The sequence below is a fragment of the Streptomyces sp. NPDC052064 genome, assembly GCF_055585925.1.
In genome coordinates, this window is record NZ_JBVJJE010000005.1 from 512,075 (window position 1) to 566,897 (window position 54,823).

General features: G+C 72.1%; 54 protein-coding genes and 4 pseudogenes (2 of these 58 cut by a window edge). 38 read left to right on the forward strand and 20 right to left on the reverse strand.

Translation table 11 applies throughout. The annotated features are described in order from the left end of the window. The 8 genes and pseudogenes from ACZ6TU_RS16725 to ACZ6TU_RS16760 form a co-directional block, all read left to right on the forward strand. Window positions 1–1,606, forward strand: partial view of an MFS transporter gene (locus tag ACZ6TU_RS16725; protein WP_469549040.1) — the 3' portion only. Its footprint begins 785 nt before the window's first position; the window shows 1,606 of its 2,391 coding nt (coding positions 786–2,391); its start codon lies beyond the left edge, outside the window; it ends in the stop codon at window positions 1,604–1,606. Between the two features lie 375 nt (window positions 1,607–1,981). After that, entirely contained in the window at window positions 1,982–3,058 is a 1,077-nt protein-coding gene (locus ACZ6TU_RS16730) for an SGNH/GDSL hydrolase family protein (protein ID WP_469549214.1), read from the forward strand. A gap of 76 nt (window positions 3,059–3,134) precedes the next feature. After that, window positions 3,135–3,968 (forward strand): M55 family metallopeptidase, encoded by an 834-nt coding sequence (locus ACZ6TU_RS16735; RefSeq protein WP_467670213.1) that lies wholly within the window; start codon window positions 3,135–3,137, stop codon window positions 3,966–3,968. Continuing rightward, complete coding sequence (locus tag ACZ6TU_RS16740) at window positions 3,961–5,274, forward strand: M20/M25/M40 family metallo-hydrolase (protein ID WP_469549043.1); 1,314 nt, start codon at window positions 3,961–3,963, stop codon at window positions 5,272–5,274. The genes ACZ6TU_RS16735 and ACZ6TU_RS16740 overlap by 8 nt, the downstream gene beginning before the upstream one ends. Window positions 5,275–5,278: 4 nt before the next feature. After that, window positions 5,279–7,279: a prolyl oligopeptidase family serine peptidase gene (locus ACZ6TU_RS16745; RefSeq protein ID WP_469549047.1), complete on the forward strand. Its 2,001-nt coding sequence runs from the start codon at window positions 5,279–5,281 to the stop codon at window positions 7,277–7,279. Further along, the gene (locus tag ACZ6TU_RS16750; RefSeq protein ID WP_469549050.1) at window positions 7,276–8,208 is read left to right on the forward strand and encodes a S66 peptidase family protein; all 933 of its coding nucleotides are present in this window, start codon (window positions 7,276–7,278) and stop codon (window positions 8,206–8,208) included. Before ACZ6TU_RS16745 ends, ACZ6TU_RS16750 begins: the two co-directional genes overlap by 4 nt. 18 nt (window positions 8,209–8,226) lie before the next feature. After that, a pseudogene (locus ACZ6TU_RS16755) lies at window positions 8,227–8,448 on the forward strand (peptidase S15); the annotation flags it as partial. Window positions 8,449–8,480: 32 nt separating this feature from the next. Then, complete coding sequence (locus tag ACZ6TU_RS16760) at window positions 8,481–9,044, forward strand: GNAT family N-acetyltransferase (protein WP_467670221.1); 564 nt, start codon at window positions 8,481–8,483, stop codon at window positions 9,042–9,044. Window positions 9,045–9,065: 21 nt separating this feature from the next. Here the strand turns inward: ACZ6TU_RS16760 and ACZ6TU_RS16765 are convergent, their stop codons facing one another. Continuing rightward, a complete protein-coding gene (locus ACZ6TU_RS16765) occupies window positions 9,066–9,413 on the reverse strand; it encodes a VOC family protein (protein ID WP_466096755.1) in 348 nt (115 codons plus the stop codon). A gap of 48 nt (window positions 9,414–9,461) precedes the next feature. Between ACZ6TU_RS16765 and ACZ6TU_RS16770 the strand changes: the two genes are divergently transcribed. Both ACZ6TU_RS16770 and ACZ6TU_RS16775 read left to right on the forward strand, forming a co-directional pair. After that, entirely contained in the window at window positions 9,462–9,965 is a 504-nt protein-coding gene (locus ACZ6TU_RS16770; protein WP_469549053.1) for a phage holin family protein, read from the forward strand. A 6-nt stretch (window positions 9,966–9,971) separates the two neighbouring features. Then, on the forward strand, window positions 9,972–11,000 hold the full coding sequence (locus ACZ6TU_RS16775; protein WP_467670225.1) for an SDR family oxidoreductase: 1,029 nt from the start codon (window positions 9,972–9,974) through the stop codon (window positions 10,998–11,000). 126 nt (window positions 11,001–11,126) lie between these two features. Here the strand turns inward: ACZ6TU_RS16775 and ACZ6TU_RS16780 are convergent. Beyond that, a pseudogene (locus ACZ6TU_RS16780) lies at window positions 11,127–12,228 on the reverse strand (enolase C-terminal domain-like protein). Between the two features lie 46 nt (window positions 12,229–12,274). Beyond that, entirely contained in the window at window positions 12,275–13,237 is a 963-nt protein-coding gene (locus tag ACZ6TU_RS16785) for an LLM class F420-dependent oxidoreductase (RefSeq protein WP_469549057.1), read from the reverse strand. Between the two features lie 172 nt (window positions 13,238–13,409). On the opposite strand from ACZ6TU_RS16785, the gene ACZ6TU_RS16790 reads away from it, so the two are divergent. The 13 genes from ACZ6TU_RS16790 to ACZ6TU_RS16850 all read left to right on the forward strand — a co-directional run bounded on the left by ACZ6TU_RS16790 (window position 13,410) and on the right by ACZ6TU_RS16850 (window position 23,505). Further along, on the forward strand, window positions 13,410–15,311 hold the full coding sequence (locus ACZ6TU_RS16790; protein WP_469549060.1) for an NAD(P)/FAD-dependent oxidoreductase: 1,902 nt from the start codon (window positions 13,410–13,412) through the stop codon (window positions 15,309–15,311). Next, window positions 15,308–17,155 carry a transketolase gene (locus ACZ6TU_RS16795; protein WP_467670230.1) on the forward strand — a complete coding sequence of 616 codons (1,848 nt, stop codon included), beginning with the start codon at window positions 15,308–15,310 and terminating at the stop codon, window positions 17,153–17,155. Before ACZ6TU_RS16790 ends, ACZ6TU_RS16795 begins: the two co-directional genes overlap by 4 nt. Beyond that, the gene (ligD, locus tag ACZ6TU_RS16800; protein ID WP_469549063.1) at window positions 17,152–18,081 is read left to right on the forward strand and encodes a non-homologous end-joining DNA ligase; all 930 of its coding nucleotides are present in this window, start codon (window positions 17,152–17,154) and stop codon (window positions 18,079–18,081) included. The genes ACZ6TU_RS16795 and ligD overlap by 4 nt, the downstream gene beginning before the upstream one ends. A 92-nt stretch (window positions 18,082–18,173) precedes the next feature. Further along, window positions 18,174–18,542: a gas vesicle protein GvpO gene (locus ACZ6TU_RS16805; RefSeq protein ID WP_467670328.1), complete on the forward strand. Its 369-nt coding sequence runs from the start codon at window positions 18,174–18,176 to the stop codon at window positions 18,540–18,542. Window positions 18,543–18,607: 65 nt separating this feature from the next. Then, entirely contained in the window at window positions 18,608–19,042 is a 435-nt protein-coding gene (locus ACZ6TU_RS16810; protein WP_010038714.1) for a gas vesicle structural protein GvpA, read from the forward strand. Further along, window positions 19,039–19,812 carry a GvpL/GvpF family gas vesicle protein gene (locus ACZ6TU_RS16815; RefSeq protein WP_467670234.1) on the forward strand — a complete coding sequence of 258 codons (774 nt, stop codon included), beginning with the start codon at window positions 19,039–19,041 and terminating at the stop codon, window positions 19,810–19,812. Before ACZ6TU_RS16810 ends, ACZ6TU_RS16815 begins: the two co-directional genes overlap by 4 nt. A 4-nt stretch (window positions 19,813–19,816) precedes the next feature. Continuing rightward, complete coding sequence (locus tag ACZ6TU_RS16820; RefSeq protein ID WP_467670236.1) at window positions 19,817–20,080, forward strand: gas vesicle protein GvpG; 264 nt, start codon at window positions 19,817–19,819, stop codon at window positions 20,078–20,080. Next, window positions 20,077–20,772 (forward strand): DNA primase, encoded by a 696-nt coding sequence (locus ACZ6TU_RS16825; RefSeq protein ID WP_469549066.1) that lies wholly within the window; start codon window positions 20,077–20,079, stop codon window positions 20,770–20,772. Before ACZ6TU_RS16820 ends, ACZ6TU_RS16825 begins: the two co-directional genes overlap by 4 nt. Continuing rightward, window positions 20,769–21,887 (forward strand): SRPBCC family protein, encoded by a 1,119-nt coding sequence (locus ACZ6TU_RS16830; RefSeq protein WP_469549069.1) that lies wholly within the window; start codon window positions 20,769–20,771, stop codon window positions 21,885–21,887. The genes ACZ6TU_RS16825 and ACZ6TU_RS16830 overlap by 4 nt, the downstream gene beginning before the upstream one ends. Continuing rightward, window positions 21,884–22,231, forward strand: a complete 348-nt coding sequence (locus tag ACZ6TU_RS16835; RefSeq protein WP_307178507.1) for a gas vesicle protein — start codon at window positions 21,884–21,886, stop codon at window positions 22,229–22,231. Before ACZ6TU_RS16830 ends, ACZ6TU_RS16835 begins: the two co-directional genes overlap by 4 nt. Continuing rightward, window positions 22,228–22,983 carry a GvpL/GvpF family gas vesicle protein gene (locus ACZ6TU_RS16840; RefSeq protein WP_467670242.1) on the forward strand — a complete coding sequence of 252 codons (756 nt, stop codon included), beginning with the start codon at window positions 22,228–22,230 and terminating at the stop codon, window positions 22,981–22,983. The genes ACZ6TU_RS16835 and ACZ6TU_RS16840 overlap by 4 nt, the downstream gene beginning before the upstream one ends. Before the next feature lie 16 nt (window positions 22,984–22,999). After that, window positions 23,000–23,188 carry a gas vesicle protein gene (locus ACZ6TU_RS16845; protein ID WP_029181094.1) on the forward strand — a complete coding sequence of 63 codons (189 nt, stop codon included), beginning with the start codon at window positions 23,000–23,002 and terminating at the stop codon, window positions 23,186–23,188. After that, window positions 23,185–23,505 carry a gas vesicle protein K gene (locus tag ACZ6TU_RS16850; RefSeq protein ID WP_086560742.1) on the forward strand — a complete coding sequence of 107 codons (321 nt, stop codon included), beginning with the start codon at window positions 23,185–23,187 and terminating at the stop codon, window positions 23,503–23,505. The genes ACZ6TU_RS16845 and ACZ6TU_RS16850 overlap by 4 nt, the downstream gene beginning before the upstream one ends. A gap of 1 nt (window position 23,506) precedes the next feature. On the opposite strand, the gene ACZ6TU_RS16855 is transcribed toward ACZ6TU_RS16850, so the two are convergent. From ACZ6TU_RS16855 to ACZ6TU_RS16865, 3 genes are all read right to left on the reverse strand, one after another. Further along, window positions 23,507–23,677, reverse strand: coding sequence for a hypothetical protein (locus ACZ6TU_RS16855; protein ID WP_059420075.1), 171 nt, complete (start codon window positions 23,675–23,677; stop codon window positions 23,507–23,509). A gap of 42 nt (window positions 23,678–23,719) precedes the next feature. Continuing rightward, on the reverse strand, window positions 23,720–24,541 hold the full coding sequence (locus tag ACZ6TU_RS16860) for a class I SAM-dependent methyltransferase (protein WP_467670244.1): 822 nt from the start codon (window positions 24,539–24,541) through the stop codon (window positions 23,720–23,722). Between the two features lie 98 nt (window positions 24,542–24,639). After that, a complete protein-coding gene (locus ACZ6TU_RS16865) occupies window positions 24,640–26,031 on the reverse strand; it encodes a diacylglycerol/lipid kinase family protein (RefSeq protein ID WP_467670246.1) in 1,392 nt (463 codons plus the stop codon). Window positions 26,032–26,123: 92 nt separating this feature from the next. On the opposite strand from ACZ6TU_RS16865, the gene ACZ6TU_RS16870 reads away from it, so the two are divergent. Further along, window positions 26,124–26,666: an MOSC domain-containing protein gene (locus tag ACZ6TU_RS16870; protein ID WP_467670248.1), complete on the forward strand. Its 543-nt coding sequence runs from the start codon at window positions 26,124–26,126 to the stop codon at window positions 26,664–26,666. Between the two features lie 308 nt (window positions 26,667–26,974). Further along, window positions 26,975–28,594 (forward strand): ABC-F family ATP-binding cassette domain-containing protein, encoded by a 1,620-nt coding sequence (locus tag ACZ6TU_RS16875; protein WP_467670250.1) that lies wholly within the window; start codon window positions 26,975–26,977, stop codon window positions 28,592–28,594. A 16-nt stretch (window positions 28,595–28,610) separates the two neighbouring features. On the opposite strand, the gene ACZ6TU_RS16880 is transcribed toward ACZ6TU_RS16875, so the two are convergent. Beyond that, complete coding sequence (locus tag ACZ6TU_RS16880) at window positions 28,611–29,729, reverse strand: baeRF2 domain-containing protein (RefSeq protein ID WP_467670252.1); 1,119 nt, start codon at window positions 29,727–29,729, stop codon at window positions 28,611–28,613. 64 nt (window positions 29,730–29,793) lie between these two features. On the opposite strand from ACZ6TU_RS16880, the gene ACZ6TU_RS16885 reads away from it, so the two are divergent. Continuing rightward, window positions 29,794–30,081 carry a DUF6158 family protein gene (locus ACZ6TU_RS16885; RefSeq protein WP_010038687.1) on the forward strand — a complete coding sequence of 96 codons (288 nt, stop codon included), beginning with the start codon at window positions 29,794–29,796 and terminating at the stop codon, window positions 30,079–30,081. A 209-nt stretch (window positions 30,082–30,290) separates the two neighbouring features. Here ACZ6TU_RS16885 and ACZ6TU_RS16890 read toward each other — a convergent pair whose 3' ends face one another. From ACZ6TU_RS16890 to ACZ6TU_RS16910, 5 genes are all read right to left on the reverse strand, one after another. Continuing rightward, on the reverse strand, window positions 30,291–32,393 hold the full coding sequence (locus ACZ6TU_RS16890; protein WP_469549077.1) for a catalase: 2,103 nt from the start codon (window positions 32,391–32,393) through the stop codon (window positions 30,291–30,293). After that, on the reverse strand, window positions 32,393–32,935 hold the full coding sequence (locus ACZ6TU_RS16895) for a type 1 glutamine amidotransferase domain-containing protein (protein ID WP_469549081.1): 543 nt from the start codon (window positions 32,933–32,935) through the stop codon (window positions 32,393–32,395). Before ACZ6TU_RS16895 ends, ACZ6TU_RS16890 begins: the two co-directional genes overlap by 1 nt. Window positions 32,936–32,940: 5 nt before the next feature. Beyond that, window positions 32,941–33,684: a diguanylate cyclase gene (locus ACZ6TU_RS16900; protein WP_469549084.1), complete on the reverse strand. Its 744-nt coding sequence runs from the start codon at window positions 33,682–33,684 to the stop codon at window positions 32,941–32,943. Further along, complete coding sequence (locus tag ACZ6TU_RS16905; RefSeq protein ID WP_469549086.1) at window positions 33,681–34,112, reverse strand: CBS domain-containing protein; 432 nt, start codon at window positions 34,110–34,112, stop codon at window positions 33,681–33,683. The genes ACZ6TU_RS16900 and ACZ6TU_RS16905 overlap by 4 nt, the downstream gene beginning before the upstream one ends. 81 nt (window positions 34,113–34,193) lie before the next feature. Next, on the reverse strand, window positions 34,194–34,595 hold the full coding sequence (locus ACZ6TU_RS16910; RefSeq protein WP_467670260.1) for a DUF2795 domain-containing protein: 402 nt from the start codon (window positions 34,593–34,595) through the stop codon (window positions 34,194–34,196). A gap of 159 nt (window positions 34,596–34,754) precedes the next feature. On the opposite strand from ACZ6TU_RS16910, the gene ACZ6TU_RS16915 reads away from it, so the two are divergent. Further along, window positions 34,755–34,928: a hypothetical protein gene (locus tag ACZ6TU_RS16915; protein WP_467670262.1), complete on the forward strand. Its 174-nt coding sequence runs from the start codon at window positions 34,755–34,757 to the stop codon at window positions 34,926–34,928. A gap of 298 nt (window positions 34,929–35,226) precedes the next feature. On the opposite strand, the pseudogene ACZ6TU_RS16920 reads toward ACZ6TU_RS16915, so the two are convergent. From ACZ6TU_RS16920 to ACZ6TU_RS16930, 3 genes and pseudogenes are all read right to left on the reverse strand, one after another. Continuing rightward, window positions 35,227–36,268, reverse strand: a pseudogene (locus tag ACZ6TU_RS16920) (IS630 family transposase). 23 nt (window positions 36,269–36,291) lie between these two features. After that, a pseudogene (locus tag ACZ6TU_RS16925) lies at window positions 36,292–36,393 on the reverse strand (DDE-type integrase/transposase/recombinase); the annotation flags it as partial. A gap of 198 nt (window positions 36,394–36,591) precedes the next feature. Then, entirely contained in the window at window positions 36,592–38,385 is a 1,794-nt protein-coding gene (locus ACZ6TU_RS16930; protein WP_469549091.1) for a thiamine pyrophosphate-requiring protein, read from the reverse strand. 242 nt (window positions 38,386–38,627) lie between these two features. Here ACZ6TU_RS16930 and ACZ6TU_RS16935 point away from each other — a divergent pair, with 242 nt between their 5' ends. The 4 genes from ACZ6TU_RS16935 to ACZ6TU_RS16950 all read left to right on the forward strand — a co-directional run bounded on the left by ACZ6TU_RS16935 (window position 38,628) and on the right by ACZ6TU_RS16950 (window position 42,856). Further along, on the forward strand, window positions 38,628–39,422 hold the full coding sequence (locus tag ACZ6TU_RS16935; protein WP_467681682.1) for an RNA polymerase sigma factor SigF: 795 nt from the start codon (window positions 38,628–38,630) through the stop codon (window positions 39,420–39,422). 224 nt (window positions 39,423–39,646) lie between these two features. Continuing rightward, the gene (locus ACZ6TU_RS16940) at window positions 39,647–40,363 is read left to right on the forward strand and encodes a hypothetical protein (RefSeq protein ID WP_469549093.1); all 717 of its coding nucleotides are present in this window, start codon (window positions 39,647–39,649) and stop codon (window positions 40,361–40,363) included. A gap of 175 nt (window positions 40,364–40,538) precedes the next feature. Beyond that, window positions 40,539–41,786 (forward strand): aminotransferase class I/II-fold pyridoxal phosphate-dependent enzyme, encoded by a 1,248-nt coding sequence (locus ACZ6TU_RS16945; RefSeq protein ID WP_469549096.1) that lies wholly within the window; start codon window positions 40,539–40,541, stop codon window positions 41,784–41,786. Beyond that, window positions 41,783–42,856 (forward strand): MBL fold metallo-hydrolase, encoded by a 1,074-nt coding sequence (locus ACZ6TU_RS16950; RefSeq protein ID WP_467681688.1) that lies wholly within the window; start codon window positions 41,783–41,785, stop codon window positions 42,854–42,856. Before ACZ6TU_RS16945 ends, ACZ6TU_RS16950 begins: the two co-directional genes overlap by 4 nt. Here the strand turns inward: ACZ6TU_RS16950 and ACZ6TU_RS16955 are convergent. Beyond that, a complete protein-coding gene (locus tag ACZ6TU_RS16955) occupies window positions 42,833–43,474 on the reverse strand; it encodes a DedA family protein (protein WP_467681792.1) in 642 nt (213 codons plus the stop codon). The two genes, ACZ6TU_RS16950 and ACZ6TU_RS16955, sit on opposite strands and share 24 nt — an antisense overlap. Before the next feature lie 35 nt (window positions 43,475–43,509). Beyond that, window positions 43,510–44,283: an MBL fold metallo-hydrolase gene (locus tag ACZ6TU_RS16960; RefSeq protein ID WP_467681690.1), complete on the reverse strand. Its 774-nt coding sequence runs from the start codon at window positions 44,281–44,283 to the stop codon at window positions 43,510–43,512. 83 nt (window positions 44,284–44,366) lie between these two features. Here ACZ6TU_RS16960 and ACZ6TU_RS16965 point away from each other — a divergent pair, with 83 nt between their 5' ends. The 6 genes from ACZ6TU_RS16965 to dnaK all read left to right on the forward strand — a co-directional run bounded on the left by ACZ6TU_RS16965 (window position 44,367) and on the right by dnaK (window position 52,476). Then, window positions 44,367–44,768 (forward strand): hypothetical protein, encoded by a 402-nt coding sequence (locus ACZ6TU_RS16965; RefSeq protein ID WP_469549099.1) that lies wholly within the window; start codon window positions 44,367–44,369, stop codon window positions 44,766–44,768. A gap of 97 nt (window positions 44,769–44,865) precedes the next feature. After that, window positions 44,866–46,935, forward strand: coding sequence for a phage holin family protein (locus ACZ6TU_RS16970; protein ID WP_469549102.1), 2,070 nt, complete (start codon window positions 44,866–44,868; stop codon window positions 46,933–46,935). A gap of 79 nt (window positions 46,936–47,014) precedes the next feature. Continuing rightward, window positions 47,015–48,076, forward strand: coding sequence for an ATP-binding protein (locus tag ACZ6TU_RS16975; RefSeq protein WP_467681694.1), 1,062 nt, complete (start codon window positions 47,015–47,017; stop codon window positions 48,074–48,076). A 68-nt stretch (window positions 48,077–48,144) separates the two neighbouring features. Continuing rightward, the gene (locus tag ACZ6TU_RS16980; RefSeq protein ID WP_469549217.1) at window positions 48,145–49,875 is read left to right on the forward strand and encodes a vWA domain-containing protein; all 1,731 of its coding nucleotides are present in this window, start codon (window positions 48,145–48,147) and stop codon (window positions 49,873–49,875) included. 70 nt (window positions 49,876–49,945) lie between these two features. Next, on the forward strand, window positions 49,946–50,374 hold the full coding sequence (locus ACZ6TU_RS16985; RefSeq protein WP_467681696.1) for an OsmC family peroxiredoxin: 429 nt from the start codon (window positions 49,946–49,948) through the stop codon (window positions 50,372–50,374). Between the two features lie 236 nt (window positions 50,375–50,610). Beyond that, on the forward strand, window positions 50,611–52,476 hold the full coding sequence (gene dnaK / locus ACZ6TU_RS16990; RefSeq protein ID WP_467681698.1) for a molecular chaperone DnaK: 1,866 nt from the start codon (window positions 50,611–50,613) through the stop codon (window positions 52,474–52,476). On the opposite strand, the gene ACZ6TU_RS16995 is transcribed toward dnaK, so the two are convergent. Both ACZ6TU_RS16995 and ACZ6TU_RS17000 read right to left on the reverse strand, forming a co-directional pair. Then, complete coding sequence (locus ACZ6TU_RS16995; protein WP_467681700.1) at window positions 52,473–52,934, reverse strand: nitrate reductase molybdenum cofactor assembly chaperone; 462 nt, start codon at window positions 52,932–52,934, stop codon at window positions 52,473–52,475. The genes dnaK and ACZ6TU_RS16995 overlap by 4 nt on opposite strands. Before the next feature lie 117 nt (window positions 52,935–53,051). After that, window positions 53,052–53,915 (reverse strand): helix-turn-helix domain-containing protein, encoded by an 864-nt coding sequence (locus ACZ6TU_RS17000; RefSeq protein WP_467681702.1) that lies wholly within the window; start codon window positions 53,913–53,915, stop codon window positions 53,052–53,054. A 239-nt stretch (window positions 53,916–54,154) separates the two neighbouring features. On the opposite strand from ACZ6TU_RS17000, the gene ACZ6TU_RS17005 reads away from it, so the two are divergent. Beyond that, window positions 54,155–54,580, forward strand: coding sequence for a hypothetical protein (locus tag ACZ6TU_RS17005; RefSeq protein ID WP_467681704.1), 426 nt, complete (start codon window positions 54,155–54,157; stop codon window positions 54,578–54,580). On the opposite strand, the gene ACZ6TU_RS17010 is transcribed toward ACZ6TU_RS17005, so the two are convergent. Continuing rightward, window positions 54,562–54,823 carry the final stretch of a helix-turn-helix domain-containing protein gene (locus ACZ6TU_RS17010; protein WP_467681706.1) on the reverse strand. The gene runs 545 nt beyond the window's last position, so 262 of the gene's 807 nt are visible here — the last part of the coding sequence; its start codon lies beyond the right edge, outside the window; it ends in the stop codon at window positions 54,562–54,564. The genes ACZ6TU_RS17005 and ACZ6TU_RS17010 overlap by 19 nt on opposite strands.

Consider the following 54,823-nt stretch of genomic DNA (forward strand, 5'->3'; position numbering starts at 1 on the left):
CGTGGCGAGCGTCCTCTTCCTCGTCGCCGAGCACTTCGCCGCCGAACCCCTCATCCCGCTGCGGCTGTTCAGGGACTCCGTCTTCAACGTCACCGGCCTGGTGGGTCTGGTGATCGGAGCCGGACTGTTCGGCGCCGCCAGCTATCTGCCGACCTACCTCCAGATGGTCGACGGCGCCTCCGCCATCGAGTCGGGCCTGCTCATGCTGCCCATGACGGCCGGCATCGTCGGCGCCTCGATCATCGCCGGACAGCTCATCAGTCACACCGGCCGCTACAAGGCCTACCCGATCCTCGGCAGCGCCCTCTCGGTCGTCGGCATGTGGTTGCTGTCCCGCCTCGACGCCGACACGCCCCGGCTGCACTCCAGCATCTGGATGGCCGTCCTCGGCGCCGGCATCGGCATGGTGATGCCGGTGCTGATCCTCGCCGTGCAGAACTCGGTGCGCCCGGCCGACCTCTCCACCGCCACCGGCGCCAACAACTACTTCCGGCAGATCGGCGGCAGCGTCGGCGCCGCCTTCTTCGGCACCCTCTTCGCCGACCGGCTCGCCGACGCCCTGGCCCACCACCTGCCCACGCGCGCGGGCGACCGGCTCCCCGACCCCGAGTCCATCACCCCGCAGCTGGTGCACAGCCTGCCCCCGGCGCTGCGCGACGGCTACATCGGGGCGTACGCCGACGCCATGCCGCGGATCTTCCTCTACCTGGTGCCGATGCTCGTCCTCGGACTGGTCATCGCCCTCTTCCTCAAGGAGAAACCCCTGGTGTCCCACTACGTATCCGTCACCGACCCGGACACGGCGCCGGGGAACACCCCGATCCCGCAGGCACGCGCTCCGCACACCGCCGGGATCCCCGTCTGCGGTTCGGTGCAGCACCACGACGGGACCGTCGTGCCCCGCGCGGCACTCACGCTCATCGACGTCACCGGACAGCAGACCGGGCGCGGTGCCAGCGGCGAGGACGGGCGCTACGCGCTGGCCACCCCGGGCCCCGGCGCGTACGTGCTGATCGCCGCCGCGGGCGGCCACCAGCCGCAGGCGGTCTCCGTGACCGTCGGCGAACGCCCCGTCGAACTGGACATCGTCCTGGGGGGCGCGGGGAACCTCGTCGGCAGCGTGGTCACCGCCGACGGCACCCCCGTACGGGACGCCCGCGTCACCCTCACCAACGTGCACGGCGAGGTCGTGGCCACCACCCGCAGTGGCCGCGAGGGCGGTTACGTCATCACCGATCTGGTGGCCGGCGAGTACACCCTCGCCGCCGGCGCCCCCGCCTTCCGCCCGGCCGCGCTCCCCGTCACCGTCCAGGCCGCCTGCGAGACCCGCCGGGACATCGAACTGGCCGGCGGCGCCGTCCTGCGCGGCACCGTCCGGGCCGGCGGCGGCCGGCCCGTGGAGGACGCGCGCGTGACCCTGCTGGACGTCGCCGGCAACGTCGTCGACACCCTCACCACCGGCCCCGACGGCACGTTCCGGTTCGTCGACCTGTCCTCCGGCGAGTACACCGTCATCGCCGCCGGTTACCCGCCCGTCGCCACCGTGCTCCAGGTGGCCGGGGGCGGCCGCACCGAGCGGGACCTCCAACTGGGGCACGAGGACTGAACCCACACCGGCGCGCGGGGTCGCACGCCGGTGCGAACCCCGCGCGAGGAATTCCCGCATTGCCGCACACGGCAACCGGCGGTCGCCGTACGGTGATGACGCCGGCACACATCTCGCGGATCCGTGGGGAGAGAGGGCCTGGGCCATGGACCGTGGCACTCCTACGGAGTTACACCCCGACGGCGCGCGTATCGAGCTGCCCTCCAGGTGGCTGGTGGCGGGGCGTACGGCCTGAGGCGGACGGTCAGCGGTCCTGCGGAGCGGAGCGCGACGCGGTCTGGTGGGCGGGGTTTTTGTCGGTGTACGGTCATGGCTTCCAGTCCGTGCACCCGCCTCGTCCTCCGGAGGACAGTCATGCCGTTGCCCTGGTTACGGATGCTGGTCGCGTCGACGGCGGCGATGGTGCTGGCCGGCCCGCCCGCGGTCGCCGCCGCCGCCGCGCCGGACAAGGACGGAGTGCGCGCGAGCGTGCACACCGCCGGGCGGGTCAAGGACGCCGGAGACGTGCTCCAGTACAGCTGGCCCGGCGTGTACTTCGAGGGCCGGTTCCGCGGCACCGGCGTGGGGATCGTGCTCGACGACCCGGCCGCCGACTACGACGTCCAGATCGACGGAGCCACCGTCGCGACCCTCGTCACGCCGGGCAGGACCACCCACTGGGTCAACGGCCTGCGCGACGGGGTGCACACCGTCCGGCTCGTCAAGCGCAACGACACCCCCTGGAGCACCAGCTCGTTCGGCGGCTTCGTCGCCGCGCCCGGCGGCGCCGTCCTCACCAGACCGGCCGCGCGCAGCCGCCAGATCGAGTTCGTCGGGGACTCCCTCACGGCGGGCTACGGCAACCTCTCGACCTCCCGCGACTGCACCGGAGAGCAGGTCAAGCGCACCACGAACGCCGACGTGAGCTACGGCGCCCTCACCGCCCGGCGGCTGCGCGCCGACTACCAGATCAACGCGTACTCGGGCCTGGGGATGGTCCGCAACTACAACGGCGGGACGCCGGAGGTGAACTACCGCACCTTCTACGACCGTGCGCTGCTGAACGCGCCCGGCGACGTCTGGCAGAACCCGGGCACCTGGCGGCCGCAGCTGGTGGTGGTCCACCTCGGCACCAACGACTTCTCGACCCCCGTCAACCCGGGCGAGCCATGGACCGACGAGAGCCTCGCCGCCGCCTACCGGAGCGCCTACAGCGGCTTCCTCCAGAAGCTGCGGACGCGCTACGGGCCCGGAACCACCATCCTGGCCGTCGGCACCGGCCCGTTCGCCGGACACGTCGAGCAGGTGGTCGGGGAACGCACGGGCGCGGGCGACCGCCGGGTCCGCTACTGGCGCCTCGACGACACGGGCCTGGACTACACGGGCTGCCACTGGCACTACTCGGCCCGCGACAACCGGCTGCTCGCCGACCGGCTCACCTCGTTCATCACCGGACTGCCGATACGGTGGTGACATGTCGTAGCCGGTTCCGCCCGTAGCGCGTAACGTGACGAACCATGAAGATCTCCATCCGGGGGGACGGTTCGTCATGAGAATCCTCATCAGCGCCGACATGGAGGGCGCCACCGGCGTCACCTGGCCCGACGACGTGCTGCCGGGCGCCTCGCAATGGGAGCGCTGCCGCTCGCTCTTCACCTCGGACGTCAACGCCGCCGTGCTCGGCTTCTACGACGGCGGCGCAGGCGAGGTGATCGTCAACGAGGCGCACTGGACCATGCGCAACCTGCTGCTGGAGCAACTGGACGAACGGGCCCAGCTGCTCACCGGGCGGCACAAGGCGCTGTCCATGGTGGAGGGCGTGCAGCACGGCGACGTCGACGGCATCGCGTTCGTCGGCTACCACGCGGGCGCCGGCATGGAGGGCGTCCTCGCCCACACCTACCTCGCGAACCAGATCACGGGCGTGTGGCTGAACGACGTACCGGCGAGCGAGGGGCTGCTCAACGCCCGTGTCGTCGCCGAGTTCGGGGTGCCGGTCGTGCTGGTCACCGGCGACGACGTCGCCTGCGAGGACGCGCTCGGGTACGCGCCCGAGGCGCTGAAGGTCGCCGTGAAGGACCACGTCTCGCGGTACGCGGCCGTGTGCCGTACGCCCGCCAGGACCGCGGCCGACATCCGGGCGGCGGCCAAGGAAGCGGCATCGCTGGCGGTGCGTCACGAACCCGTGCACGGCGGCCCGTTCACGGTCGCCGTGGAGTTCGACGCCGAGCACCTGGCCATGGCCGCCACCGTCGTGCCGGGGGTGGAGCGGATCGGGGAGCGGAAGGTGGCCTACACGAGCGAGACCATGTACGAGGGTATCCGCGCCTTCAAGGCGGTCACCACGATCGTCTCGGCCGCGGTGGAGGAGCAGTATGGCTGAGCAGGTGGACGGTCAGGCGCTGGACGAGGTCGTGACGTTCACGTCCGACCTGATCCGGATCGACACCACCAACCGGGGCGGAGGCGACTGCCAGGAGCGGCCCGCCGCCGAGTACGCCGCCGCGCGGCTCGCCGAGGCCGGCATCGAGCCGACGCTCCTGGAGCGCACCAAGGGCCGCACCAACGTCGTCGCCCGCGTCGAGGGCACCGACCCGTCGGCCGACGCGCTGCTGCTCCACGGCCATCTGGACGTCGTACCCGCCGCGGCCGCCGACTGGACCGTGCACCCGTTCTCCGGGGAGATCCGCGACGGGGTCGTCTGGGGGCGCGGCGCCGTCGACATGAAGAACATGGACGCGATGATCCTGGCCGTGGTCCGCGCCTGGGCGCGCCAGGGCGTCCGGCCCCGGCGGGACATCGTCATCGCGTTCACCGCGGACGAGGAGGCCAGCGCCGAGGACGGCTCCGGATTCCTCGCCGACGAACACGCCGCGCTGTTCGAGGGGTGCACCGAAGGCGTCAGCGAGGCGGGTGCCTTCACGTTCCACGACGGCGCCGGACGGCAGATCTACCCCCTCTCGGCCGGTGAGCGGGGCACCGCCTGGCTGAAGCTCACCGCGCGCGGCCGGGCCGGGCACGGCTCCAAGGTGAACAAGGCCAACGCGGTCACCCGGCTGGCGGCCGCGATCACCCGGATCGGCGAGCACGAGTGGCCGCTGCGGCTGACCCCGACCGTGCGCGCAGCGCTCACCGAACTCGCCGCGCTGTACGGCATCGAGCCCGACCTGACCGACGTGGACCGGCTGCTCGACAAGCTCGGCCCGGCCGCCGCGCTCGTCGAGTCGACCATCCGCAACAGCGCCAACCCGACCATGCTGGACGCCGGTTACAAGATCAACGTGATTCCCGGTGAGGCCGTGGCGCACGTGGACGGCCGGTATCTGCCCGGCGGGGAGGACGAGTTCCGCGACACCCTCGACCGGCTCACGGGGCCGGACGTGGAGTGGGAGTTCCACCACCGCGAGGTGGCCCTCCAGGCGCCGGTGGACTCGGCGACGTTCGCCCGGATGCGGGCCGCCGTCGAGGAGTTCGCCCCGGAGGGGCACGTGGTGCCGTTCTGCATGCCCGGCGGCACGGACGCCAAGCAGTTCTCCCGCCTCGGCATCACCGGCTACGGCTTCACACCGCTGAAGCTGCCGGAGGGCTACGACTACTGGGCCATGTTCCACGGCGTCGACGAGCGGGTCCCCGTCGAGGCGCTGCACTTCGGCGTCCGCGTGCTCGACCGGTTCCTGCGGACTGTCTAGGCGAGTGGGGGAGACGGTGCGGACGCTGGCGTACGGGGCGTGGCCCTCGCCCATCGACGCGGCCCTGGCCGCCGCGCACGACGGCCATCCGGAGTACGTGGGGTTCGTCGGCGACGAGGTGTGGTGGACCGAGCCGCGCCCCGCCGAGGACGGCCGGCGCACCCTGGTACGGCGGCACCCCGAGGGCACGGAGGAGTCGCTGCTGCCCGCGCCGTGGAACGTGCGCAGCCGGGTCATCGAGTACGGCGGACATCCCTGGGCCGCCCTGCCGGGGGAGAACGGCCCGCTGGTGGTGTTCGTGAACTTCGCCGACCAGCGGCTGTACCGGTACGAGCCGGGCGGCGAGCCGCGTCCGCTCACGCCCGTGTCCGACGTCGGCGCGGGCCTGCGCTGGGCCGAGCCGGGACTGCGGCCCGAGCGGGGCGAGGTGTGGTGCGTGCTGGAGGAGTTCACCGGCGCCGGACCCACCGATGTGCGCCGTGTCCTGGCCGCCGTACCGCTGGACGGCTCCGCCGCCCGGGACCGGGACGCGGTGCGCGAGCTCACCGACGACCGGCACCGGTTCGTCACCGGGCCGAAGCTGTCGCCCGACGGGCGGCGGGCGGCCTGGCTCGCCTGGGACCATCCCCGCATGCCGTGGGACGGCACCGAACTGGTCCTCGCCGACATCGGCCCCGACGGCACCCTGCACGGCGCCCGGACCGTCGCCGGCGGCCCCGGCGAGTCCATCGCCCAGGCCGACTGGACCCACGACGGCCGCCTGCTGCACGCGAGCGACCGCAGCGGCTGGTGGAACCTCTACCTCGACGGGGAGCCCCTGTGCCCGCGCGAGGAGGAGTTCGGCGGGGCGCTGTGGAAACTGGGCATGCGATGGTTCACGCCGCTGGACAGCGGCCTGATCGCCGTCGTGCACGGCCGGGGCCCCACCGCCCTCGGCATCCTGGACCCCGAGACCGGCGAGGTCGTCGACGCGGCCGGACCCTGGACCGAGTTCGCGCCCACCCTCGCGGCCCACGGCGAGCGCAGCGAGACGGGGGTCTCCCCGCCCGGAGAGTGGGGGAGGGTCGTCGCCGTCGGCGCCAGCCCGCGCAGCGCCTACGAGGTCGTCGAGCTGGACGCCAGAACCGGCCGGGCCCGGGTGATCGGCGCCGAGCACGACGACGCCGTGGACCCCGTGTACTACCCCGAGCCACAGATCCGCACCTTCACCGGCCCGGACGGACGCGACGTCCACGCCCACATCTACCCGCCGCACCACCCCGACTGCGTCGCGCCCGGCGACGAGCTGCCGCCGTACGTCGTCTGGGCGCACGGCGGGCCCACCGGACGCGCGCCGCTCGTGCTCGACCTGGAGATCGCCTACTTCACCTCGCGCGGCATCGGCGTCGCCGAGGTCAACTACGGCGGCTCGACCGGATACGGCCGCGCGTACCGCGACCGGCTGCGCGAGCGGTGGGGCGTGGTCGACGTCGAGGACTGCGCCGCCGTCGCCCTGGCCCTCGCCGAGGAGGGCACCGCCGACCGTGACCGGCTCGCCGTCCGGGGCGGCAGCGCGGGTGGCTGGACCGCGGCCGCCTCGCTCACCACGACCGACGTCTACGCCTGCGGCACGATCAAGTACCCCATCCTGGACCTCACCGGCTGGGGCACGGGGGAGACCCACGACTTCGAGTCGCAGTACCTGGAGAGCCTGATCGGGCCGCTCGCCGACGTGCCCGCGCGCTACACGGAGCGCTCGCCCGCCACCCACGCCGACCGCCTGGACGTGCCGTTCCTGCTGCTCCAGGGCCTGGACGACGTGATCTGCCCGCCCGTCCAGTGCGAGCGGTTCCTGTCCCGCCTCGGGGACCGGCCGGTGCCGCACGCCTACCTCGCCTTCGAGGGGGAGGGGCACGGGTTCCGGCGGGCGGACACCATGGTGCGCGCCCTGGAAGCAGAACTCTCCCTGTACGCCCAGGTGTTCGGACTGAAGCCGCCCGGCGTCCCGACCCTGGAGCTCGAGTGAGACCGCTGCTGCGACCGCCCCGACTCGCCCCCGGCGCCCGCGTGGCCGTCGTCGCGCCCAGCGGGCCCGTGCCCGAGGAGCGGCTCCAGGCCGGGCTCGACGTCCTGCGCGGCTGGGACCTCGACCCCGTGGTGGCGCCCCATGTGCTCGGCCGCCACCGGGAGTTCGACTACCTGGCCGGCACGGACGCCCAGCGGGCCGCCGACCTCCAGAACGCCTGGTGCGACCCGACCGTCGCAGCGGTGCTGTGCGCCCGGGGCGGATACGGCGCGCAGCGCATGGCCGACCTGCTCGACTGGGACGCGATGCGGGCGGCGGGCCCGAAGGTGTTCGCCGGGTTCAGCGACATCACCGTCCTGCACCAGGCGTTCGCCACCCGCCTGGGACTGGTCACCCTGTACGGCCCGGCGGCGGCCGGCGTCGACTTCCTCAAGAACGCCCGGGCGCAGGAACACCTCCGGGCGACCCTCTTCGACCCCGAGTCCGTGCGGAAGGTCACCGCCGTGCCCCCGGGCGGCACCGCGCTGGTGCCCGGGCGCGCCCGGGGCGTCACGCTGGGCGGCTGCCTCAGCCTGCTCGCGAGCGACCTCGGCACCCCGCACGCCCCCGCCGGCGCGCGGGGCGGGCTGCTGCTCATCGAGGACGTGGGTGAGAGCCCGTACCGCATCGACCGGTATCTGACCCAACTCCTGCGCACCGGCTGGCTGGACGGGGTCGCCGGGATCGTGCTCGGGTCCTGGGCGGCATGCGGCCCGTACGAGGAGCTGTGCGCGGTGCTCGCCGACCGGCTGGGCGGACTCGGCGTCCCGGTCGTGGAGGAGCTCGGGTTCGGGCACTGCGAGGGCGCGCTGACGGTGCCGCTCGGGATGTCGGCCGAACTGGACGCCCACAAGGGCACGTTGACGTTCGACGCACCGGCTCTCAGCTGAGCACGCCGCTACTGAGCGAAGGCCGAGCGCACGCAGAACTCCGGCGACGCGGCCGGCGAGCTCGTCCTCTTCGCCAAGATCCACGACATCGCGCCCGACGGCACCCGCACCCTCGTGCGCCGCCTGGTCGCGCCGGTCCGGGTAGCGGATGTGACCAAGAGCTCCGCCGTCACGCTGCCCGGCACCGTGCACGCACCGCGCGAGCCCTGGGTGCTCCAGCTGCCGGTCGCCGGGTCCTGAGGAGACACGGCCGGCGCGGCTACTGTGGCGGGATGCCGCACGACGCATCCCGCTACCTCGCCGAAGGCCCTCGGGTGGGCATACGCCACTTCACCTACGAGGACGGTGCCGAGTTCACCGCCCGCGCGCGGGAGAGCAAGGACCTGCACCACCCGTGGCTCTTCCCGCCCGACACCGCCCAGGCCTACAGCGCGTACGCCGGGCGGCTGATCGAGGACCCCTCCAAGGCCGGCTTCCTGGTCTGTGAGAAGAGCGACGGGTCCATCGGCGGGTTCATCAACATCAACAACATCGTCGAGGGCGGCTTCCAGTCCGGGACGCTGGGCTACGGCGCCTTCGCGCACGCCGCCGGGCGCGGGCTGATGCGCGAAGGGCTGGACCTCGTCGTGCGGTACGCGTTCGGCCCGCTGCGGCTGCACCGGCTGGAGATCAACGTCCAGCCCACGAACGCCGCGTCGATCGCCCTGGCCCGAGGCTGCGGATTCCGTCTGGAGGGCTTCTCGCCGAAGATGCTCTTCGTCGACGGCGCCTGGCGCGACCACGAGCGCTGGGCGATCACCGCTGAGATGATCACGGAGCCGGGGCGGCGGCGCTGAGCCGGGCCCCGGCCCCGGGGATCACGCCTGGCGGTCCACGTACTCGTAGATCGAACCGTCCGGATGCAGGACGATCAGGTTACGGCCCGCCGGTGAGGCGATGGGGCCCGCGATGATGTGGGCGCCCAGCTCGGTCAGCACCTTGTGGGTCTCCTCGACGTCCGTCACGGCGATCGTCGCGGCCACCTTGCGCAGTACTTCCAGTTCGGCCGGGGGGCCGCTCATCAGCAGGAAGCAGCCGATCGCCGCCACCTGGACACCGCCCCGTTCGAAGCGCTGGGCTCTGCCGCCCGCCAGCCGCTCGTAGAAGGGAATCGCGGTCTCGAGGTCGTCGACGCAGACGCGCAGTGTGGCACCCAGAATCTCCATGGGGACGAGCCTAGTTACGCGCAAGGGGGCAAGGGTACCCGGCCGGGTATGAAGCCGTTGGATCACCTGGAGCATCTGGACAAGCACCTGGTCGACGAGCTGGCACAGGTGGCGCGCGAGACCGTACGGGACGAACTGCGCGAGCAGACCCGCAAGCAGCGCCGCAGGGCCGCCCTGTACGCGGCGTCCGGCGCCCTCGCCCTGTACGCGGGCGCGGCCCTCGCGCTCGCCGTGGGACTGGCACTCGCCCTCGGCCTGCCCGACTGGGCCGCCGCGCTGATCACCGCCGTGATCCTGGGTGCCCTGGCGTACGTGCTGCGCGGCATGGCCCGGCCGTCCGCGTCCCGGCCGGGCCCGGCGCACGCGGCCGGTATGACGCCGGGACACGAGAGCACCACCGGCCCGGGCACCGGTGTGCCCGGCGGTGTGCCGCCCGTGCCGCCGGCCCCGCCCGCCGCCGGACCGGTCGGCGGCGCCGCCGGCGGGCCCGCCCCGGGCGTGGTGCCCCCGCGGCCGGCGGACGACCCCGACGTGCCTCCCCACAGGGCGTGATCCGAAGTGCGCACGACAGAAACACCGCACGGCCGCGTCGTCGTGGTGACCGGGGCCAGCGGCGGCGTGGGACGGGCCACGGCCCGGGCCTTCGCCGCCGGGGGCGACCGGGTCGCCCTGCTGGCCCGGGGGAGTGAGGGACTCGCCGCCGTGGCCGACGAGGTGCGGCGCGCCGGGGGCGAGGCCCTCGTCATCGGCGTGGACGTCTCCGACGCCAAGGCCGTCGACGACGCCGCCCAGCAGGTCGTCGACACGTTCGGACCCATCGACGTCTGGGTCAACAACGCCTTCACCGGGGTCTTCGCGCCGTTCACGGAGGTCGGCCCGGACGAGTTCCGTCGCGTGACCGAAGTGACCTACCTGGGCTATGTGTTCGGCACCCGGGCAGCCCTGCGCCACATGCTGCCGCGCGACCGCGGCACGATCGTGCAGGTCGGCTCCGCGCTCGCCTACCGCGGCATCCCGCTCCAGTCGGCGTACTGCGGGGCCAAGCACGCGATCCAGGGGTTCAACGAGTCCCTGCGCTGCGAGCTGCTGCACGCGCGCACCGGGGTTCGTACGACGATGGTGCAGCTGCCGGGCCTCAACACCCCGCAGTTCGACTGGGTGCTCAACCGCATGCGGGGCCGGGCCCGGCCGGTCGCGCCCGTGTACCAGCCGGAGGTCGCGGCCCGGGCGATCGTGTACGCGGCGTCGCACGCGGGGCGCCGGGAGTACTGGGTGGGCGCCTCCACGGTCGCCACGCTCGTCGCCAACGCCGTCGTTCCCGGGCTGCTGGAACGTTATCTGGCGCGTACGGGCTTCTCGTCGCAGCAGGAGGAGGACCGGCACGACGGGCCGGCCAATCTGTGGGCCCCGGCGGACGGCCCGCAGGGTCATGACTTCGGCGCGCACGGGCGGTTCGACGACGAGGCCGTGCACGACAGCCCGCAGCAGTGGGTCTCACGGAACCGGCGGCGGATGGGCGCGGCCCTGACCGTGGGGGCGGCGGGCGTTCTGGCCGCCCGCAAACTGGCGGGACAGGCCCGCCGGTAGGCGCCGGCGTTTCGCGCAGGGAGCCAGCAGGGGGCCAGCAGGGAGCCAAGGGGGGGGGTCCGCGACGTCCCGCCTGCCCGGCGGGCGGACAACGGGACTTTGCGGACACCCCCTGGGCGACCCGGTCTAGGCGACCCGGTATTCCGCCACCTCCTGGGTGCGCAGAGTGAGCCCGTGGCCCAGGCCCTGGGCCGGGAGGATCGTGCCGCCCGTGGGGTCCAGGGCGCCGTCGAAGAACATGTCCTCGTTGCGGACGTGGTCGTGGAACCGCTCGATGTGCCGGAGGTCGGGGAGCGAGGCGGCCGCCGCCGCGTGGGCGTGCGGGGCGCAGTGCGCGGAGACCTCCAGGCCGTGGGCGTGGGCCAGGGCAGCCGCGCGCAGGAACTCCGTCAGGCCGCCGGTTGGGCCCCCACGCCATTAGGGCAGCGGGGGAGGGTCGCGTCGACCTGAAGGCAGTCGACCGCCCCGGCCGTGATCATGCGGGCGAAGTAGGGGAGGCCGAAGCCGCATTCGCCGGCCGTCACGTCGCTCACCACCGCGTCACGGACCAGCCTGAGGCCCGTCAGGTCGTCCGAGGACACCGGCTCCTCGAACCAGCCCACGCCGTGCTCGGCGAGGGCGTGGCCGACGCGCACCGCCTGCTTGCGGGTGCAGGCGCCGTTGGCGTCGACGTACAACTCCGCGTCCGGGCCGATGACCTGGCGTGCCGCCTGGACGCGGTGCAGGTCGCGGGCCACCTCGCGGTCCCACCCCTCACCGGTCTTGATCGTCACGCGCGGGATGTGCTGCCCGTGCACCCAGCCGTTCAGCTGCGCGGCCATGGGGGCCCCTCCCACGCCCTTAAGGCAGTGGGGGAGCGTGTCGTGGTACGTCGTGAAGCCCCCGCTGCCGTACACCGGCACTGCTCGTGCCGGACCCCCAGCAGCCGGTCCTTGAGGTCCCACAGGGCGATGTCCAGTGCCGAGATCGCGCAGGACGCGATGCCCGGGCGGCCCGCGTTGCGCACCGAGCGGCACATCGCGTCGTGCACGGCCGGGATGTCCAGGGCGCTCATGCCCTCGACGAGCGGGGCGAGTTCGGCGGTGAGGAAGTCACCGACCGCCGCCGGGCCGTACATCCAGCCCGTGCCGGTCGCGTCACCCGCCGTCACCTCGCAGATCACCAGGGTCGTGGAGTCCCAGGCCAGCGTGCCGTCCGCCTCGGGAGCGTCCGTCGGCACCGTGTACACGGACGCGACGGGGCGGTGGAGTTCCCTCGGGTTGCCCGGCCTTCCGTCAGACGGCCTGCTGGACCTGCGGCAGTACCTTCGTGCGGTAGAAGTCGAAGAAGCCGCGCAGGTCCGGGCCGATCTGGTTGACGTAGACCCGGTCGAAGCCCGCGTCGGCGAACTGCTTCAGCTCGGCCACGTGCTCGTCCACATCGTCGCCGCACACCCGGTTCTCACGCACCATGTCCTCGGTGACCAGCTGCTGCGCCTGTTCGAAGTGTTTCGGGGAGGGCAGCACCTGGCCCAGCTCGCCGGGCAGCTGCTCGTTCGCCCAGAGCCGGTGGACGGTCTGCACGGCCTCGTCCTCGTCGGTGTCGTAGCAGACCTTGGTGCCGCCGCTGACGAGCTTTCCGCCGCCTCCGCCCTTGCGGTACTGCTCGACCATCGTCTCGTCCGGCTGGATGGTGATGTAGCCGTCGCCGACGCGGGACGCGAGCTGCGTCGCCGCCGGACCGAAACCGGAGATGTCGATCGGGATCGGCTCGTCCGGGACCGTGTAGAGGCGGGCGTTCTCCACCGTGTAGTGCGGGCCGTGGTGGTTGACCTCCTCGCCGGTGAACAGCCGGCGCATCACCTGGATGGCCTCCTCCAGCATGTCCAGACGGACGTGGGCCGGCGGCCAGTGGTCACCCAGGATGTGCTCGTTGAGTGCCTCGCCGGAACCGACGCCGAGCCGGAAGCGGTTGTCCGTCATCACCGCGCTGGTCGCCGCGGCCTGCGCCACCACCGCCGGGTGCATCCGCACGGTCGGGCAGGTCACCGCCGTCTCGACGGGCAGGGACACCGCCTCGGACAGCGCGCCGATCACCGACCACACGAACGGGCTCTGGCCCTGCTCGTCGTTCCACGGGTGGTAGTGGTCCGAGATCCACAGCGCCTGGAATCCGGCCTGCTCGGCCATCCGCGCCTGCTCGATCAGCTCGGCGGGTCCGTACTGCTCGCACGAGAGGAAATAACCGTACTCGGGCATGGGGGAGTGCCTCCGCGACGTCGGCGGTTCGTATCCCGCACCGGGTACCCGGGCGCCGGTCCGGAAACCGGCGGCGTCCGGGCGAGAGGACCCCGGCGGACGTTTGGCTGCCCTGGCCAGGGGGACGCGGAAGGCTCCCGAGGTACGCGACAGCGCCGGAGGCGAGCCAACCGTGAGTCGACCCCGCATCGTGATCGTCGGTGCCGGCTTCGCCGGGTACCGCACGGCCCGCACCCTGTCCCGGATGACCCGGGGCCGGGCGCACGTCACCCTGCTGAACCCGACCGACTACTTCCTGTATCTGCCCCTGCTGCCGCAGGTCGCCGCCGGCGTCCTGGAGCCGCGTCGCGTCACGGTCTCCCTCTCCGACTCGCTGCCGGACGTACGGCTGGTGCTGGGCGAGGCCGACCGGATCGACCTCGACGGACAGACCCTGCACTACACCGGTCCCGAGGGCGACGGCGGCACGCTCGCCTACGACCGGCTGGTGCTCGCCGCCGGCAGCGTCAACAAGCTGCTGCCGATCCCCGGCGTCGCCGAGTACGCGCACGGCTTCCGGGGACTGCCGGAGGCGCTGTACCTGCGCGACCACGTGACCCGGCAGGTGGAGCTGGCAGCCGCCGCCGACGACCCCGAGTCCTGCGCCGCCCGGTGCACCTTCGTCGTGGTCGGCGCCGGTTACACCGGCACCGAGGTCGCCGCGCACGGGCAGATGTTCACCGACGCGCAGGTCCGCAAGCACCCGCTGCGGCAGGGCATGCGGCCGCGCTGGATGCTGCTGGACGTGGCGCCGCGGGTGCTGCCCGAGATGGACGAGAAGCTGTCCACCACCGCCGACCGGGTGCTGCGGCAGCGGGGCGTGGACGTGCGGATGGGCACCTCCGTGAAGGAGGCCACGCCCGACGGGGTCGTGCTGACCGACGGCGAGTTCGTCGAGACCCGGACGCTGGTGTGGTGCGTGGGCGTGCGGCCCGACCCGCTGGTCGAGTCCCTCGGGCTGCCGATGGAGAAGGGGCGGCTGCTCGTCGACCCGCACCTCCAGGTGCCGGGCCGGCCCGAACTGTTCGCCTGCGGTGACGTGGCCGCGGTGCCGGATCTGGAGAAGCCGGGGAGCTACACGCCGATGACCGCGCAGCACGCCTGGCGGCACGGCAAGGTCGCGGCGGAGAACGTCGCCGCCTCGCTCGGCCTCGGCGGCGCGCGCAAGCCCTACCGCCATCGCGACCTGGGCTTCGTCGTCGACCTGGGCGGTGCGAAGGCCGCCGCCAATCCGCTGGGCGTGCCCCTGTCCGGGGTGCCGGCGGGTGCGGTGACGCGGGGCTACCACCTCGCCGCGATGCCCGGCAACCGCGTCCGGGTCGCCGCCGACTGGCTGCTGGACGCGGTACTGCCGCGCCAGGCCGTGCAGTTGGGCCTCGTCCGGTCCTGGTCCGTGCCGCTGGACACGTCCTCGCCGGAGCTGGCCCGGGTGCCGGGCGGCCCGGGGCAGCGGCAGGATGCGAGCGCCCGTTCGGGGCCGGGGGCGGCGGTCGCGGCCGACACGTACGACGGGGGGACCGGCGCCGGGCCAGGGAAGGGCCGGGCCGGAGACGAACCCGCGAAGGGGCAGCCCGGATCCAGGGCGACGCAGGACCAGCCCGGATCCGGGACCGCACGGCGCCGATCGGAAGAGGAGCTGGCCAAGGGCCGCCCCGGTGGTGAACCGACCAGGAACCGGCCCGCCGACGAGCCTGCCAAGGGACCGCTCGGGGGCGGGTCCGCCAAGGGGCAGCCGGGGGCCGAGCCCGCGAAGGGGCAGCCGAGTGGTGAGTCGGCCAGGAATCAGCCCGGCGGCGAGCCCGCGAAGGGGCAGCCGAGTGGTGAGCCGGCCAGGAATCAGCCCGGCGGCGAGCCCGCGAAGGGGCAGCCGAGTGGTGAGCCGGCCAGGAACCAGCCCGGCGGTGAGCCCGCAAAGAACCAGCCCGAGGCCACCCCGCGGCCCCCGGCCGACCAGCCACCCCCCGGACCCGACACAGCCCCCGGCCCAGTCAAGCGATCCGACGCCCCGGACGACTCCGCGAAAGGAGACTCATGAACACCGGTGAACTCACCGACCTCGGACAGCAGCTGCGGGTGGACAGTGTCCGCGCTGCCGCCGCCGCGGGCTCCGGGCACCCGACGTCATCCATGTCCGCAGCGGACCTGATGGCCGTCCTGCTCGCACGCCACTTCCGCTACGACTTCGACCGCCCCGCCCACCCCGGCAACGACCGCTTCGTCCTCTCCAAGGGACACGCCTCGCCGCTGCTGTACTCCGCGTACAAGGCGGCCGGCGCCATCGACGACGAGGAACTGCTCACCTTCCGCACGCTGGGCAGCCGCCTCGAAGGGCACCCCACACCCCAGCGTCTGCCGTGGGTCGAGACGGCCACCGGCTCGCTCGGGCAGGGCCTGCCGGTCGGTGTCGGCATCGCACTGGCCGGCAAGCGGCTGGACCGCACCGGCTACCGCGTGTGGGTGCTGTGCGGCGACAGCGAGCTGGCCGAGGGGTCCGTGTGGGAGGCCGCCGAGCACGCCGGGTACGAGCACCTGGACAACCTCACCGTGATCGTCGACGTCAACCGGCTCGGCCAGCGCGGCCCGACCCGGCACGGCCACGACCTGGACGCCTACGCCCGCCGCTTCCAGGCCTTCGACTGGCACACCATCGAGGTCGACGGGCACGACGTGGACGCGATCGACCGCGCCTACGGAGAGGCCGCGTCCACCAAGGGCCAGCCCACCGCGATCCTGGCCCGCACCCTCAAGGGCAAGGGCGTCGAGGGCGTCCAGGACCGCGAGGGCCTGCACGGCAAGCCGCTGCCGGAGGCCGAGGAGGCGATCGCCGAACTCGGCGGCCCGCGCGACATCCGCGTCCGGGTACAGGAGCCGCCCGCCGCCCGCATGCTGCACTCGGTCCACACCGGGGACTTCGAACTGCCGACGTGGGACAAGGGCGAGGAGGTCGCCACCCGCAACGCCTTCGGGCAGGCGCTGGCCGCGCTCGGCACGGGCCGCGGTGACATCGTCGCCCTGGACGGAGAGGTCGGCGACTCCACCCGCGCCGAGTTCTTCGCCAAGGAGCACCCCGACCGCTACTTCGAGTGCTACATCGCCGAGCAGCAGCTGGTCGCCTCGGCGGTCGGGCTCGCGGCACGCGGCTGGGTGCCGTACGCCGCCACCTTCGCGGCCTTCCTGACCCGGGCCTACGACTTCGTCCGGATGGCCTCCATCAGCGGATCCGGCATCAACCTCGTCGGCTCGCACGCGGGCGTCGCCATCGGCCAGGACGGACCCAGCCAGATGGGCCTGGAGGACCTGGCGATGATGCGGGCGGTGCACGGCTCGACCGTGCTGTACCCCTGCGACGCCAACCAGACCGCGCGGCTCGTCGGCGCGATGGCCGGTCTGGAGGGCGTCCGCTACCTGCGCACCTCGCGCGGCGAGAGCCCGGTGATCTACGGCCCCGGCGAGGACTTCCCGGTCGGCGGGAGCAAGGTGCTGCGCTCCTCCAGCAGCGACCGGCTGACCCTCGTCGCGGCGGGCGTCACCGTGCACGAGGCACTGGCCGCCGCCGACGCCCTGGAGCGGGAGGGCATCCAGGCCCGGGTGATCGACCTGTACTCGGTGAAGCCCGTCGACCGGGCCACCCTGCGCCGGGCCGCCGAGGAGACCGGCTGCCTGGTGACCGTGGAGGACCACCACCCGGAGGGCGGTATCGGCGACGCGGTCCTGGATGCCTTCGCCGACGGACGCCCGGTACCGCGCCTGGTGCGGCTCGCCGTGCGGAGCATGCCGGGCTCGGCCTCCCCGGACGAGCAGCTGCACGCCGCGGGCATCGACGCCGAGTCGATCGCGGCGGCCGGGCGGCTGCTGGTGGAGGAGGCGGTCGTGCCGTGAGCGGCGGCGACGGCACGCGCGGGGTGCGGGCGGGCCGCCGCACCGTGGAGGTCCACCGGCCGGACAAGGTGCTCTTCCCCGGCGGCGGGGACGCCAAGGAGTACACCAAGGGCGATCTGGTGGACTACCACCGGGCCGTCGCGCCCTTCATGCTGCCGCACCTGCGCGGCCGTCCGCTGATGCTGGAGCGGCACCCGGACGGGCTCGACGGGCCCACGTTCATGCAGAAGAACACCCCGGATCACTACCCGGAGTGGATCACCCGCGTCGAGGTGGCCAAGGAGGGCGGCACCGTCCGCCACGTCGTCTGCGACGACACCGCCACCCTCCTCTATCTCGCCGACCAGGCCAGCATCACCCTGCACCGCTGGCTGTCCCGCGCCGACAGCGTCGACCACCCCGACCGGCTGGTCTTCGACCTCGACCCGGCGGAGGACGACTTCGACGCCGTGCGCGAGGCGGCCCGGCTGCTGGGGGAGCTGCTGGACGAGCTGGAGCTGCCCTCGGCGCTGATGACCACCGGATCGCGCGGACTGCACGCGATCGTGCCGCTGAACGGCCGGCACGACTTCGACGAGGTGCGCTCCTTCGCCCGGGACGTCGCCGACACCCTCGCCGACGCCCACCCCGACCGGCTCACCACCGCCGCCCGCAAGAAGGACCGCGGTGAGCGGCTCTACCTCGACGTGCAGCGCAACGCCTACGCGCAGACCGCCGTCGCGCCCTTCACGGTCCGGCCCCGGCCGGGCGCGCCCGTGGCCACCCCCATCACCTGGGACCAGCTGGACGACCCGGAGCTGCACGCCCGCCGCTGGACCATCGCCGACGCCCTGGAGCAGGCCCGCACCGACCCCTGGTCGGCCCTGCTGAACCGCGGCCGGGCGCTGGGACCGGCCCGGCGGCGGCTGAACGCCCTGCGCGGCTGAGCCCACGCGCGTGTCTCCCGGCAGGTGGCAGATGCATGCGCCCATAGAGGTTTGGCGAACACTCTTGCGGCCACACGGAGGGAGAGGTGGCCATGTCGAACACAAAAAACACGCAAGAGACACAGGGTTCACAGAAGTCTCAGGACTCTCAGAATTCGCGCAAACCGACTGACAACACGGCCGACGAGCGGCCGAACCCCATGGAGGTGCTGCGCCAGGCGCGTGGCCAGCTCGAGGAACTCACCGGCATGACCGCCGAGTCCGTGTCGTCCTTCGAGCAGACCGAGCACGGCTGGACTCTGGAGGTCGAGGTCCTCGAGCTCGAGCGCGTGCCCGACACGATGAGCCTGATGGCGAGCTATCAGGTGGAGCTTGACGGCAACGGGCAGCTCACGGGTTATCGCCGCGTCCGCCGCTATGAGCGGGGGCGGTCCGACCCGCGAAGGAGCGGCGGTCACTAGGACGCCCGACCGGACCCGAACCCACTGAACAGGATCCGCCCCAGAGACAAGGAGGGACATCCGGCATGACAGTCGTACCGGCACAGCAGACCGGCGGCGGAGGCGGCAGCAGCGGTCTCTACGACGTGCTCGAACTCGTTCTGGACAGGGGGCTCGTCATCGACGCATTCGTGCGAGTCTCCCTGGTCGGCATCGAGATCCTCAAGATCGACGTTCGCGTCGTCGTCGCCAGCGTCGACACCTATCTGCGCTTCGCCGAGGCGTGCAACCGGCTCGATCTGGAGGCCGGGCCGCGCAAGGACCCGGGCCTGCCCGACCTGGTCGGGGAGATGACCGAGTCCGGCGCGCGTGGCAAGTCCAAGGGGGCGCTGTCCGGCGCCGCCGAAACCATCTCGGACGCCTTCAAGCAGGCGCGTTCCGAAGGCTCCGAGCAGGAGACGGAGTCCCGTCCGCGAGCCCGTAAGAGCACGTCCGCCCGCCGGAAGGAGGAGCAGGAGTGAGCACCTACGTCTACGGCATCGCGGCGAGCTCGCATTCCGGGCTCCCCGAGGGCATGGGCGGTGTCGGCGACCCGCCGCGCCCGGTGCGCATTCTGCGCGAGGGCGACCTGGCGGCCGTCGTCAGCGAGGCGCCCGAAGGTCTGCGGCCCAAGCGCAAGGACCTGCTCGCCCACCAGAACGTGCTCAGCGAGGCGGGCGCGGCCGGCTGTGTGCTGCCCATGCGGTTCGGCAGTGTCGCCCCGGACGACAACTCGATCACCGCGGTCCTCGCCGAGCGTGCCGAGCACTACAAGGAGCGCCTGCGGGCCCTGGACGGCCGGGTCGAGTACAACGTCAAGGCCAACCATGTCGAAGAGGCCGTACTGCACCAGGTGATGGCCGAGAACCCGGACATCCGCGGTCTCGCGGAGGCCAACCGGCAGGCCGGTGGTGGCGGTTACGACGACAAGATCCGGCTGGGCGAGATGGTCGCGGCCGCGGTCAAGGCCAGGGAGGCCGAGGACGCCGCCGCACTCCAGCGCGTCCTGGAACCGTCCGCCGAGGCCGTGAGCGTGGGCCCCGAGTCCACCGGCTGGCTGGCCAACGTGTCGTTCCTGGTGGACCGGGAGTCCGCCGAGAACTTCCTGGCGGCCGTGGAAGAGGCCCGCAAGGGCCTGCCGCACCTGGAGGTGCGGGTCAACGGACCGCTGCCGCCGTACAGCTTCGTCGAGCCCGGCCCGACCGAGCCGGCGGGCACCGTGGCGAGTGGCACGGACACCGGAGTGGGGTGACGACGTGGGCCTGATCTCGGAGGTGCTGCTGCTGCCGTTCGCACCGGTGCGCGGCAGCGCCTGGGCCGTCAGACAGGTGCTCCAGGAGGCCGAGCGGATCTACTACGACCCCTCCACGATACGGGCAGAACTGGCGCGCTTGGAGGAGCAGTTGGAGGCGGGAGAGGTCACGGAGGAGGAGTTCGACCGTCTTGAGGACGAACTGCTCGACCGGTTGGAGATCGCTTCGCGCGGGAGCGCGGGAACGGGCAACGGGACGACGCAATGAACCGAATGGGACTGGGTCTCGCCGTGGGGGCCGGATACCTCCTGGGACGGACCAAGAAACTGAAGATGGCGGCGGCCGTCGGCGGCCTGGTGGCCGGGAAGAAGATGAACCTGAGCCCGCGCATGGTCGCGGACCTGGTCCAGCAGCAGCTGCGGAACAACCCGCAGTTCAAGGAGATCGGCGACCAGCTGCGACAGGACCTGCGTGGTGTCGGCAAGGCGGCCTCCGGCGCCATGGTCGAACGGCAGCTCGACGCCTTGGCCGACCGGCTGCACGGCCGTACGGCCCAGGTGCGCGACCAGCTGGCGGGCGTGGTGCCCGGAGCGGGCGACGCCGAGGCCGAGGACGCAGAGGACGAGGAGCCCGAGGACGAGGAGCCTTCGGACGAGGAGCCCGAGGACGAGGTGCCTTCGGACGAGGAGCCCGAGGACTCCGGGTCGGAGGAGGACGAGGAGCCGGAGCCGGCCCCGAAGGAGGCGGCGAAGAAGGCTCCGGCCAAGAAGGCACCGGCCAAGAAGGCACCGGCGAAGAAGACGGCGAAGAAGGCCCCCGCCACCAAGGCCCCCGCCAAGAAGACGGCGGGCCGGAAGGCGGCGGCGAAGAAGACCACGGCCGCGAAGAAGGCCACCTCCGCAGGGAACAGGGGCGGCAGCTCCCGGACCCGGCGGTCGAAGGGAGGCGGTGAAGGATGACCGACACCCTCGGATCAGCGACCTCCGCCGCGAGCGGAGCGACCAAGAACCCGCTCACCGACGTGGCACACAGCGAGGCCGCCGACCGGCTGAAGGCCGAGTTGCAGGAGTACCTCGCCGCCCAGGCCACCCGCATGCTGACGGGTGTGGGCCGCAAGCTCGGCGAGACCACCGTCAGACTCAACGACATCGCCGAGGGCAAGAGCCCCGGCTTCGCCCAGCTCGCCCTCGAAGGCGGGCGCAAGCTCGCCGAGGGCAAGGGACCCGTGCGGGCCGCCCTGGAGACCGGCACCTCGCGCGCCAAGGACAAAGTGGCCGGCGCCCTGAAGAACCTGGGCGGTGGCAAGGGCAAGGGCAAGAATTCGGGCAGCAAGTCGACCGTCATCATCGAGCACATCGACGTCGGCGTGCCCGTGCGCACCGCCTACGACCAGTGGACGCAGTACCAGGACTTCAGCACCTTCGCGAAGGGCGTCAAGAGCGCCGACCGCGAAGACGACACCACCTCCGACTGGCAGATGAAGGTCTTCTGGTCCAACCGCAGCTGGAAGGCGAAGACGACCGAGCAGGTGCCCGACAACCGCATCGTGTGGACGTCGGAGGGCTCCAAGGGCACGACGAAGGGCGTCGTCTCCTTCCACCGGCTCGCCGACGACCTCACGCGGGTCATGCTGGTCATCGAGTACTACCCGTCGGGCCTCTTCGAGAAGACCGGCAACATCTGGCGTGCCCAGGGCCGCCGCGCCCGGCTCGACCTGAAGAGCTTCGCCGGCTTCATCACTCTCAAGGGCGAGGCGGAGGACGGCTGGCGCGGCGAGATCCGCGACGGCGAGGTCGTCCGCAGCCACGAGGACGCGCTCGCCGAGGAGGAGTCCGAGGAGGAGCGCCCCGAGGGCGAGGAGCCCGAGGACGAGTACGCCGAGGAGGAGCCGGAAGAGGAAGGCGAAGAGGAACCTGAGGGCGAGAACGAGGACGAAGCCGAGGCCGAGTACGACGAGGAGGAGGCCGAAGACGAGGAAGAGCCCGAGGAAGAGGCTGAAGGGGAGTACGAGGAGGACGAGGACGAGGCCGCCGAGGACGAAGACGAGTACGCCGAAGGCGGGAGCCGGCGATGACGACGCCCAGCAGGAGGATGCCCGAACCGTACGGCTACGGCCAGGGGAGCGGCGCCAACCTCGCCGACATCCTGGAACGGGTGCTGGACAAGGGCATCGTCATCGCGGGCGACATCCGCATCAACCTGCTCGACATCGAACTCCTCACCATCAAGCTGCGTTTGATCGTCGCCTCGGTGGACAAGGCGAAGGAGATGGGCATCGACTGGTGGGAGACCGACCCGGCACTGAGCTCGCGGGCCCGCCGTGATGAACTGACCCGTGAGAACGCCGAGTTGCGCGAGAGGCTGGCCCGGCTGGAGGAACTGGAGCCCGGCCGTGCGCAGAAGAAGGAGGCACCGTGACCGGACTGCGGTACGTCTACGCCGTCTGCCGCCCCTTCGGCACGCCGCTCCAGTCCCAGCTGTCGGGGGTGGCGGGTGATCCGCCCAGAGCGCTGACCCACCACGGCCTCATGGCCGTGGTCAGCCACGTACCGGAGCGGGACTTCGCGGAGGAACCGCTCCGCGCCCATCTGGAGGACCTCGACTGGCTCACCGAGACCGCCCGCGCCCACCAGGGCGTCATCGACGCGCTCACCACCGTCACGACCCCGCTGCCGCTGCGGCTCGGCACCGTCTTCCGGGACGACAGCGGTGTACGGACGATGATGGAGGCCCGCGAAGAGGACTTCCGGCGCACCCTCGAGCGGCTGGAGGGCCGGGTCGAGTGGGGCGTGAAGGTCTACGCCGAGTCCGAACCGCAGGAGAGCGCCCGGCCCGCGCAGAAGGCCGCGTCGGGCCGCGACTACCTGCGCCAGCGGCGTATGCAGACCAAGTCGCACGAGGAGATGTGGCAGAAGGCGGAAAGCTTCTCGAGCCGACTGCACGAGGAGCTTTCCGCTTTCGCGGAGGATTCCCGGCTGCATCCCCCGCAGAACCCCGCGCTTTCCAAAGCGACCGGGCGGAACATACTGAATGCCGCCTATCTCGTGCCGCGCGCGCATTCCGAGGAATTCGTGGAAATGGTGGATCGCACGAAGGGCGAGGTGCCCGGAATGCGCGTCGAACTCACCGGCCCCTGGGCGGCCTATTCGTTCGCCGGGGAGGCCACATGACCGACGGGGAGAAGCCTTGACCGTAGTGGAACGCCGTGAGGTCGCCCTCGTGGACCTGCTCGACCGGCTGCTCGCCGGCGGTGTCGTGATCACGGGGGACGTCACGCTGCGCATCGCAGACGTCGACCTCGTCCGTATCGACCTCAACGCGCTCATCAGCTCGGTGAACGCCCAGGTGCCCTCCCCGTTCGAGGAGTTGCTGTGACGTCGTCCGACCAGCCCGCCCAGAACCCGCGGCCGCGCCGCAACCGGCTGGACCTCGAACCCGACACCGTCGAGCGTGACCTGGTCAAACTCGTGCTCACGGTGGTGGAACTGCTGCGCCAGCTCATGGAGCGCCAGGCGCTGCGCCGGTTCGACGTGGGGGACCTGAGCGAGGAGCAGGAGGAGCGGATCGGGCTCACGCTGATGCTGCTGGAGGAGCGGATGGCGGAACTGCGCGACCGCTACGGACTGCGGCCCGAGGACCTCAACCTGGACCTCGGGCCGCTCGGACCGCTGCTTCCCCGCGACGGGGGCTAATTCACCACCTGTACCACCGGCCCCTGCCTCCGGTCGCCGACGTACCACGGACGAAGAATCCCAGCAGCCACAGAACGAGAACCGCCAACGCGATCCACCATAGAACCTTCACTGCGAATCCGGCGCCGAAAAGAATCAAGGCCAGAAGCAGCACCAGCAGGATGGGAACCATAATTCTAACCTCCTGCTTTTAGGGTGTCCCCGAATCGGTGTTTCAGGCGTCCTTTCGGCAGAGAATTTCTCCGTGCAGCACGCTGAACCATCCGTCCTCCCGCTCTCCCCACTGCCGCCAGGCGTCGGCCACGGCCCGCAACTGCGCTTCGCTCGCGTGCCCGCCCAGCCGGGCCCGGTCCGCGTATGCCGACGCCAGCGTCCGGTCGGCCCACAGCCCGCTCCACCAGGCCCGCTCCTCACGCGTGGCGAAGGTCCAGGTGCCGGAGGTCGCCGTGACGTCCGTGAACCCGGCTCGCAGCGCCCACGCCTTCAGCCGGCGCCCGGCATCCGGCTCACCGCCGTTGGCCCGGGCGACCCTGCGGTAGAGGTCCAGCCAGTCGTCGAGACCCTCGGACGCCGGGAACCAGGTCATGGCCTCGTAGTCCGCGTCCCGCACGGCGACGAGACCCCCGGGCTTCACCACCCGCCTCATCTCGCGCAGCGCCCGCACCGGATCCCCCACGTGCTGAAGCACCTGGTGGGCGTGCACCACGCAGAACGTGTCGTCCGGGTAGTCCAGGGCGTGTACGTCGGCGACCGCGAAGTCGATGTTGGCCAGCCCGCGCCCGGCAGCCGTGGCGTGCGCCCGCTGAAGGATCTCCGGCTCCCGGTCGACGCCGGTGACATGCCCGTCGGGCACGAGCCCGGCCAGGTCGGCGGTGATGGTGCCCGGCCCGCACCCGACGTCCAGGATCTTCATATGGGGGCGCAGCGACGGCACCAGATACGCGGCCGAGTTGGCGGCGGTCCGCCAGGTGTGCGAACGCAGCACCGATTCGTGGTGCCCGTGCGTGTAGACAGCGGTCTCCCGTGGTTCCGGCATGGCGGATCCACCCCTTCCGTTCGGGTCGGCAGGGGATCACCGTATGCAGTCCGGCCGCATTCTGAGACCGTATTCCCGCTAAATGGACTGACGGTATGTCAGTCAGCGCGGATCGGCCGGTAGACGGTCAGCGCCTCGGGCAGCTTCTCCAGGGTGACGCGGCCCTCCACTTCGATGACTTCACCGTCGTAGGCGAGGAGCGTGCCGGGCGCCACGTGATCCAGACGCAGCCGTCCCACCTGGACGGCGGCGTGGGCGGGGGAGCGGGTCAGCGGCCCCGCGAGGGCGGCGGCGAGCAGCCGGACCGCCGGCCGGCGCCCGCCGTGCACGACCCGCACATCGAGCTGCCCGTCCGCGAGGTCCCTCCGGCGCCCGGACGCCAGCCCCATGCGGTGATAGGTGCCGTTCCCGGCGAACAGCAGCCACAGGGGGCGCGTACGGCCCTGGAACTCGGCCTCCAGCGGGTGCCGGTCGGCCCGCAGCACGCGCAGGGCCGCGAGCACGCCGGCGGGCCAGCCGCCGATCCGGTGCGACCAGCGCTCCCGCTCGCGCACCAGCTCCGGGTAGACGCCGACACTGCACGTGTTGAGGAAGACGCCGTGCTTCCCGCCGCAGGAGTACCGGCCCACGTCCACGCGCACGGCCTCGCCCTCACGCAGCGCGCGGGCCAGATCGCGTACGTCCTCGATGCCCAGGTCGAAGGCGAAGTGGTTGAGGGACCCGCCCGGCAGCACCGCGAGGGGCAGGTGGAAGCGGAGCGCGACGCGGGCCGCGGTGTTCACGGTGCCGTCGCCGCCGCACACGCCGAGGACCCGGGCGCGGGCGGCCGCTTTCTCCAACTCGGCGGCCACGTCTCCCGGCTCGCACTCGACGACCTCGGCCCGGGGGAGGGCGTCCCGCAGGGCACGGGCGCGCTCGGCGCTCCCCGCGGCGGTGTTCGCCACCAGCACGAGTCCCTCGCCGTCCGGCAGCGCCGGGACCTCGGCGCGGGGGCGGGCCGGCGGGGCGACCTGGCCGCGCGTCGGCACCATGCCCCGTACGGCGAACGCGGCACCGACGCCCAGGGCGGCGCCCGCCAGGACGTCGCTCGGGACATGCGCGCCGCTGCGGACGCGGGAGAGGACGACGGAGGCGGCCACCGGGGCGACGACCGTGCCCCAGGCGGGGGACTCCAGGGCGACACCGGTCGCGAACGCGGCGGCGGACGCGGCGTGGCCGGAGGGGAACGAGGTGGTGATCCGCCGCCGCTTCAGCTGCCCGATCAGCGGGACCGGGGCCGGTGCCGGGCGGGGGCGACGGACCGTGCGCTTGCCGAGGGCGTTGACGGTGAGGGAGGCGAGGCCGAGTGAGGCCAGTCCGCGGGCCGCGGCGCGGCGGGCGCGAGGGGTGCGGGTGGCCGCCAGGGCGGCGGCGGCCGCGAACCACAGGGCGCCGTGATTCGAGCTGCGGCTCCGGCGGGGGAGGACGGGGTCCGGGACGGCGGGCGTCATGGGATGCGGGTACCCGGAGGGGGGTGGCCACACCGGCCGCCCACGGGCAGGCTCGGGGGTGATCATCGTGACCGAAGAGGGGGATCCGAGGTATGAGCGGGCTAGTGACGGCGGTCAGCAGCAACGGGGCGTACTCGTTCACCAAGCCGAACCGGGACAGCATCAGGCTGCTCGCCGGTCTCGGGGTGGAGGGGGACGTGCACGCCGGAGTGACGGTCAAGCACCGTTCGCGCGTCGCACAGGATCCCACCCAGCCGAATCTGCGGCAGGTGCACCTCATGCACGAGGAGCTCTTCGCCGAGGTCGGTGAAGAGGGGTTCAAGGTGGCGCCCGGCGAACTCGGCGAGAACATCACCACGCAGGGCATCGATCTGCTCGGTCTGCCGGTCGGCACGTTGCTGCGCATCGGCGACACCGCGGTCCTGGAGGTGACCGGCCTGCGCAATCCCTGCATCCAGATCGACAACTTCCAGGACGGGCTGCTGAAGCGGGTCGTCGGCCGTGACGAGGCGGGAAACGTCGTGCGCAAGGCCGGGATCATGAGCGTGGTGCGGGAAGGGGGCGTGGTGCGTCCCGGCGACCCGATCGAGGCGGAACTCCCCACGGGCCCGCACCGGCCCCTGGACCGGGTCTGAGCCGACGCCTTCCAGGTGCTCGGCGTTGTCGCTGGGGCCGGGTCGGTGCGCAACTCGGCGCGACGAGGTGCCTCCCCCAAGCTCTTCGAGCAGCCCCCAGCGCCCACCCTCCCCCAAGCTCTCGACTTCGCTCGAGCAGGGGCCCCATCGCCCCAGCGGCACGACCGCCCGCAGCTGAGGCACCTGAGCGGGACCACCGCGCCGCCGACCCGCGCACGGCCCCGACCCACACCCGCGCACAGGCGCAGGTGCGCCCCCATCGGAAATGGGTTTGCCCAGCGCGTCGGTCGCCGCCCAGAATCGCGCCCATGGGTCACCTCGAAGCCGCGCATCTGGAGTACTACCTGCCTGACGGAAGGGCGCTGCTGGGCGATGTGTCGTTCCGGGTGGGGGAGGGGGCCGTCGTCGCCCTCGTGGGGCCCAACGGGGCCGGGAAGACGACCCTGCTCCGGATGCTCGCCGGTGAGCTCAAGCCGCACGGCGGATCCGTCACCGTCGGCGGCGGGCTCGGCGTGATGCGGCAGTTCGTCGGGTCCGTACGCGACGAGACGACCGTACGGGACCTGCTCGTGTCCGTCGCCACACCCCGCATCCGCGAGGCGGCCCACGCAGTGGACACCGCCGAGCACGCCCTCATGACCGTCGACGACGAGGCCGCCCAGCTGAAGTACGCCCAGGCCCTCGCCGACTGGGCCGAGGCCCGCGGCTACGAGGCCGAGACGCTGTGGGACATGTGCACCACGGCCGCGCTCGGCATCCCGTACGACAAGGCGCAGTGGCGCCAGGTCCGCACCCTCTCCGGCGGTGAGCAGAAGCGGCTCGTTCTGGAGGCCCTCCTGCGCGGCACCGACGAGGTGCTCCTCCTCGACGAGCCCGACAACTACCTCGACGTCCCCGGCAAACGCTGGCTGGAGGAACGGCTCGCCGAGACCCGCAAGACCGTGCTCTTCGTCTCCCACGACCGCGAACTCCTCGCCCGCGCGGCCCAGCGCATCATCTCCCTGGAACCGAGCCCCACCGGCGCCGACGCCTGGGTACACGGCGGCGGCTTCGCCACGTACCACGAGGCCCGCCGTGAACGCTTCGCCCGCTTCGAGGAGTTGCGCAGGCGCTGGGACGAGAAACATGCCCAGCTGAAGAAGCTGGTGCTGAACCTGCGTCAGGCGGCGACCATCAGCCACGAGCTGGCCTCCCGCTACCAGGCCGCCCAGACCCGGCTGCGCAAGTTCGAGGAGGCCGGGCCGCCGCCCGAGCCGCCGCGCGAGCAGGACATCAGGATGCGGCTCAAGGGCGGCCGCACCGGCGTCCGTGCCGTCACCTGCGAGCGCCTGGAGCTGACCGGCCTGATGAAGCCCTTCGACCTGGAGGTCTTCTACGGCGAACGCGTCGCCGTCCTCGGCTCCAACGGCTCCGGCAAGTCCCACTTCCTGCGTCTGCTCGCCGGCGACGACGTGACGCACACGGGCAACTGGAAGCTGGGAGCCCGGGTCGTACCCGGCCACTTCGCGCAGACGCACGCGCACCCGGAGCTGGAGGGCCGCACGCTGCTCGACATCCTGTGGAAGGAGCACGCGCAGGATCGCGGCGCCGCGATGTCCCGGCTGCGCCGCTACGAGCTGACGAACCAGGCCGAGCAGACCTTCGACCGTCTGTCAGGCGGTCAGCAGGCCCGCTTCCAGATCCTCCTGCTGGAGCTCCAGGGCGTGACGGCGCTGCTGCTGGACGAGCCGACCGACAACCTGGACCTGGAGTCCGCGGAGGCGCTCCAGGAGGGCCTGGAGGCCTTCGAGGGGACGGTCCTCGCGGTCACGCACGACCGCTGGTTCGCCCGCTCCTTCGACCGCTACCTGGTCTTCGGCAGCGACGGCCGGGTCCGGGAGACCCCGGACCCGGTCTGGGACGAACGCAGGGTGGAACGGGCCCGCTAGGGGCCCGCCACCCCGCTCACTTCCAGCGGAGCAGCGCCCCGAGTCCGCCCACCGGCACCTCCTGCGCCTCCTGCGTCTTCTGCTCCGAGACCGCCAGCGCGGGCGCGTCCGTCGCCACGGCCGACCGGATCAGCGCGTCGTCCGCCCGGGCCGGCCAGGAGTGCTGCTCGCCGAGGATCTTCAGATCCGTACGCCGCACCGCCACCTGGTCCGGGTCCTCGCCGATCCACACCTCGCGGTGCGCGTCCGGCCCGTCCAGCCTGATCAGCAGCTCGTCGATGCGGTGCTCACGCGCCGCCTCGATCAGCGCGGGCACGCCCTCCACGGCACCGGCCCGGCCCTCGTCGTCCGGGTTCCGGGCGGCCAGGAACCGCTCCAGTTCCGCCGCGGCCCGCCGCCGTACGTGGTCGGTCCGGGCCCGCTCCACGTCGTCGTCGAGCAGCCGGCTGCCGCTGCCGTGCGGTGCCTCGACGACGAGGTCGTGCAGCCGCTTGGGCAGCCGCTCGTGCACGGACCGCCGCTCACGGTCGTCACCGACGAGAATCAGCAGGTCGGCACGGGTTTCCTCCTGGCACACGGCGAGCGCGTCGGCGATCTCCGCGGCGTTGTGCTCCCAGGTGTTCTCCACCCGCAGCTGGAAATGCCGCTCGGACCAGTCCACGGAGCTCGTCCGGTGCACCGGCCACTGGCGCCCGGTGACGCTTCCGGCGCCCTCGCTGCCCAGTCCGCTGCGCAGCTCGAAGTTCGCGCCCTTGCGGTCGACGTACGCCACCACGCACACCGGGTCCTCGCCGGCCAGCTCCAGCAGCGGCGTGACACGCGGCAGCGGGGCCCATTCGGCCCAGTCGCCGCCCTGCGGGGGACGGGCCAGCGGCGGGTCGAGGATCACCTCGCCGGCGCGGGCGAACAGGGCCCGGCCGTGCGGTTCGGAGGAGTGCCGCAGGTCCTCGATGGCGCTCTGTACGGCCCGGCAGGTCGCCTCGTCCGCGCCCTGGTGGGCCAGCTGCCTGGCCATCGCCTGGGCCGTGAGCTGACGCTCGTGCGGGGTGTCCTCCGTGTGCCGGGAGGTGTCGACGTACACCGAGGCCCAAGGCCCGGGGTGTTCGTAGAGTGGGTGCAGAAAGGCGAGATCCATGGCTCCCTCCCGGATGCCGCTCGGGGTAGTGCTCAGTTGCTCCCCGGGCGGGTACCCGGACCGCATGAACGAACACGACGAGCGGGGCAACACCATGACCGGAGTGGACCCTGACCGGCTGGACGACCAGCAGCTCATGAAGGAGCTGGAGACCATCCACCGCACGCGCCACGACACGCTGCTCTACGGCTCGAACGACGCGCTGCGGGCCCACAACGAACGCATGGCGCAGCTCGAGGGCGAGTTCCTGCGCCGCAACCCGCGCCGCCCGGTGGCCGCGGGCCGCACACGCGAAGGGGCCCGGGAGCGGGGGAGCGGGGAGTCGACGACTCCCACGACCCCCGGCACCTGAGCCCCTCACAGGACAGCACCGGAACAAAGCGAGCCGGACTGCACCGGCGTGACGCGAGCCGGACCGCACCCGGCATACACGAGCCGGACCGCACCCGGCATACACGAGCCGGACCGCAACCGGCATGACTCGAGCCGGACCGCACCGGCATGACGCGAACCGGACCGCACCGCACAAGCGCGGCCCGGCCCCCGGCCCGGCCCGCCGGCTCAGCGCCGCACCGGCCCCCGCCCCCAATGCCGGTGCGTCGCGATCACGTCCACGAACGCGTTCAGGAACTCCTCGCTCGCCGGACCCGGCGACGTGTCCGTCACCACGCCCTGGTCCGTGACCACGCGGTGGAACTCCGTCGACAGCCTCAGCCCCTCGGGCTCCAGCGCCGACAGGACGCCCACGCCCGAGCCGAGTGCGCCCACCGGTTTGCCGTGCCGGAAGGCGTCCCGCACGAACCGCACAGCGTCCGGGTCGGCCACCGTCGGCGGGGTGCCGACGGGCCCGCCGGGCAGCAGCACGGCGTCGTACAGCACGGACGCCACGGTCGGCAGCGCACGGTCGACCGCGTACGTCTCACCGTCGGACCCGGTGATCGTCCCGTCCGTCGCGGCCAGCGCCTCGACGATCGCCCCCTCGGCGGCCAGCCGCTCCCGCACGGAGGTGATCTGCTCTGCGTCCACCCCGTCGGTGACGAGCACTGCGATCTGCCGGGTCCGGATCGAACCGTCCCCGCGCTGCGACTCCAGACTGACCGCGGGGGAGGCCGCCTTGGACGAAGCCTCCGCACCGGACGGCTCCGGCACCCCGACCCCCCGCGCCACCTGCACCGCCAGCTCCCCGTCGACCTTGGCCAGGTGCTCGACGGTACGGACCCGCACGGTCATCGCGCCCACCTTGCCGAGCTCGAACCGGAACGCCTCGACGATGTGCTGCTTCTCCCAGTCCGCCATGCTGTTCCAGAACATCGCCGGCTGGCTGTAGTGGTCCTGGAAACTGGGGCTGCGGCGCCGGATCTTGTGGCCGTCCACCCGTTCGGCGTAATGCGTGTAGGCGCTTCCCCCGGCGCCCGCGTGGGCCGGGCAGCCCCCGCCGAGCGAGTTCGGGAAGTAGTTCGTGCCGGAGTGGATCGCGCTCTGGTGGTAGCCGTCGCGCTGGTTGTTGCGCACCGGCGCGACCGGCCGGTTCACCGGCAGCTGCGAGAAGTTGGGCCCGCCGAGCCGGATCAGCTGGGTGTCCAGGTAGGAGAAGTTCCGCGCCTGGAGCAGCGGGTCGTTGGTGAAGTCGATGCCGGGGACGACGTTCGCCGTGTGGAAGGCGACCTGCTCGGTCTCCGCGAAGAAGTTCTCCGGGTTGCGGTCCAGCACCATCCGGCCGATCGGCCGCACCGGCACCTGCTCCTCCGGGATGATCTTCGTCGGGTCGAGCAGATCGAAGTCGAACGCGAACTCGTCCTCCTCCGGCACGAGTTGCACGCCCAGCTCCCACTCGGGGTACTCGCCCGCCTCGATGGCGTCCCACAGGTCACGCCGGTTGAAGTCCGGGTCGCGGCCCTGGCACTCCTGCGCCTCGTCCCACACCAGCGAGTGCACGCCGAGCCGCGGCTTCCAGTGGAACTTCACGAACGTGCCCTTGCCGTCCGCGTTGACGAACCGGAAGGTGTGCACGCCGAAGCCCTGCATCATGCGGTAGCTGCGCGGGATCGCCCGGTCCGACATCAGCCACATGATCGCGTGCAGCGTCTCCGGCTGGAGCGACACGAAGTCCCACAGGGTGTCGTGCGCGGACGCGCCCGTCGGGATGTCGTTGTGCGGCTCGGGCTTCACCGCGTGCACGAAGTCCGGGAACTTGACGCCGTCCTGGATGAAGAAGACCGGGAAGTTGTTCCCGACCAGGTCGTAGTTGCCCTCCGACGTGTAGAACTTGGTCGCGAAGCCGCGTACGTCCCGCACGGTGTCCGCCGAGCCCTTCGGGCCCTGCACGGTCGAGAACCGTACGAACACGGGCGTCCGCACGGCCGGGTCCTGGAGGAACGCCGCACGGGTGAACTCCGCGCAGGACTCGTACGGTTCGAAATAGCCGTACGCGCCCGCGCCCCGCGCGTGCACCACCCGCTCCGGGATCCGCTCGTGGTCGAAGCGGGTGAGCTTCTCCCGGAAGTGGAAGTCCTCCATCAGCGTCGGGCCGCGCTCGCCCGCCGCCAGGGAGTCGTCGGTGTGGTCGACCTCGACGCCCTGGTCGGTGGTGAGCGGCCCGCCGGCCGGATCGTCCGCCCTGAACACCTCGCGCTGTTCCTGCTTGCGGTCGGCGGGAGAGGCCATCAGGCGGCCTCCTTGGCGAAGACGTCGAGGAAGGTCTCGCAGAACGCCTTCAGGTCGTCCGGCTTACGGCTGGTGACCAGCTTGTTCGCGCCGTGGTCACAGACCTGCACCTGCTCGTCGACCCAGGTGCCGCCCGCGTTGCGGATGTCGGTCCGGAGGCTCGGCCAGGAGGTCAGCGACCGGCCGCGTACGACGTCCGCCTCGACCAGCGTCCACGGCGCGTGGCAGATCGCGGCCACGGGGCGGCCCTGCTCGAAGAAGTCCCGGACGAACGCGACGGCCTCGTCGTCCATCCGCAGGAAGTCCGGGTTGGCCACGCCGCCCGGCAGCACCAGCGCACCGAACGAGCCGGGCGAGGTCTGGCCCACGACCTCGTCCACGGGGAAGGTGTCCGCCTTGTCGAGGTGGTTGAACGCCTGGATCTCGCCCTGCTTCGTGGACACCAGCACGGGTTCGTGCCCGGCGTCCTTCGCGGCCTGCCACGGATCGGTCAGCTCGACCTGCTCGACGCCCTCGGGGGCCACCAGAAAAGCGATGCGCATGATGCTCAACGTCCTTTCCCGGAGCGCGCGGCAGTCCGGTGCGCCGCGTCGCTCCTCGCGTTCTTCTCGTTCTTGCGGTTCCTGCGGCCCGTGCGCACGCACCGCAGCAACTCCTCGCCGTACGGCAGCAGCACGCAGGTGCCGATCGCCGCGGCGATGCCCGCCAGATAGCCGCGCGACAGCGGCCGCCGGCGCGGTACCAGCCGCCACGCGTCGGGATCCCCGCGGCCGCCGCGCAACAGCGACTTCACCTGGTCGGCGTGCAGGCACATCAGGGAGGCCAGCGCCCCGAACGGCAGCGATTCCAGAAAGCTGTGGATGTGCTGCTCGATGGGCTTGACCTTCCGCTCGCTCTCGACGGCCGTACGGACGTCCCACAGCGCCGTCGCCTCGTGCGCCGCGGCCCCGCCCAGCTGCACGCTCAGCAGCAGCGGGTTGACCTCGTAGCGCGGCGTCAGCGCGATCGGGATGCCGACCTCGGCCATCATCAGCGTGGGGGCACCTCCCACGCCCTTAAGGCAGTGGGGGAGGATCAACGACTCCTTGGTGCCCGCGGTCTCCTCGATCCGGGTCCGCCGGTGCATCACCCAGTCGGCCACCCCGGGCACGAACCAGCTGGGCAGCAGCCCGTACAGCAGGTAGCGGGTCGTGGCGTCACCGACGTCCACGTCCCCCACGCTCGGCTTCGCTCGCGCGGGGGGACCCCCATCGCCACTGGCACTGATCTCCTTCGCCTGGTCGGTGCTCACGCACCACCTCGGGCGTCCGGTTCGGCGCGGCTGATGTCGGCGAGCGCCGAGGCGGGGTCCTCGGCCTCGGCCAGGTCGCCGAGGCTCACCATCCCCACCGGCAGCCCGTTCTCCACCACCGGCAGCCGGCGCACCGCGTGCTCGCGCATCAGCGTGACCGCGGTCGTCACCCGGTCGTCCGGCGTCACCGTCACCGGATCCGGCGTGCACACCGAATGCGCGCTCACCGTCATCGGGTCGGCACCGTCGGCCACCGCCCGCACCGCGATGTCACGGTCGGTGAGCACGCCGATCACGTCCTGCCCGTCGGCCACCACCACGTCGCCGATGTTCTGGGTGCGCATCAACTGCGCCGCCTCGACGAGCGAGGCGTCCGGGCGTACGGCGACCACACCCGGGGTCATCACGTCCTTCACCAACTCGGCCATCGTCGAAGGCCCTCCTGTTCCCCGTCCGGCGGGGGGCACCGCGGGCGGGCCGACCCGCCCGCAGCGCCCCCGGTGCGGTCCCTACGCGTACTCCTCCGGTCCGGTCTCCCGGGCCCTGACCAGGGCCTGGGCCAGCTCCTGGACATTGCCGTAGCGCTCCTGGCGCGGCAGCCGCTCCAGGGCCTCGACGAGGGCGTCGGGCGCCTGGTGGCCGCGCAGCTCGCGGGCCAGGTCGCGCGCGCTCGCGGGGAACACCCGGCGGCCCAGGATCCGGGCCAGCTCCAGGCGCACCGATTCCAGGGACGTCGGCGCACGGCTCGGCGTCACCGGCCCGTACGCGACCTCGGGGTCGTCCTCGGCGGCCGGCTCCGGGTCGTGCCACTCCTCACTGCGGGTGGGGTGCCCGGACCTGAGCAGCCCCTGGAGTTCGTGCTTCATCTCGTCGTCGCGGTGGACGCTCAGCCGGTCGCTGCCTCGCTGCATGTCTCCCTCCAGACGGTCGGGGGTCCGCACCGCGTACCCGAACACCGGGGGCCGACACGGGTTCGGCAGCCCGGATCGGTGCCGTGCGCACTGGTTTGCGCCACGGCCTGCGGGAGACCCGGATCACACCCCCCACTCATCTCTGGGGAAGGACGCGCCATGGCGATGCTCGCTGTGCTCATTCCGCTGTTGATGCTCGGAGTGGTGCTGGTGCTGGGCCGTTACGAGGAACTGCTGCTGCCGCAGGACGACGCCGACCGGCACGAACCGGTCGGCGTGCCCCCCGCGGCGGCTGTCGGACGATGGGAAAGAGTTCAGTCGCCGAGGGCGTGACCTGGGGACTGAACTCTTTTCCGTGCATCCGTGACCGCTGATCTGCGCAACGATCAGTTCAGTGCGCAGCCGTGTACCAGGCCAGGCCGTCGCGTAACAGGCCTCGGCCAACGAGGGCTCTGAAGAGAGTGGGAGGCATCATTTCGCTTTGCGCCAGTGACACGTCCGGCGGATCGACAGCCCACGAGCGTGGGAGGTCTCTGATCCTTTGCTGCGCGAGTTCGGCGAACCTTTCAGCTTTGGCGCGGTAGTCGCCTCCAGTGACGAGCTGGAGCCCGTAGATGGATCGCACCTGCGATCAGCAGCGGGTTAGCGGAGTCAATGTGAGTCGTGGTTCCTGGTGACCTGAGTCAGAGATTCGTCGGCAGTAGGCGGCTACTTTGTCGAGGATCTCGTCGGCGGTTCTTGGTCCAGATGAACGGCCTGGGGTGTTCGTTCCAGTTGGTGAGCCAAGTGCGGATGTCTCGTTCCAGGGCTTGGACGGAGCGGTGGACGCCTCGCTTGAGCTTCTTCTGCGTGAGCTCGGCGAACCACCGTTCCACGAGGTTCAGCCAGGACGAACATCGAGGTCAGCGGGGGACTTCCTTGTCGAGCTTGGTCAGAAACTTCTTGAACTCGACGGCCCGGTGGCGCCGGTGCAGGGAGCCGATCACCTTGCCGGTGGCGACTTCCAGGGCGGCGAACAGGGTGGTGGTGCCGGCGCGGACGTAGTCGTGGCTGCGGCGTTCGGGGACGCCGGGAACCATCGGCAGCACGGGCTGGGATCGGTCGAGAGCCTGGATCTGGGACTTCTCGTCCACGCAGAGGACCAGAGCCTTCTCCGGAGGGTCGAGGTAGAGGCCCACGACATCGCGGACCTTGTCGATGAACAGCGGGTCCGTGGACAGCTTGAACGTCTGCGACCGGTGCGGTGCCAGGGCGAACGCCCGCCAGATCCGCGAGATCGCCGACTGCGACATGCCCGTGGCCGCCGCCATCGACCTGGTCGACCAGTGGGTCGCGTTCTTGGGCTTCTCCTCGAGCGTCTTGACGATGACCCGCTCGACGTCCGCGTCGGTGATCTTCCGCGGGACGCCGGGCCGCGGCTCGTCGGACAGGCCGTCCAGGCCCCGTTCGAGGAAACGCCGCCGCCAGGTGCGGACCGTGTCCGGAGTGACCCGCAGCCGACGTGACACCTCCATGATCGAGTGCCCGTCCGCGCACTCCAGCACGATCCGCGACCGCTGGGCCAGCGCCTGAGCCGTCGTGCGGCGACGCACCCAGCCCTCCAGCACGGCCCGCTGGGCATCGGTCACTGACAACGGCGGATCTTCGGACCCGGAGGACTCATACCGAACCAACGACGAATCTCCGACTCAGGTCACCAGCCGATGATCCGGCGGGAGAAGGTGTCCACTACGAACGCGACGTAGACGGTGTCGGACCAGGTCTTGAGGTGAGTGAAGTCCGCGACCCAGCAGCGGTTCGCAGCGCCGGCGACGCAGTTGGCAGGGGCTCATCCGGGAGCGGCACAGGCGCCACAGGGAGGCGCCGGGGCAGATCAAGGGCGGCAGAAACGGTCACACCGACAGGTAGGGCACCGAACAGTTCAGTGCGCTACTGAACTGGCCACTGAACTGTTTCGTGCGCTACTGAACTATTCAGCGCCGTTCAACAGCGACCGCTACTTCTTCTCGCGCCCCGGCAGGAACTCCTGCATCTTCGCCTTGAAGCCCTGCTTGACCACCGATCCCCGGTCCGAGTCGCCCTTCAGGATCGACGCGGCGGTTGCCTCCATCTGCTCCCAGGTGGCGTGCGGCGGGATCGGTGGGACGGCCGGATCGGTCAGGAACTCGACCACCGCGGGACCGTCCGCCTCCAGCGCGGCGCGCCAGCCCGCCTCGACGTCCTCCGGCTTCTCCACCCGGATGCCGGTCAGCCCCAGGGAACGCGCGAACGCGGCGTACTGCACGTCCGGGAGCTGCTGTGAGGGCAGGAACTGCGGCGCGCCCTCCATGGCCCGCATCTCCCACGTGACCTGATTCAGATCCTGGTTGTTCCACACGGCGATCACCAGCCGCGGGTCCTCCCACTGGTGGCGGTACTTCGCCGCCGTGATCAGCTCCGCCATCCCGTTCATCTGCATCGCCCCGTCGCCCACCAGCGTGATCGCGGGCCGGTCAGGGTGCGCGAACTTCGCGCCGATCACGTACGGCACCCCGCAGCCCATCGTCGCCAGCGTGCCGGAGAGCGAGCCCCGCATGCCCGGCCGCATGGTCAGGTGCCGCGCATACCAGTTCGCCGTCGAACCCGAGTCGGAGGCGACGATCGCGTTGTCCGGCAGCAGCGGGTCCAGGGCGCGGGCCACGTACTCCGGATTGATCGGGTCGGCGTCGAGTCCCGCGCGGCGCTCCATGACGTCACGCCAGCGCGTCACGTTGGCGCACACCGTGTCGTACCACTCGCGCCCGCGCCCCTCCTCGATCAGCGGGATCAGCCGCTCCAGTGTGGCCTTCGCGTCGCCGACCAGGTTCACCTCGTACGGGTAGCGCATCCCGACCATGTGCGGATCGATGTCGATCTGCACACCCCGCGCCTTGCCGAACTCCGGCATGAACTGGGTGTACGGGAACGACGACCCGATGGTCAGTAGCGTGTCGCAGTCCCGCATCAGCTCGTACGACGGACGCGTGCCCAGCAGGCCGATCGAGCCGGTGACGTACGGGAGTTCGTCGCTGAGGACGTCCTTGCCGAGCAGCGCCTTGGCGACGCCGGCGCCGAGCAGCTCGGCGATCCGCTCCACCTCGGCCCGCGCGCCGGCCGCGCCCTGGCCGACCAGGACGGCCACCTTGTCGCCGGAGTTGAGGATCTCGGCGGCCCGCCGCACCGAGTCGTCGGAGGGGACCGCCGTCCACGAACTGCGGTCCAGGCTGGAGGGCACCATCTTGAACTCGTGCGTGGGCGGCGAGTAGTCGAGTTCCTGCACGTCACCGGGGATGATGATCGCGGTGGGGCAGCGACGCGCGTACGCGGTGCGGATCGCCCGGTCCAGCACGTTGGGCAGCTGCTCCGGCACCGTCACCGTCTCCACGAACTCGGAGGCGACGTCCTTGTACAGCGTGTGCAGATCCACTTCCTGCTGGTAGGAGCCGCCCATCGCGGTGCGGTGCGTCTGGCCGACGATCGCCAGCACCGGAACGTGGTCCAGCTTCGCGTCGTACAGGCCGTTCAGGAGATGGATCGCGCCCGGCCCGGACGTGGCGGTGCACACCCCGAGACGGCCGCTGAACTTGGCGTATCCGACCGCCTGGAACGCCGACATCTCCTCGTGCCGCGACTGCACGAAACGGGGCTGGTTCTCGGCCCGGCCCCACGCGGCGAGCAGGCCGTTGATGCCGTCGCCCGGATAGCCGAAGACCTGCTCGACCCCCCACTCGCGCAACCGCTCAAGGACGTGGTCGGAGACCTTGGTGCTCATGTACGACCTCCCGGACGTATGGGGACAGAGCCAGCAGGACGAGTCACCCTGCGCGATGGCGGAAAACCTCTCCGGGTTTGCGGGCAGGGGCCAGGGGCAGGCGCACCTCAGTGCTTCGGACAGGAGGCACGTCCGTGGGAGCGGCGAATCGCGCCGCCACCGGCGCTCCTGGTCCGCACAGTCGTTGCGCTCCCACGGTGACCGTCCAACCCAGAGCACCTTCAAGGGAATTGCGACGAATCATGCCGATCCACACCAGCGCGAAGCAGCACCCCCACGACGACGCCCCCGACACCGCCGACGCCTTCCGCAGGCTCGCCACACTGCCCGCCGGCCCCGAGCGCGACGCGCTCCGCGACGAGATCGTCGAGGCCTGGCTGCCCATGGCCGACCGCCTCGCCGGACGCTTCCGCAGCCGCGGCGAGAGCTTCGAGGACCTGCGTCAGGTCGCGGCCCTCGGCCTGGTCAAGGCCGTCGACCGGTACGACCCCGAGCTCGGCAACGCCTTCGAGAGCTACGCCGTGCCCACCATCACCGGCGAGATCAAGCGGCACTTCCGCGACCATATGTGGACCCTGCACGTACCTCGCCGGGTCCAGGACCTGCGCAATCGCGTCCGGTTCGCCTCCCAGGACCTGTCCCAGACCATCTCCGGCCGGCGGCCCACCGTGGCGGAGATCGCCGAGCACGCGAAGATCAGCGAGGAGGACGTCAAGGTCGGCCTGGAGGCTCTGGAGAGCTTCACCGCCCTGTCCCTGGACGCGGAGCTGCCCGGCAGCGAGGACGGGTACTCCCTGAGCGACGCGCTCGGCTCGCCGGATCCGGCGCTGGACACGGTCGTGGACCGCGAGGCGGTGAAGTCGCGGCTGGCGGCCCTGCCGGAGCGGGAGCGGGCGATTCTGTACATGCGGTTCTTCGGGGACATGACGCAGAGCCGGATCGCCGAGGAGCTGGGAATTTCGCAGATGCATGTGTCCCGGCTGATCAGCCGGTGCTGTGGTCGGGTTCGGGAGCAGGTCATGCGGGATGTCGCGTAGCGCCGTGGGGGTTGTCGGCGAGGTGCGAGTGCGGGCCGTGTGCGGCTTGTCGCGCCCACGCGGCGGAGCCGCACATCGATACAGTCCCGCGCCCCCAGGGAGTCGCGGTTCACCCGGTTGAGTGGCACCGTCCCGCCAATGGGGCCTGGCCGCGCGCGGCCTTGTAGCGGGCTGGCTGTGATGGCAGAGGGGCTTTTCTGCCGTCGCCCGAAGGAGCTCGCTCCATGCGCCGCACCCGCCACGCACTCTCCGTCGCCCTCCTGGCAGGCTCCGCCCTGGTGGGCCTCGCGCCGGTCGTGTCCGCCGAACCCGCCGCCGAGGTCAGTCCGGCCACCGTGGAGCCCGGGGGGACGCTCACGATCTCGGTCAGCTGTGATCCGACCGGGGGGTCGCCGCCCGACAGCATCGACGCGACCTCGCAGGCCTTCGACGAGGGCACGGTCCCGTTGCGCAAGGTGACCGGCAACGACGACAAGGTGTCCGGCCCCGCCTACCGGGGGACGGCCCGCATCACTCCCGCGGAGAACTTCGAGGGTGATCCCGACGCCCTCGGCGAGGACTCGGCGTGGACCGTCGACGGCACCTGCCCGGCCGCTCCCGGCGGGGAGGGCAAGGAGTGGAGCGCGACGTTCACGGTGGCCGACGGCGGGGGCAAACACGAGCCGACCCACCAGCCGACCCACCAGCCGACTCACGAACCGACCCACGAGCCGACTCATGAGCCCTCTCACCGGCCCGCCCCCGAGCCCTGCCCCGACGAACCGCGGCACCACCACACCGAGTGCGCGGGAGCGGTCGTCCAGCGCGGGGTGCGCGCCGGTGACGGCGGCGCCTTCACCGACTCCGTGCCCGCCCTGGTCGCGGGCGGGGTGCTGATCGCGGGCGCGTTCGGCGCCGCCGTGCACCGCTTGCGCAACCGGGAGAGCGACCCGTACCGCTGACGCCCGGCGCGCACCACCGCCCCGGAAGCCCCCCGCTTCCCCGGCCCGGCCCGCTCATGCTGTGACCGTCACGACCCGGCCGGGCACCCATGGGGCGTCGGCACCGCGGGTACTCAGTGGCCGAGGGCACGGGCGAGGGCGACAGGACACGGCACCAGGCACTGCGGAGGCACGGATGCGGCGGACGGACCCGGAAGGCCACGGCCCCGTCCGGTTCGGGCCGCCGCTCCCCGAGGACGGGCTGCCCGTGCTGCCGGAGCTGTCCGCCGTGCTCGCCGCCGCGGCGTCCCGGGGCGACCACGAGCCGGTCGGCGGGGGACCGGCCCTGCGGGAGGCCGGCTGCGCCTACTGGGGCCGGCGCGGACTGCACTGCGACCCCGGCCGGGTGGCCGCCGGGCCCGGCGCGCCCGCGCTGCTGCTCGCCCTGACCGCCGCCCTCGGCGGTGACGTCCTCGTGCCACGCCCCTGCGCCGCATGGTGGGCGCCGTACGCCCGCCTGCTGGGACGCCCCGCCTTCCACGTGCCGACACCGCCGGAGAGCGGCGGTGTACCCGACCCGTACGCCCTGCTGGAGACCGTGCGCCGGGTCCGTGCCGAGGGCGGTGATCCGCGCCTGCTCGTGCTGTCCGTCGCCGACGACCCCACGGCCACCGTCGCCCCTCCCGAGCTGCTGCACGAGACCGTCGAGGCCGCCCAGGGGGAGGGCATGCACCTGGTCAGCGACGAGACCTGGCGCGACACCCTGCACGACCCGCACGACACCGTGCTGCTCAGCCCCGCCGAGATGCTGCCCGAGCGGGTCACCGTCGTCACCGACCTGGCCGGTGCCCTGCTCCCGCCCGGCTGGCCGGCCGCGGTGGCACGCTTCCCGGCCGGCGAGGACGCCGACGGCCTCCACGCGCGCGTGCTCGACGTCCTCACCGCGCTCGACGCCCGGGTCGCCGCTCCCGTCGCCTCGGCGGCCGCCTACGCCCTGCGGGAACCGGAACCGGTCACCGCGCGCGTCGCCACCGCCGTGCGCCTGCACGCGCGCCTGGCCGCCGAGGCGCACGCCGCCGTCGTCGCGGCCGGCGCCCTCGCCCGGCCCCCGCAGGCCGGCCGCCATCTGTACGTCGACCTCACTCCGCTGCGCCCCGCCCTGACCGCGCACGACGTCGGCGACGCACAGGAACTGGAGGACTTCCTCGCCGCCCGCCTCGGGATGCCCGCCCCGGGCGGCCACCGCTTCGGCGACGAGCTCGAAGCCCCGCGTGTGCGGCTCTCGACCGGCGCACTGCTGGCCGGCTCCGAAACGGAACGCGCGGAATGCCTCACCTCACCCACGCCGTCGGAACTGCCGCACGTGCGACGCTCGTTGATCCAACTGAAGTCGGCCTTCGACGATCTCCGCGACGAAGCTCAGCGATGGGAGCCTCCTCGATGACGCAGCAGTCCGAGTCGACCGCGAGCACGACCACTCGGGAAGCCGACGACGCGGCCCTCCCGTCCCCCCTCCCGTCCCCCCTCGCGCCCCCGTACCCGCCACTGGCCGAGCCGAGACCACTGGCCGAACGCCGGGTGTGGCCGCGCACCTTCCACGACCGGCTGACCGCGCCGCTCCCCGGTTTGAGGGCCATGGCCCGCTTCGCCCGCGAGGGTGCCGTGAGACCGGGCCCGGAAGGCCTCGCCGACATTCCCCGGCTCCCCTACGCACCCGGCCCGCTGCCCCGCGTCGACGCCCGCACGGTCGCCGTCACCTGGGCTGGACACGCCAGTTGGGTCCTGCAGATCGGCGGACTGACCGTCCTCACCGACCCGGTCTGGTCCCGCCGGATCCTCGGCACCCCGGCCCGGATCACCCCCGTGGGCGTCCCCTGGGAGGCGCTGCCGCGCGTCGACGCCGTCGTCATCAGCCACAACCACTACGACCACCTGGACGCCCCCACGCTGCGCAGGCTCCCGCGCGACACCCCCGTGTTCGTCCCGGCCGGCCTCGCCCCCTGGTTCCACCGCCGCCGCTTCACCCGCGTCACGGAGCTCGACTGGTGGGAGGCCGCCGAACTCGGCGGCGTCCGTTTCGACTTCGTCCCGTCGCACCACTGGTCCAAGCGCACCCTCACCGACACCTGCCGCAGTCTGTGGGGCGGCTGGGTCCTGACCGACCAGGACGGGCAGCGCCTCTACTTCGCGGGCGACACCGGCTACGGCCACTGGTTCTCCCGCATCGGCCGCCGCTATCCCGGCATCGACCTCGCCCTCCTCCCCATCGGCGCCTACGACCCCCGCTGGTGGCTCAGTGACGTCCACTGCGACCCGGAGGAGGCGGTCCGCGCGGCCCAGGACCTGGGAGCGACCAGGATGGCCCCCATGCACTGGGCCACCTTCGTCCTGTCGGCGGAGCCGGTCCTGGAGCCCCTCACACGGGTACGGGCGGCCTGGGAGAAAACAGGCCTGCCGCGCGAAAACCTCTGGGACATGCCGGTCGGCGCTTCAGGGGTGCTGTTCGGGGACTGACCTCTGTCGCACCCGCCGCACGACACTCGGCACCGCGCTGATCACCAAGGTCAGCGCGATCGCCGCGACCACGCCCTCCCACGGCTCATCGAACAACGACCCGCCGAGGATCCCGATCAGCTGGTACGTCACCGACCAGGCCAGACAGGCCGGCAGGTTCCCGCGCCAGAAGCGTCGCATCGGCCACTTCGCCAGCAGACAGGCCAGCATCACCGGAATACGCCCCGCAGGCACCAGCCGCGACAGCACCAGCACCGCCACGCCGTGCTCGGCGAGTTTCGTCTGCGCCTGCTCCAGCCGGTCCTCGGGGGCCCGCGCCCGGATCGCCTCCAGCCAGCGCGAGCCGTTCTTCGACTTCATCCCGCGCCGCCCCAGCCAGTACAGCGCCGCGTCCCCGAGGAACGCCGCCAGCGACGCCGTCACGAACACCATCGCCAGTGAGAACGGCGCCGTCTGGTGGAAGGCGACCACGGCCGCCGAACTCACCAGCGCGCCCGTCGGGATCACCGGCACCAGCGCCCCGATCAGCACCAGCAGGAAGAGCGACGGATAGCCGATCGCCTGCTGCGTGGACTCCGGCACGACGGACGCCGGGGTGACGGCCGACGCCGCGAGCAGGGGTACGGCGGCCTGCGCCACGGGCGCGGTCCAGATCACCGCGCGACCTCCAGACGCACGCTCTCCCCGTGCCCGAGCCGGTGCACCGCCACGCCCGGCGCGCGCCGCGCCGCGAGCCGCACGAACTCGTCACCCGGCGCATGGAACTCGTGGGGGCGCACGGCGTCCATCCCGATCGGCCAGTACGTGCCGTAGTGCACCGGAATCGCACTGCGCGGCGCCAGCCGCGCCAGCGCCTCCGCCGCCCGGCCCGCGTCCAGATGTCCCTCGCCCAGGTACGGTCCCCAGCCACCCACCGGCAGCAGCGCCACCTCGACCGGCCCGACCTCCTCGGCCATCCCGTCGAACAGCCCGGTGTCCCCGGCGAAGTACGTCCGGGCCTCGCCGGCTATGACGTAGCCGAGCGCGGGGGAGCGGTGTGGTCCGAGCGGCAGCCGGCGCCCGTCGTGCCGCGCGGGCACGGCCCGTACGACGATGTCGCCGACCGGGGTTTCGTCCCCGGGCGCCACCTCGCTGACCCGCAGGTGCGCGAGCCGGCGCAGGCCCGGCACCGCTCGGCGCGCGCCCCGGGGCACGAGCAGGCGCGTGCCCGGAGCGAGCCGCATCAGCGACGGCACATGCAGGTGGTCGGCGTGCAGATGCGAGACCAGCGCGACGTCCGCCCGGTGGGCGCCGGGAGGCGGCAGGTCCCCGCGCCGGCGGCGCAGGTGCGCGAGCCGGCGTGCGAACAGCGGATCGGTGAGCACGCGTACGTTCGAGTCCTCGACCGTGCAAGTGGCGTGACCCCACCAGGTGATCTCCACCGGCACTTCTTTGCCCCCTTCGCGCGACTCCCCGAAGCCTACGTGCAGGAGTAGGGTCGGCGGCGAAACCGGAGGTGAGGGGGGACGCCATGGTGCCGGTCCGGGTCACGGCGATCGCGAGTCTGACGCCGCTGGAGGAGCTCGACGACGATCCGTTCCTGGTCGACTCCCGCAGCCAGCACGCGATGTGCGCCCGCTGGGCCGCCGAGCGGGGCTATATGGTCAGCCGGGAGTTACTGGTCCGGGGGCTGCGTCCCGACCACTGCGCGCTGTGGGACGGCGTCCGGCCCGGCCTCGACCTGTTCGTGGCGCCCAGCCGGAGAGTGCTGGAGAGCGCGCTCGCCTCCGTCGAGGAGTTCACCGCGGAGTGCGTGCGGCGCGGGGTGCGGGTCGAGACGGTGGGGCACGCGGAGCCGGCGTACGACGCGGCGATGAAGGCGTGCGTGCACCGCAGGCTGTCGATGCCGACCGCAGGCTACGACGGGCGTTGACGCGACGGTTCGGGGGACACGAGGCGTGCCCGCCGCGTTGTGGCACTGTGGGTGAGGGCCCGTGGTCGCGACGGGCCGGGACGTGAGGTGGCTGGGCGTGCGGGGCGTGCGGTGGCGGCGGGTCGCCAGTCAGGTGGGGCGGAGCGTCGCCGTATGGGCGGTCTCCACCCTCACCATGCTCGTCCTCGCCGGGATCCTGCCGGACTTCCGGCTCCGCTCGGCCGACGGTGACAGCGCGACCGACATCGCCGTCACGGCGGCCTTCGGCGCCGGCGCCTTCGCTCTGCTGTCGGCCGTGGTCTGGCCTCTGCTCGTCCGGCTGCTGCTCCTCGTACCGGCACTCGTGCTCGGGCTGCTGGTGTTCTTCCTCAACGGCGCGCTGCTGCTGCTCGCCCTGCGCCTCGACCCCGGGGAACGCGGCACCGCCGCCCCGGAGACCGCCGTCGTGGTCGCCGCCGTGATGTCCGCCGTGGCGTCCGCCACCGGCGCCGCCCTGGCCGTGCGCGACGACGACGCCTACCGCCGCAGGCTGTACCGCCTCTCGGACCGCCGCCGCAGGTCCGGACCGCCCTGCCCGGCCGGCCCCGGCACGGTCTTCCTGCAACTCGACGGCGTCGGCCACGACGTCCTGCTGGACGCGGTCGGCAAGGGCCTGATGCCCACCGTCGCCCGCTGGCTCGACATAGGCGACGGCGGCCGCCCCACCCACCGCCTCACCCCCTGGCGCACCGACTGGTCCAGCCAGACCGGCGCCAGCCAGCTCGGCATCCTGCACGGCAGCAACCACGACGTCCCCGCGTTCCGCTGGTACGAGAAGGACACCCGCGAGGTGGTCGTGTGCAACCGCCCGACCAGCGCCGCCGAACTCCAGCGCCGCGCCGCCGGACACGCGGGGCACGAGGGCCTGCTCGCCGTCGACGGCGCCAGCCGCGGCAACCTGTTCAGCGGCGGCGCCGGACAACAGGCCCTCGTGCTGTCCGTCGCCGGCCGCCGCAGCCGGGAGAACCGCTCCCGGGCGGGTTACTTCGCCTACTTCTCCGACCCGGCCAACGCCGTGCGCACGGCCCTGTCCTTCGTCGCCGAGGTGGGCCGGGAGATCGGCCAGTCCACCCGGGCCCGCCTCGGCAAGCAACGCCCGCGCGTCTCCCGCGGCGGGCTCTACCCGCTCGTCCGCGCCTTCGCGACCGTCGTCGAGCGGGACGTCGTCGTGGCCGCCGTGACGGGCGACATGCTCGTCGGCCGCACCGCCGTCTACGCCGACCTCGTGGCCTACGACGAGGTCGCCCACCACTCCGGCCCGGCGAGCCGCGACGCGCAGAAGGTCCTCGAACGCCTCGACCGCTCCCTCGCCCTGATCGAGAACGTCGCCGAGCACGCCCCGCGCCCGTACCGGATCGTCGTGCTGTCCGACCACGGCCAGAGCCCCGGCGAGACCTTCCGCTCCCGCTACGGCCTCACCCTCGGCGACCTGGTGCGGGCCGGCTGCGGACTGCCCGTGCCGCGCCGCGCGGAGCGCACCCGCAGCGGGGCGGAGGCTCGCGCCGCCGTGCGCGCCGCCCTGCGCATCCCCGTCGAGGAGCACGGCGAGGAGCACCGCCCCACGCGCCGCTCGGAGCCGATCGTGCTGGCCTCCGGCAACCTCGGCCTGGTCTCCTTCCCGGACGTCACGCACCGCATGAGCAAGGAGGAGATCGACGCCCGCCACCCCGCGCTGCTGCCGACCCTCGCCAACCACCCCGGCATCGGCTTCCTGCTGGCCCGCAGCGACGAGCACGGCGGGGTCGTCCTCGGCGCGTACGGCGCCGAGATACCGCTGGCCGACCTCGACGACAACCCGGGCCCGCTCGCCCCGTTCGGGCCGGGCGCCGCCGACGCGGTACGCCGTACGCACGCCTTCCCGCACACCGCCGACATCATGGTCAACTCCTTCCACGACCCGGCCGACGGCGAAGTCCTCGCCTTCGAGGAGCAGATCGGCTCCCACGGCGGACTCGGCGGCGAACAGGGCAACCCTTTCCTGCTGTCGCCGCTCGGCTTCTCCGCGCCGGTCGACGAGGGGGAGGAACTCGTCGGCGCCGAACACGTCCACCGCGTCCTGCGCCGCTGGATGCGCGAGTCGAACGGCCCCCAGGTGCCGCTGGAGAGCAGTGAGGAACGCGCCGCCTGAAATTGGGCTGCGTCCGGGGCGCCGTACGCACACACTGGTGCGGTTCGTCGTCCCACACCCTTTTTGAGGAGAACCTGCGTTGCAGGCCGCCGTCACCGTCACTCCCGCCCGCATCCCGGAGCTGCTGCTCGGCCTCGCCACCGTCCGGCCGGTCTTCATCTGGGGCGCTCCCGGCATCGGGAAGTCCTCCCTGGTACGGGCGTTCGCCGAGTCGCTCGGCCTGGAGTGCGTGAGCCTGCTGGGCACCCAGCTCGCCCCCGAGGACCTCATCGGCGTACCGCAGATCCGTGAGGGCCGCTCGGTGTTCTGCCCGCCGGAGGCGATCGCCCGGGACGAGCCGTACTGCCTGTTCCTGGACGAGCTCAACGCGGCCACGCCGGACGTGCAGAAGGCGTTCTACTCGCTGATCCTCGACCGCCGTATCGGCACCTACGAACTGCCCAAGGGCTCGATCGTCATCGGCGCCGGAAACCGCGCCACCGACAACGCGCTCGCCCGGCCCATCGCCTCCGCGCTCGTCAACCGCCTCACCCACGTGCACCTGGAGGCGTCCCCGACGGACTGGCTCGTCTGGGCCGCGGAGCACGGCATCCACCCCTGGATCGTGGACCACCTCACGGACCGGCCCGACCACCTGTGGTCCAAGCCGCCGAAGACGGAGGAGCCGTTCTCCACGCCCCGTTCCTGGCACATGCTCTCCGACGCCCTGCACTCCTTCGGCCGCGACCTCGACGAGGAGACGCTGCGGGTGCTCGCGCACGGCACGCTGACGCCCGCGCACGCGCAGGCGTTCTGCGGCTACGTCAAGATCGTGCGCAGCCGGTTCGGGATCGAGGCGATCCTCAAGGGCGACGCCCGCTGGCCGAACCGTCCGGAGGACCGCGACCTGCTCTTCTACCTCGCCGACTCCTTCCGCGGCCGCCTGATCAAGGAACTGCCCGTCAGCAAGGAGCACATGTCGGCGCACGGCCGCCAGACCGCCTACCGCGCCAAGTCGCTCCTGGTGCAGCTCGCCGAGATATCCGTCGAGGTCGCCCAGACCGTCATCGCCTCCGACAGCGACGGCAACCCCCTGCTGCCCTCCTGGTTCCTCGTCGAGGCGGCGCGGGACATGCCCCGGCTGGTGGAGGCACGCCGGTGAGCCGTGGCCGCGGCAAGGACCAGCGGAAGAAGAAGCGGGACCTCGCGGGCGAGGCCTTCGCCGAGGGAATGCGGCTGATGCGGACCAACCCCGCGCTCGCCGCTGTGGAGTTCGACGTCTGCCGACAGGAGGAGTGCCGCTTGGCGCCCCGCCACGGACTCGTGGTCGTCGACTCCGACGGCGATCTGCACGTCCACCCGGACCGGCTCGCCGAGCCCGCCGCCTGGGCCTGGGCGCTCGCCCACGCCGTCCTCCACCTCGGCTTCGGGCACGTCCCGGCGGTGAAGGGCGACCCCGTCCAGCCCGACCGCCACGACCTCGCCGCCCGCTGTGTCGTCGTCAACCGTTTCCTGCTCGGCTTCACCGTCGGCGAGACCCCGGAGCACCTGCCCGCCTCCTACCCGGACGGCGACGAGGAACAGCTCGCCGCCCGCTGGCGACGCGACGGACTGCCCACCGTGTACGAGCGCTGCGGTACAGCCGGTGACGAGCCCGACCAGGTGCTGGTGCCCTGGGTGGGCTGGTCCCGGCCGCCCGACTGGCAGCTGGCCTTCGCCGGCGCCCTGACCCGGACCGTGTCCGCCGCGATGGACATGGCGGGCGGCCGCCGCGACAGCCTGGACGGCGAGGCGCCCCTGCTGCGCCCCTGGCAGCGGGCGCTGAGCTGGTTCATCTCCTCCTACCCGCTGCTCGGCGGTATCGCGTCCGGCATCAAGCTGGTCGCCGACGCCGAACTCGCCCGCGCCCACGGCATCGCGATCGCCGCCGTCAACGCCGAGGCCGGCGAGATCTACGTCAACCCGCTGCGGCAGTTCGACGACGAGGAGTGGCGGTTCGTCCTGGCCCACGAGATGCTGCACGCCGCCCTGCGCCACGGCGACCGCTGCGGCACCCGCGACCCCTACCTGTTCAACATCGCCTGCGACTACGTGATCAACGGCTGGCTGACCGAGATGCAGGTCGGCACCATGCCCGAGGGGCTGCTGCACGACCCGGGGCTCGCGGGCCTGTCCGCGGAGGAGGTGTACGACCGGATCGCCGGCGACCTGCGCCGCATGCGCCGCCTGGCCACCCCGCGCGGCAAGGGCGTCGGCGACGTGCTCGGCGCGCCGCTCGGACCGCCCCGCGACTACGTCGACCTGGACGGGTTCTACCGACGTGGCCTCGCCCAGGGCCTCGACCTGCATCAGCGGCAGGAGCGCGGCTTCCTGCCCGGCGGCCTGGTCGAGGAGATCCGCGCGCTCAGCCATCCGCCGCTGCCGTGGGACGCGCGGCTCGCCCGCTGGTTCGACGAGTTCGTGCCCCGCCCCGAGCCCGTACGGTCCTACGCCCGTCCCTCGCGGCGCCAGGCGGCCACGCCCGGCATCCCGCGCGCCGGGCGGTACTTCCCGCCCGAGGAGATCGCCCGCTGCACTTTCGGCGTGGTCCTGGACACCTCCGGCTCCATGGGCCGCGTCCTGCTCGGCAAGGCACTGGGCGCCATCGCCTCCTACGCCGCCGCCCGGGACGTACCGGCCGCCCGGGTCGTGTTCTGCGACGCGGCCCCGCGTGACGCCGGCTATCTGCCGGTCACCGAGATCGCCGGCCGGGTGCGCGTGCACGGCCGTGGCGGCACCGTCCTGCAGCCCGGCATCGACCTGCTGCACCGTGCGGACGACTTCCCGCCCGGCGCGCCGATCCTGGTCATCACCGACGGCTGGTGCGACGTCCTGCGGGTGCGGCGCGAGCACGCGTACCTGATCCCGAGGGGGGCGCGGCTGCCGTTCACCGCCAGAGGCCCGGTCTTCCGCGTGAGTTGAACCGGAGTGTGATCGGATAGTGGCCAGGAACCCGGTCACGGTTTCCGGATACTCATCGAAAGGATGCGACATGGCAGCCACGCGCTCCGCACACACCGTTTGGGAAGGCAATCTCTTCAAGGGCAACGGCGTCGTCACCTTCGACTCCTCCGGCATCCTCGCCGAGCAGCCGGTGTCCTGGGCGGCCCGTACCGAGGAGCCGGGCGGGAAGACCAGCCCGGAGGAGCTGATCGCCGCGGCCCACTCCAGCTGCTTCTCGATGGCCTTCTCCAACATCCTCGACAAGGCCGGCACCCCGCCGACCAAGCTGGTGACCTCCGCCGACGTCACCTTCCAGCCCGGCGAGGGCATCACCGGCATCCACCTCACCGTCGAGGGCAGCGTCCCCGGCATGGACGAGGCGGCCTTCCTCGCCGCCGCCGAGGAGGCCAAGGTCGGCTGCCCGGTCAGCCAGGCCCTCAAGGCCACCCCGATCACCCTGACCGCCAAGCTCACCTGACCAGTCCCACCCACGTCGCGCGGGCCCGCCCACCAGGGGCGGCCCGCGCGACGTCGTCGGTTCACCGACACCCTGATGCGGGCCTTCCTCGCCCCTCCGCGCGTGGACGTGCTGGTCACCGACCGGCCCCGGCGGGCCGTGGCGCTCCGCGGCCGATCACCCCATCGCGGCATTGACAACAGCGCACTCAAGTTTTGTGCTGGAAAGTGAGAGCGCCCTGGCGGAAGGGGACAGCGATGGGACGTGCGGTCGGGATCGACCTCGGAACCACGAACTCGGTGGTCGCCGTGCTGGAAGGCGGCGAGCCCACCGTCATCGCCAACGCGGAAGGAGCCAGAACCACACCCTCGGTCGTGGCGTTCGCCAAGAACGGAGAGGTGCTGGTCGGGGAGGTGGCCAAGCGGCAGGCCGTGACGAACGTGGATCGCACCGCCCGCTCGGTCAAGCGCCACATGGGTGACGCGCACTGGCGCTTTCCCGACCACGACGACATCGACGGCACCCGCTACCGGGCGCAGGAGCTGTCCGCGCGGGTGCTTCAGAAACTGAAGCGGGACGCGGAGTCCTACCTCGGCGAGGACGTCACCGACGCGGTGATCACCGTCCCGGCGTACTTCGACGACGTGCAGCGGCAGGCGACCAAGGAGGCCGGCGAGATCGCGGGCCTGACGGTGCTGCGGATCATCAACGAGCCGACGGCGGCGGCGCTGGCGTACGGGCTGGACAAGGAGAACGACCAGACCGTGCTCGTCTTCGACCTCGGCGGCGGCACCTTCGACGTGTCGCTGCTGGAGATGGGCGAGGGCGTCATCGAGGTCAAGGCCACCAACGGCGACACGCACCTCGGCGGCGACGACTGGGACCAGCGGATCGTCGAGTACCTGGTCAAGCGCTTCAAGGGCCAGTACGGCGTCGACCTCGGCAAAGACAAGATGGCGATGCAGCGGCTGCGCGAGGGCGCCGAGAAGGCCAAGATCGAGCTGTCCAGCTCCACCGAGACGACGATCAACCTGCCCTACATCACCGCCTCCGCCGAGGGGCCGCTGCATCTCGACGAGAAGCTGACCCGGGCCCAGTTCCAGGAGCTCACCGCCGACCTGCTCGACCGCTGCAAGGCACCCTTCCACCAGGCGGTCGAGGACGCGGGCGTGAAGCTCTCGGCGATCGACCACGTGATCCTGGTGGGCGGCTCGACCCGGATGCCCGCGGTGACCGACCTGGTCAGGGAACTCACCGGCAAGGAGCCGCACAAGGGCGTCAACCCCGACGAGGTCGTGTCTCTCGGTGCCGCGCTCCAGGCGGGGGTCATGCGCGGTGACGTCAAGGACGTGCTGCTGCTCGACGTCACACCGCTGTCCCTGGGCATCGAGACCAAGGGCGGCATCATGACGAAGCTCATCGAACGCAACACCACCATCCCGACGCGGCGTTCGGAGATCTTCACGACGGCGGCCGACAACCAGCCCTCGGTCGGCATCCAGGTCTACCAGGGCGAGCGGGAGATCGCCGCGTACAACAAGAAGCTCGGCGTCTTCGACCTGACGGGACTGCCGCCGGCGCCGCGCGGCGTGCCGCAGATCGAGGTGGCCTTCGACATCGACGCCAACGGCATCATGCACGTCTCCGCCAAGGACATGGCGACCGGCCGCGAGCAGAAGATGACCGTCACCGGCGGCTCGGCCCTGCCCAAGGACGACATCGACCGCATGATGCGCGAGGCCGAGCAGTACGCGGAGGAGGACCGCAAGCGCCGCGAGGCCGCCGAGACCCGCAACCAGGCCGAGCAACTCGTCTACCAGACCGAGAAGTTCCTCCGCGACAACGGCGACAAGATCCCGGCCGACACCAGGACCGAGGTCGAGTCGGCCATCACCGAAGTGAAGGGACAACTGGAACAGCAGGCGGACACCGCCGCCCTGCGCGCCGGCGTCGAGAAACTCGCCTCGGTCAGCCAGAAGATGGGCCAGGCGATGTACGCCCAGGCCCAGCAGACACCCACCGAGGAACCCTCCGGAACCCCGCGGGAAGAGGAGGGAGTCGTCGACGCGGAGATCGTGGACGAGGAGAAGGAGCAGGGGGACCAGAAGGGAGGAGCGGCCTAGTTCTCCGCGGGCGGCAGCGTCGCGTACACGGCGTCGACGACGGACGCGTACGGAGTTCCGGAGTCGGCCAGCCCGCAGCGGAGCAGCTCCAGTCCGGCCCGGTGCTCCGTCAGCAGGACGGTGTTGCCGGTGCGGGCCGTGAACTCCAGTACCGCGGGCAGGAAGTCGGGCAGCTCCTCGCCGGTGAGCTCCAGGCCGTGGGAGCTGTAGAGCTCCTGGAAGCGGGCCGGTGAGAACCCGCGCCAGCGGCTCAGGTACAGGCTGTGGCCGTCTGCGCTCTCGAAGACCTGGAGGTAGTGGGCGGCCAGGTCCCGCGGCGCGGTGCCGGCCGCGTGGTCGGCGAACTCCCGTAGCTGTGGGGCGGCTTCGCGCAGCAGCGGCAGCCGGGCGCGGAACTCGTCGCCGGGATACGTCAGGCACAGCGCGGCCGCCTGGTACAGCAGCTCGAAGCCGGGCATCTGACCTCCTTGGCGTGCGCTCTTGCCGCGCCCCGTGCTGACGACGCTAGGGGCGGGCGGGGGAGCGCACCCGTCGGCGACGCCCGTACGGGTCACGGCCTGCGCGGGGGGCCTCGTTCAGAAGCTCTCTCGGTACTCCCGCAGGAGCTTCTCGGTGCGCTGGGTGGAGGCGGCGCCCGCGGTCATGTGGTCGAGGACCTCCAGATGTGCGGAGACCTCCTTGCGGGAGTCGAGGTAGAGCGCGCCGGTCAGGTACTCGGTGAAGACCATGTCGGGCAGTTCGGGCTCGGCGAAACGGAACAGGGAGAACGGCGCGTACGTCCCCGGGTGCGGGCCGTCCTTGAACTCGGCGATCTGGAGCGTGACACGGTCCCGCTCGGAGTGCTCCAGCAGCTTGTCCAGCTGGTCCCGCATCACCTGGCCGTCGACGCTCACCGGCCGCCGCAGCACCGTCTCGTCCATGATCACCCACAGGTGCGGCGGGTTCGGGCGCTCGAGCAGCCGTTGCCGCTCCATGCGCAGCGACACATGCCGCTCCACGGCCTCCGGCCCGGAGTTCCCGATGGTGCCGGCCTGCAGGACCGCACGCGCGTACCCCTCGGTCTGCAACAGCCCCGGCACGAAGTGCGGCTCGTAGGACCGGATGATCCGGGCGGCGCCCTCCAGGCTCACGTACAGGCTGAACCACTCCGGCAGCACGTCGTGGAACCGCTGCCACCAGCCCGGCCGGTTCGCCTCCTCGGCGAGCTCGACGAACGCGGTCACCTCGTCTTCGGGCACGCCGTAGGCGGTCAGCAGGATCTGCACGTACGGGATCTTGAGCGCGACGTCGGCGGTCTCCATCCGCCGGACCGTCGCCGGGGCGACGCGCAGCACCCGGGCGGCCTCGTCACGACTGAGGCCCGCCGCCTCGCGGAGCTCCTGAAGCCGCTTGCCCAGTACCACCTGACCCACGGTGGGTGCGGCCCGCCGTTCACTCACGCCACGCCTCCCCAACGTGCCAAGCCTGCGATCAGTCTGTCACGTTCCGCCGTCGGTCTCACAGGGCCGCGGGTGAGGAGATCGCGAGGACGGGCGAGTCGCCGGGGCATTACCCCGCGGGTAATCGACCGGGCGCGCTCGGGACGGGATCGTGAACGCACCGGGTCCCGGGCCGGCGCACTCCGGCCCGGGACCCGGTACCTGCCGCCACACCACGACCCGACGGAGAGTGATCCACCATGTCCGCGATCCAGCTCGCCACGCTCGCCCGGACCAGTGCGCCGCAGTCGATGCTGCGCCGCTTCCTCGCCTTGGACGCGGCGGTGACCGGCGCCAACGCGCTCGCCTACCTCGCGTTCTCCGGCCCGCTCGGCCGTTTCCTCGGCGTGGACTCCACGCTGCTGCTCGCACTGGGCGCGTTCCTCACCGCCTACGCGGCGGGCGTGGGCCTGCTGGCCTCCCGCCGGCAGCCGCCGGCGCTCGGCGTGCGGGCCGTCGTCGAGGCCAACCTCGCCTGGACGGCGGTGAGCCTCGCGGCACTGGCGCTCTGGCTCACACCGAGCACGGCGGGCGCCGTGTGGACGGTGCTCCAGTCCCTGACCGTGGCCGGGTTCGCCGCCCTCCAGTACACGGCACTGAGGGTCCGTCAGGACATGAGTGAATGAAGGTATTTGACCGTCGCGGGGTCGGCCGGGAGGAGCGTCTCGATGGCCAGCTCGGCGACGGTCACGTCCATTGGCGTGTTGAACGTGGAGATCGAGGAGATGAACGACAGCGTCCGCCCCTCGTGCTCGATCCGCAGCGGCAGCGCGAAGTACGGCACCGGTTCCGAGGGCTCCTCTGCCGGATCCGCCTCGGGCACCGGATACGCCGCCACCTCCTCGTACAGCGCCCGCAGCGGCTCGGAG

What these genes read in the sequence shown, in the direction of transcription:
- ACZ6TU_RS16835 (WP_307178507.1), top strand. Translation starts at nt 21,884, where the DNA reads ATGACGACGCCCAGCAGGAGGATGCCCGAACCGTACGGCTACGGCCAG.
- ACZ6TU_RS16810 (WP_010038714.1), top strand. Translation starts at nt 18,608, where the DNA reads ATGACAGTCGTACCGGCACAGCAGACCGGCGGCGGAGGCGGCAGCAGC.
- ACZ6TU_RS16885 (WP_010038687.1), top strand. Translation starts at nt 29,794, where the DNA reads ATGAACGAACACGACGAGCGGGGCAACACCATGACCGGAGTGGACCCT.
- ACZ6TU_RS16830 (WP_469549069.1), top strand. Translation starts at nt 20,769, where the DNA reads ATGACCGACACCCTCGGATCAGCGACCTCCGCCGCGAGCGGAGCGACC.
- ACZ6TU_RS16795 (WP_467670230.1), top strand. Translation starts at nt 15,308, where the DNA reads ATGAACACCGGTGAACTCACCGACCTCGGACAGCAGCTGCGGGTGGAC.
- ACZ6TU_RS16940 (WP_469549093.1), top strand. Translation starts at nt 39,647, where the DNA reads ATGCGCCGCACCCGCCACGCACTCTCCGTCGCCCTCCTGGCAGGCTCC.
- ACZ6TU_RS16880 (WP_467670252.1), bottom strand. Translation starts at nt 29,729, where the DNA reads ATGGATCTCGCCTTTCTGCACCCACTCTACGAACACCCCGGGCCTTGG.
- dnaK (WP_467681698.1), top strand. Translation starts at nt 50,611, where the DNA reads ATGGGACGTGCGGTCGGGATCGACCTCGGAACCACGAACTCGGTGGTC.
- ACZ6TU_RS16915 (WP_467670262.1), top strand. Translation starts at nt 34,755, where the DNA reads ATGGCGATGCTCGCTGTGCTCATTCCGCTGTTGATGCTCGGAGTGGTG.
- ACZ6TU_RS16770 (WP_469549053.1), top strand. Translation starts at nt 9,462, where the DNA reads ATGAAGCCGTTGGATCACCTGGAGCATCTGGACAAGCACCTGGTCGAC.
- ACZ6TU_RS16735 (WP_467670213.1), top strand. Translation starts at nt 3,135, where the DNA reads ATGAGAATCCTCATCAGCGCCGACATGGAGGGCGCCACCGGCGTCACC.
- ACZ6TU_RS16980 (WP_469549217.1), top strand. Translation starts at nt 48,145, where the DNA reads ATGCGGCTGATGCGGACCAACCCCGCGCTCGCCGCTGTGGAGTTCGAC.
- ACZ6TU_RS16865 (WP_467670246.1), bottom strand. Translation starts at nt 26,031, where the DNA reads ATGACGCCCGCCGTCCCGGACCCCGTCCTCCCCCGCCGGAGCCGCAGC.
- ACZ6TU_RS16730 (WP_469549214.1), top strand. Translation starts at nt 1,982, where the DNA reads ATGCTGGTCGCGTCGACGGCGGCGATGGTGCTGGCCGGCCCGCCCGCG.
- ACZ6TU_RS16805 (WP_467670328.1), top strand. Translation starts at nt 18,174, where the DNA reads ATGTCGAACACAAAAAACACGCAAGAGACACAGGGTTCACAGAAGTCT.
- ACZ6TU_RS16995 (WP_467681700.1), bottom strand. Translation starts at nt 52,934, where the DNA reads ATGCCCGGCTTCGAGCTGCTGTACCAGGCGGCCGCGCTGTGCCTGACG.
- ACZ6TU_RS16860 (WP_467670244.1), bottom strand. Translation starts at nt 24,541, where the DNA reads ATGCCGGAACCACGGGAGACCGCTGTCTACACGCACGGGCACCACGAA.
- ACZ6TU_RS16895 (WP_469549081.1), bottom strand. Translation starts at nt 32,935, where the DNA reads ATGCGCATCGCTTTTCTGGTGGCCCCCGAGGGCGTCGAGCAGGTCGAG.
- ACZ6TU_RS16945 (WP_469549096.1), top strand. Translation starts at nt 40,539, where the DNA reads ATGCGGCGGACGGACCCGGAAGGCCACGGCCCCGTCCGGTTCGGGCCG.
- ACZ6TU_RS16950 (WP_467681688.1), top strand. Translation starts at nt 41,783, where the DNA reads ATGACGCAGCAGTCCGAGTCGACCGCGAGCACGACCACTCGGGAAGCC.
- ACZ6TU_RS16785 (WP_469549057.1), bottom strand. Translation starts at nt 13,237, where the DNA reads ATGCCCGAGTACGGTTATTTCCTCTCGTGCGAGCAGTACGGACCCGCC.
- ACZ6TU_RS16765 (WP_466096755.1), bottom strand. Translation starts at nt 9,413, where the DNA reads ATGGAGATTCTGGGTGCCACACTGCGCGTCTGCGTCGACGACCTCGAG.
- ACZ6TU_RS16965 (WP_469549099.1), top strand. Translation starts at nt 44,367, where the DNA reads ATGGTGCCGGTCCGGGTCACGGCGATCGCGAGTCTGACGCCGCTGGAG.
- ACZ6TU_RS16855 (WP_059420075.1), bottom strand. Translation starts at nt 23,677, where the DNA reads ATGGTTCCCATCCTGCTGGTGCTGCTTCTGGCCTTGATTCTTTTCGGC.
- ACZ6TU_RS16930 (WP_469549091.1), bottom strand. Translation starts at nt 38,385, where the DNA reads ATGAGCACCAAGGTCTCCGACCACGTCCTTGAGCGGTTGCGCGAGTGG.
- ACZ6TU_RS16935 (WP_467681682.1), top strand. Translation starts at nt 38,628, where the DNA reads ATGCCGATCCACACCAGCGCGAAGCAGCACCCCCACGACGACGCCCCC.
- ACZ6TU_RS16740 (WP_469549043.1), top strand. Translation starts at nt 3,961, where the DNA reads ATGGCTGAGCAGGTGGACGGTCAGGCGCTGGACGAGGTCGTGACGTTC.
- ACZ6TU_RS16905 (WP_469549086.1), bottom strand. Translation starts at nt 34,112, where the DNA reads ATGGCCGAGTTGGTGAAGGACGTGATGACCCCGGGTGTGGTCGCCGTA.
- ACZ6TU_RS16875 (WP_467670250.1), top strand. Translation starts at nt 26,975, where the DNA reads ATGGGTCACCTCGAAGCCGCGCATCTGGAGTACTACCTGCCTGACGGA.
- ACZ6TU_RS16825 (WP_469549066.1), top strand. Translation starts at nt 20,077, where the DNA reads ATGAACCGAATGGGACTGGGTCTCGCCGTGGGGGCCGGATACCTCCTG.
- ACZ6TU_RS16985 (WP_467681696.1), top strand. Translation starts at nt 49,946, where the DNA reads ATGGCAGCCACGCGCTCCGCACACACCGTTTGGGAAGGCAATCTCTTC.
- ACZ6TU_RS17005 (WP_467681704.1), top strand. Translation starts at nt 54,155, where the DNA reads ATGTCCGCGATCCAGCTCGCCACGCTCGCCCGGACCAGTGCGCCGCAG.
- ACZ6TU_RS16910 (WP_467670260.1), bottom strand. Translation starts at nt 34,595, where the DNA reads ATGCAGCGAGGCAGCGACCGGCTGAGCGTCCACCGCGACGACGAGATG.
- ACZ6TU_RS16760 (WP_467670221.1), top strand. Translation starts at nt 8,481, where the DNA reads ATGCCGCACGACGCATCCCGCTACCTCGCCGAAGGCCCTCGGGTGGGC.
- ACZ6TU_RS16890 (WP_469549077.1), bottom strand. Translation starts at nt 32,393, where the DNA reads ATGGCCTCTCCCGCCGACCGCAAGCAGGAACAGCGCGAGGTGTTCAGG.
- ACZ6TU_RS16870 (WP_467670248.1), top strand. Translation starts at nt 26,124, where the DNA reads ATGAGCGGGCTAGTGACGGCGGTCAGCAGCAACGGGGCGTACTCGTTC.